This window comes from Pseudomonas sp. PVC-5-1 (assembly GCF_057444345.1).
Window position 1 is genome coordinate 112863 of record NZ_CM172024.1, and the last position, 57671, is coordinate 170533.

The window sequence follows — 57671 nt, forward strand, 5'->3', positions numbered from 1 at the left end:
TCCATTCCTCATTTGTATCAGCTAGCCAGCATGCGCCCGGTTTCTTCCAGGTTCTCGTGCCAACTCAGGGCTTCACGCAGGATGTGCGGGGTATGGCCGCCACGCTGGCAGGCGCGATCGAAGTAGTCGCTCAGTGCTGCGCGGTAGTCCGGGTGCACACAGTTGTCGATGATCGCCCGGGCGCGCTCGCGTGGCGCCAGGCCGCGCAGGTCGGCCAAGCCTTGCTCGGTGACCAGGATGTCCACATCGTGCTCGGTGTGGTCGACATGGCTGACCATCGGCACCACGCTGGAAATCGCGCCACCCTTGGCAATCGACTTGGTGACGAACACGGCCAGGTGGGCATTACGGGCGAAGTCACCCGAGCCGCCGATGCCGTTCATCATCTTGGTACCGCACACGTGTGTGGAATTGACGTTGCCGTAGATATCGAACTCAAGCGCGGTGTTGATACCGATGATGCCCAGGCGACGGACCACCTCCGGGTGGTTGGAGATTTCTTGCGGGCGCAGTACCAGCTTGTCCTTGTAACGCTCCAGGTTGCCGAACACGTCGGCGTTGCGGCGGGTCGACAAGGTGATCGAGCTGCCCGAGGCGAAGCTCAGCTTGCCGGCGTCGATCAGGTCGAAGGTGGAGTCCTGCAGTACTTCGGAGTACATGGTCAGGTCTTCGAACGGCGACTCGATCAGGCCGCACATCACTGCGTTGGCAATGCTGCCGATACCGGCCTGCAGCGGGCCAAGCTTGTTGGTCATGCGGCCAGCTTCGACTTCTTTCTTGAGGAAGTTGATCAGGTGGTCGGCGATGCCCTGGGTTTCGTCATCCGGCGGCAATACGGTGGACGGCGAGTCCGGCTGGTCGCTGATGACGATGCCGACGATTTTGGCCGGGTCGATCGGGATGGCGGTGCTGCCGATACGGTCGTCGACCTTGACCAGCGGGATTGGCGTGCGGGTCGGGCGGTAGGTCGGGATATAGATGTCGTGCAGGCCTTCGAGGTTGGTGTTGTGCGAGAGGTTGATCTCGACAATCACCTGCTTGGCGAAGATCGCGAAGCTGGCCGAGTTGCCCACCGAGGTGGTTGGCACGATATGGCCTTGCTCGGTGATGGCCACGGCTTCGATGACCGCGATGTCTGGCAGCTTCAGCTGCTGGTTGCGCAGCTGCTCGACGGTTTCCGACAGGTGCTGGTCGATGAACATCACCTGGCCGTCGTTGATGGCCTTGCGCAGGGTGCTGTCGACCTGGAACGGCATGCGGCGAGCCAGCACGCCGGCCTCGGTCAGTTGCTTGTCCAGGTCGTTGCCCAGGCTGGCGCCGGTCATCAGGCTGATTTTCAGTGGCGACTGCTTGGCACGTTCGGCCAGTGCATGTGGTACGGCCTTGGCCTCGCCGGCGCGGGTGAAACCGCTCATGCCGACGGTCATGCCGTCCTCGATCAGACCAGCGGCATCAGCCGCACTCATTACCTTGCTGTGCAGGGAGGACAAGCGGATACGATCACGGTACATGGATTGTTATCTCGGGCTACTGAAACTACTGCAGCGCAGTCTAGAGACTTCGCCCCTTGCCGTCCCACGACCATGGTCGTATGAGAAGCCTTGGAATAGAGCCGTTGATCCGGATCAATAAAAGAAAAGCCCCGGCAGATTCTGACCGGGGCTTCCTTTATATCAGCTGGTTTGCAGCGGCCGTTGTCACTCCACCGCCTTGACCATGTCTTCGATGACCTTCTTGGCGTCGCCGAACACCATCATGGTCTTGTCGAGATAGAACAGTTCGTTGTCCAGGCCGGCATAGCCGCTGGCCATGGAGCGCTTGTTGACGATGATGGTCTTGGCCTTGAACGCTTCGAGGATCGGCATGCCAGCGATCGGCGACTTGGGATCGTTCTTCGCCGCCGGGTTGACCACGTCGTTGGCGCCCAGCACCAGCACCACATCGGCCTGGCCGAACTCGGCGTTGATGTCTTCCATCTCGAACACCTGGTCGTATGGCACTTCGGCCTCGGCCAACAGCACGTTCATGTGCCCGGGCATACGGCCCGCCACCGGGTGGATCGCGTACTTCACGGTCACGCCGTTGTGGCTGAGCTTCTCGGTCAGTTCCTTGAGCGCGTGCTGGGCGCGAGCCACCGCCAGGCCGTAACCCGGGACGATGATCACGCTGTCGGCGTTGCTGAGCAGGAAGGTGGCATCGTCGGCAGAGCCGGACTTCACCGGGCGCTGCTCTTTGGAGCCTTGCGCCGCGCCGGCATCGACATCACCACCGAAGCCACCGAGGATGACGTTGAAGAACGAACGGTTCATCGCCTTGCACATGATGTACGAGAGGATGGCACCGGACGAGCCGACCAGGGAGCCTGCGATGATCAGCATCGAGTTGTTCAGCGAGAAGCCGATACCGGCCGCTGCCCAGCCCGAATAGCTGTTGAGCATCGACACCACCACCGGCATGTCGGCGCCCCCGATCGGAATAATGATCAGCACGCCCATGATGAAGGCCAAGACCAGCATCAGGGTGAAGGCACTGTAGTGGCCAGTGAAGGTGAACAGCAGGCCCAGGGCAATGGTGGTCAGGCCGAGGATCAGGTTCAGCTTGTGCTGGCCGGCGAACTGTACCGGTGCGCCCTGGAACAGGCGGAACTTGTACTTGCCCGACAGCTTGCCGAAGGCGATCACCGAGCCGGAGAAGGTAATGGCACCGATGGCTGCGCCGAGGAACAGCTCCAGGCGGTTGCCGGTGGGGATCGGGTCGCTCATGGCGGCAACGATGCCCATCGATTGCGGTTCCAGTACCGCGGCGATGGCGATGAACACCGCTGCCAGGCCGATCATGCTGTGCATGAAGGCGACCAGTTCCGGCATTTTGGTCATCTCGACGCGCTTGGCCATGATCGAACCGGCGGTGCCGCCGACCAGCAAGCCAACGAGGACGTAGCCGATGCCGGCGGTGGCAAGCTCGGCCCCGAGCTTATAAATGAGGCCGACCGTAGTGACGATGGCGATACCCATGCCGATCATGCCGAACAGGTTGCCGCGGCGCGAGGTGGTCGGGTGCGACAGGCCCTTGAGCGCCTGGATGAAGCACACCGAGGCGACGAGGTAGAGGAGCGTTACCAGATTCATGCTCATGCTTACTTCTGCGCCTCGTTCTTGGTTTTCTTCTTGAACATCTCAAGCATGCGACGGGTGACCAGGAAGCCACCGAACACGTTGACTGCGGCCAGGGCCACTGCCAGGGTGCCCATCAGCTTGCCGGCCGGGGTCACCGTCAAGGCGGCGGCCAGCATGGCGCCGACGATGACGATCGCGGAGATGGCGTTGGTCACGGCCATCAGCGGCGTGTGCAGCGCCGGGGTGACGTTCCACACCACGTGGTAGCCCACATAGATGGCCAGCACGAAGATGATCAGGTTGTAGATGCCATGGGAAATCAGCATGTCTTCCATTGTCGTGCTCCTTAGCCGTTCTTGCGGACGACCTGACCATCACGGCACATCAGGCAGGCCGCGACGATGTCGTCTTCGAGGTTGATGACCAGCGCGCCGTCCTTGTCGAACAGCAGCTTCATGAAGTCCAGCAGGTTGCGTGCATACAGTGCCGAGGCATCGGCGCCCACCTGGGCCGGCAGGTTGGTCGGGCCGACGATGATCACGCCGTTCTCCTGTACCACCTGGTCGGCGACGGTCAGTGGGCAGTTGCCGCCTTGGGCTGCTGCTAGGTCGATGACCACCGAGCCGGGCTTCATCTGCGCGACGGTTTCGGCGCTGAGCAGGGTCGGCGCCTTGCGCCCCGGGATAAGCGCAGTGGTAATGACGATATCCGCCTGCTTGGCGCGCTCGTGCACGGCCTGGGCCTGGCGTTGCATCCAGCTGGCCGGCATAGGCCGGGCGTAACCGCCGACACCTTCGGCGCACTCGCGCTCTTCATCGGTTTCGTAGGGTACGTCGATGAACTTGGCGCCCAGCGACTCGATCTGCTCCTTCACGGCCGGGCGTACGTCGGATGCCTCGATCACCGCGCCCAGGCGCTTGGCCGTGGCAATGGCCTGCAGGCCGGCAACGCCCGCGCCCAGGATCAGCACGCGCGCGGCCTTGACGGTACCGGCGGCGGTCATGAGCATGGGCATGAAGCGTGGGTAGTGATGGGCAGCCAGCAACACCGCCTTGTAACCGGCGATGTTGGCCTGCGACGACAGCACGTCCAGGCTCTGCGCCCGCGAGGTGCGCGGCGCGGCTTCCAGGGCGAACGCGGTAATGCCGCGCTCGGCCATCTTGCCGATCAGCTCGCTGTTGAAGGGGTTGAGCATGCCCACCAGGAGGCTGCCACTGTTGATCAGGGCAAGTTCCTGGTCGTTGGGGGCGACCACTTTGAGCACCAATTGGGCGCCGTAGGCATCGGCTGCACTCCCCAGGGAAGCACCCACGGCCTCATAGGCACTGTCCGGAATGCTGGCATTGAGCCCTGCCCCCCGTTGGACGGTGACCTGATGGCCCTGGCCAATCAGTTTCTTGATGGTTTCCGGGGTCGCAGCGACCCTTGTCTCACCGGTCTGCGTCTCGAGAGGAACACCAATGTGCACGACTATTTCTCCTGCGGTGACCTTTTGTCTTTTTAAAAGCCAGCGCACTTCGGATGGTGCGCTGGGGCGGCTGTGGAGCGCCGACCCGCCGAATCCCGGGCGGGCGAAGCATTTTGCAGACGAAGCCAGAGGCCTTCAACCGGTTCTGGAGCGAAACGAAGTCAAAACTACAAGTCACCCTGTGACCGTATGTCGCAACGGTCTGGCTGCAGCCTGTCAAACATAGGCTATTGGCAGATTAGGAGAAAAAAACAAAAAATTTGCGGTTGATTCGCTTACGGCTTGGTGAATGTCGCAAAATAACCCGCGAAGCCGCGCCGTAAGCAGGGTTAAAGCGGATTTTTGCTCCTGCATAACAGTTTATGTATATGCGACAAATACATATATCTGTAGGTGTTAAAAATAATTGACTACGGAGTCAATTTATCGTGCCTGCTCACGTCTTGGCCGTGTACGCCTGGGCCTGGCTTACCAGCCAGTCACGGAAGGCGCGCAGCGAAGCCGACTCCACTTTGCGCTCCGGAATCATCAGATAGTAGGCCTTGTCACTACTCAGGGCATGCCTGTTAGCGACCACCAACCTACCCTCCTCCAGCTCGCGCTGGATCAGGAACGGTGGAATCAGGGCGATGCCCATCTCATGCATGGCCGCCTGAGCGAGCATCGAGAATAGTTCATAGCGCGGGCCTGTCATGTCGCGTTCCACATTCATGCCGACGCTGCCGAACCATTGCCGCCAGGCATAGGGGCGCGTGCTCTGCTGCAGCAGTGGCAGTCGGGCAATACGCTGAGCGTCGAGTGTGCCCTGCCCGCCCAGCAGCGCCGGGCTGCACACCGGTACCGGGTTTTCCCCCATCAGCCGGTGCGACTGGGTGCCGGACCAGTCGGCATCGCCGAAGTAGATAGCGGCATCGAAGGTGGTGTCGGCAAACAGGAAAGGCCGGGTGCGGTTGGTGAGGTTTACCGTGACCTCCGGGTGGCGCTGCTGGAAGTCCTTTAGCCGTGGTAGCAGCCATTGGGTACCGAAGGTGGGCACGACGGCCAGCTCGATCACGTTGGCGCCCTGCTGGCGCATGACTGATAAGGTGTCGCGCTCTACCGCGTCCAGTTGGGCGGCCACTTGGCGGCTATAGGAAAGGCCTGCTTCGGTCAGCTTCACGCCGCGGCGCGAGCGGCGGAACAGTTCCACATTGAGGAAGGCTTCCAGGCCGCCTATCTGCCGACAGACGGCGCCCTGGGTCAGTGCAAGTTCCTGGGCGGCCTTGGTAAAGCTCTCGTTGCGGGCCGCCGCCTCGAAGCAAACCAGGGCGGCGGTACTGGGGATCTTGCGGCGCATGTACGTCAACCTCACTCGTAAGGCTGTCAATATGGCGTTTTGCCGATTTACGAAGTGACAAATTATCACTAATTGGTGCGCAATCCTCGTTTGTCCCGGCGGCCGATCAGGCCTAGGCTCAAAGGCACAAGAAACTGCCCCCTATTTCGAGGATTTCGCTCATGGCCGGTAAAGCAAGCTTCAACTGGATCGACCCGCTGCTGCTCGATCAGCAGCTCACTGAAGAAGAGCGCATGGTGCGTGACAGCGCTTATCAGTTCGCCCAGGACAAGCTGGCCCCGCGTGTGCTCGAGGCCTTCCGTCATGAACAGACCGACCCGGCGATCTTCCGTGAAATGGGTGAGGTCGGGTTGCTGGGCGCCACGATTCCCGAGCAGTACGGTGGCAGTGGCCTGAACTACGTGTGCTATGGCCTGATTGCTCGCGAGGTAGAACGCATCGACTCGGGTTATCGCTCGATGATGAGCGTGCAGTCGTCGCTGGTGATGGTGCCAATCAACGAGTTCGGTACCGAGGCACAAAAGCAGAAGTACCTACCCAAGCTGGCCAGCGGCGAGTGGATCGGTTGCTTCGGCCTGACCGAGCCCAACCACGGCTCCGACCCGGGTTCGATGATCACTCGTGCCCGGAAGGTCGACGGCGGCTACCGCCTGACTGGCAGCAAGATGTGGATCACCAACAGCCCGATCGCCGATGTATTCGTGGTCTGGGCCAAGGACGATGCGGGTGATATCCGCGGCTTTGTTCTGGAAAAGGGTTGGCAAGGTCTCAGCGCGCCGGCGATTCACGGCAAGGTCGGCCTGCGCGCCTCCATCACTGGCGAAATCGTCATGGATAACGTATTCGTGCCGGAGGAAAACATCTTCCCGGATGTACGCGGCCTCAAAGGCCCGTTCACCTGCCTGAACTCCGCCCGCTATGGCATCTCGTGGGGTGCGCTGGGCGCTGCGGAAGCCTGTTGGCACACCGCGCGTCAGTACACCCTGGACCGTCAGCAATTCGGTCGCCCGTTGGCTGCCAACCAGTTGATCCAGAAGAAGCTGGCCGACATGCAGACCGAAATCACCTTGGCACTGCAGGGCTGCCTGCGTCTGGGGCGGATGAAGGACGAAGGCACGGCTGCAGTGGAGATCACGTCGATCATGAAGCGTAACTCCTGCGGCAAGGCGCTGGATATTGCCCGCATGGCGCGTGACATGCTGGGTGGCAATGGCATTTCCGATGAGTTCGGCGTGGCTCGTCACCTGGTCAACCTGGAGGTGGTCAACACCTATGAAGGTACTCACGATGTGCATGCACTGATCCTGGGGCGTGCGCAGACCGGCATCCAGGCCTTCTATTGATAAGGAGCCAGCCCATGGGCGCGCTATCACATCTGCGGGTGCTGGACCTTTCTCGCGTGTTGGCCGGCCCATGGTCTGGCCAGATTCTCGCTGACCTTGGTGCCGATGTGATCAAGGTCGAGCGCCCTGGCAGTGGTGACGATACACGCTCATGGGGGCCGCCCTTCCTCAAGGATGCCGAGGGTGAGAACACCAGTGAGGCGGCCTATTACCTGTCGGCCAACCGCAACAAGCGCTCGGTTACCATCGACTTCACACAGGCCGAGGGGCAGCGCCTGGTGCGTGAGTTGGCGGAGAAGTCCGATATCGTCATCGAGAACTTCAAGGTTGGTGGGTTGGCTGCCTACGGTCTGGACTACCAGAGCCTGAAGGCGATCAACCCGCGGCTTATCTATTGTTCCATCACCGGGTTCGGGCAGACCGGGCCTTATGCAAGGCGCGCGGGTTATGACTTCATGATCCAGGGGTTGGGCGGGCTGATGAGCCTGACCGGCCGCCCGGAAGGTGAGGAAGGTGCGGGGCCGGTCAAGGTAGGGGTGGCGCTGACCGACATCCTTACCGGGTTGTATTCCACGGTGGCGATCCTCGCTGCCCTCGCCCATCGCGAGCAGACCGGGGTGGGCCAGCATGTCGACATGGCGTTGCTCGATGTGCAGGTGGCCTGCCTGGCGAATCAGGCGATGAACTACCTGACCACGGGCAACCCGCCTCGTCGCCTGGGTAATGCGCACCCCAATATCGTGCCTTATCAGGATTTTCCGACGGCGGATGGCGACTTCATCCTTACCGTGGGCAACGATAGCCAGTTCCGCAAGTTCGCCGAGGTGGCCGGGCAGCCGCAGTGGGCGGACGACCCGCGTTTCGCTACCAACAAGCTGCGGGTTGCCAACCGGGCTGAGCTGATTCCTCTGATTCGCCAGGCCACGGTGTTCAAGACCACGGCGGAATGGGTGAGCCAACTGGAGGCTGCAGGTGTGCCGTGCGGGCCTATCAATGACCTGGCGCAGATGTTCCAGGACCCGCAGGTGCTGGCGCGCGGATTGGCGGTAAGCATTCCGCATCCGTTGGCGGGAAGCGTGCCGCAGGTGGCGAGCCCGATACGGCTGTCGGAGACGCCGGTGGAGTACCGTCGGGCGCCGCCGCTGCTGGGTGAGCATACCGAGGTGGTGCTGGAGGATGTATTGGGGCTGGGTGCCGGTGAGGTGCAACGGCTACGCAGTGCTGGCGTCCTTTAAGGGCCTGTGGCCTAGGTGAAAGCGGGGAGGCCGTCAGGCCTTCCCGCTTTGCTTTTCAGCGATATCAAAGTTTCTTGAAATTAAGGGTTGACGCGGTTTCGAATCCCCTTATAATGCGCCCCACTTCTGACGTAGTCGAAGCGCAAAACTTCTTGCAAATCAATTAGTTAGGCGATTCAGGTAGTGTCAGGAGCGCTTCGATCGAATGATCGGCAGCGGTTGAGATGATGGTTGACAGCGCTTCTAAACGCTGTATGATTCGCCTCCCGCTACGAGAGATCGCAGCGAGTCAAGTGTTTGAAGCTAAACGAGTTTCTCGCAAAAAAACTTCAAAATAAACGCTTGACAGCAAATGAGGAAAGCGTAGAATGCGCGCCTCGGTTGAGACGAAAGGCTCTTAACCAAACGCTCTTTAACAAATCGAATCAAGCAATTCGTGTGGGTGCTTGTGAGTACGGACTGATAGTCACAAAGATTATCAGCATCACAAGTGGCCATGCGAGAAATCACATAGTCATTTGAGAATGCTGAGCCAAGTTTAGGGTTTCTTAAAAACCCAAGCAGTATTGAACTGAAGAGTTTGATCATGGCTCAGATTGAACGCTGGCGGCAGGCCTAACACATGCAAGTCGAGCGGATGACGGGAGCTTGCTCCTTGATTCAGCGGCGGACGGGTGAGTAATGCCTAGGAATCTGCCTGGTAGTGGGGGACAACGTTTCGAAAGGAACGCTAATACCGCATACGTCCTACGGGAGAAAGCAGGGGACCTTCGGGCCTTGCGCTATCAGATGAGCCTAGGTCGGATTAGCTAGTTGGTGAGGTAATGGCTCACCAAGGCGACGATCCGTAACTGGTCTGAGAGGATGATCAGTCACACTGGAACTGAGACACGGTCCAGACTCCTACGGGAGGCAGCAGTGGGGAATATTGGACAATGGGCGAAAGCCTGATCCAGCCATGCCGCGTGTGTGAAGAAGGTCTTCGGATTGTAAAGCACTTTAAGTTGGGAGGAAGGGCAGTAAGTTAATACCTTGCTGTTTTGACGTTACCGACAGAATAAGCACCGGCTAACTCTGTGCCAGCAGCCGCGGTAATACAGAGGGTGCAAGCGTTAATCGGAATTACTGGGCGTAAAGCGCGCGTAGGTGGTTCGTTAAGTTGGATGTGAAAGCCCCGGGCTCAACCTGGGAACTGCATCCAAAACTGGCGAGCTAGAGTACGGTAGAGGGTGGTGGAATTTCCTGTGTAGCGGTGAAATGCGTAGATATAGGAAGGAACACCAGTGGCGAAGGCGACCACCTGGACTGATACTGACACTGAGGTGCGAAAGCGTGGGGAGCAAACAGGATTAGATACCCTGGTAGTCCACGCCGTAAACGATGTCAACTAGCCGTTGGAATCCTTGAGATTTTAGTGGCGCAGCTAACGCATTAAGTTGACCGCCTGGGGAGTACGGCCGCAAGGTTAAAACTCAAATGAATTGACGGGGGCCCGCACAAGCGGTGGAGCATGTGGTTTAATTCGAAGCAACGCGAAGAACCTTACCAGGCCTTGACATGCAGAGAACTTTCCAGAGATGGATTGGTGCCTTCGGGAACTCTGACACAGGTGCTGCATGGCTGTCGTCAGCTCGTGTCGTGAGATGTTGGGTTAAGTCCCGTAACGAGCGCAACCCTTGTCCTTAGTTACCAGCACGTTATGGTGGGCACTCTAAGGAGACTGCCGGTGACAAACCGGAGGAAGGTGGGGATGACGTCAAGTCATCATGGCCCTTACGGCCTGGGCTACACACGTGCTACAATGGTCGGTACAGAGGGTTGCCAAGCCGCGAGGTGGAGCTAATCTCACAAAACCGATCGTAGTCCGGATCGCAGTCTGCAACTCGACTGCGTGAAGTCGGAATCGCTAGTAATCGCGAATCAGAATGTCGCGGTGAATACGTTCCCGGGCCTTGTACACACCGCCCGTCACACCATGGGAGTGGGTTGCACCAGAAGTAGCTAGTCTAACCTTCGGGAGGACGGTTACCACGGTGTGATTCATGACTGGGGTGAAGTCGTAACAAGGTAGCCGTAGGGGAACCTGCGGCTGGATCACCTCCTTAATCGACGACATCAGCCTGCTGATGAGCTCCCACACGAATTGCTTGATTCATTGTAAAAGACGATGCTGTAACGCGACCCTGTTATAGGTCTGTAGCTCAGTTGGTTAGAGCGCACCCCTGATAAGGGTGAGGTCGGCAGTTCAAATCTGCCCAGACCTACCATTACATGGTTCAGCCGTAGAATACGGGGCCATAGCTCAGCTGGGAGAGCGCCTGCCTTGCACGCAGGAGGTCAGCGGTTCGATCCCGCTTGGCTCCACCACTTTCGCCGTACGCAGTAGCTTGTCAGAACTTAGAAATGAACATTCAGCTCGAATGTTGATTTCTGACTTTTGTCAGATCGTTCTTTAAAAATTCGGATATGTGATAGATATAGACTGATGGCCAGTTTCACTGCTGGTTAATCAGGCTAAGGTAAAATTTGTGAGTTCTGCTCGAAAGAGCAACATGCGAATTTTCGGCGAATGTCGTCTTCACAGTATAACCAGATTGCTTGGGGTTATATGGTCAAGTGAAGAAGCGCATACGGTGGATGCCTTGGCAGTCAGAGGCGATGAAAGACGTGGTAGCCTGCGATAAGCTTTGGGGAGTCGGCAAACAGACTGTGATCCAGAGATCTCTGAATGGGGGAACCCACTCAGCACAAGCTGAGTATCTTGTACTGAATACATAGGTGCAAGAGGCGAACCAGGGGAACTGAAACATCTAAGTACCCTGAGGAAAAGAAATCAACCGAGATTCCCTTAGTAGTGGCGAGCGAACGGGGACCAGCCCTTAAGTTGATTTGAGATTAGTGGAACGCTCTGGAAAGTGCGGCCATAGTGGGTGATAGCCCCGTACACGAAAATCTCTTGTCAATGAAATCGAGTAGGACGGAGCACGAGAAACTTTGTCTGAATATGGGGGGACCATCCTCCAAGGCTAAATACTACTGACTGACCGATAGTGAACCAGTACCGTGAGGGAAAGGCGAAAAGAACCCCGGAGAGGGGAGTGAAATAGAACCTGAAACCGTATGCGTACAAGCAGTGGGAGCCTACTTTGTTAGGTGACTGCGTACCTTTTGTATAATGGGTCAGCGACTTATATTCAGTGGCGAGCTTAACCGAATAGGGGAGGCGTAGCGAAAGCGAGTCTTAATAGGGCGTTTAGTCGCTGGGTATAGACCCGAAACCGGGCGATCTATCCATGGGCAGGTTGAAGGTTAGGTAACACTGACTGGAGGACCGAACCGACTACCGTTGAAAAGTTAGCGGATGACCTGTGGATCGGAGTGAAAGGCTAATCAAGCTCGGAGATAGCTGGTTCTCCTCGAAAGCTATTTAGGTAGCGCCTCATGTATCACTCCAGGGGGTAGAGCACTGTTTCGGCTAGGGGGTCATCCCGACTTACCAAACCGATGCAAACTCCGAATACCTGGAAGTGCCGAGCATGGGAGACACACGGCGGGTGCTAACGTCCGTCGTGAAAAGGGAAACAACCCAGACCGTCAGCTAAGGTCCCAAAGTCATGGTTAAGTGGGAAACGATGTGGGAAGGCTTAGACAGCTAGGAGGTTGGCTTAGAAGCAGCCACCCTTTAAAGAAAGCGTAATAGCTCACTAGTCGAGTCGGCCTGCGCGGAAGATGTAACGGGGCTCAAACCATGCACCGAAGCTACGGGTGTCATCTTTGATGACGCGGTAGAGGAGCGTTCTGTAAGCCTGTGAAGGTGAGTTGAGAAGCTTGCTGGAGGTATCAGAAGTGCGAATGCTGACATGAGTAACGACAATGCGAGTGAAAAACTCGCACGCCGAAAGACCAAGGTTTCCTGCGCAACGTTAATCGACGCAGGGTTAGTCGGTCCCTAAGGCGAGGCTGAAAAGCGTAGTCGATGGAAAACAGGTTAATATTCCTGTACTTCCAGTTATTGCGATGGAGGGACGGAGAAGGTTAGGCCAGCCTGGCGTTGGTTGTCCAGGTTTAAGGTGGTAGGCTGGAATCTTAGGCAAATCCGGGATTTCAAGGCCGAGAGCTGATGACGAGTTGCCTTTAGGCGACGAAGTGGTTGATACCATGCTTCCAAGAAAAGCTCCTAAGCTTCAGATAACTGGGAACCGTACCCCAAACCGACACAGGTGGTTAGGTAGAGAATACCAAGGCGCTTGAGAGAACTCGGGTGAAGGAACTAGGCAAAATGGCACCGTAACTTCGGGAGAAGGTGCGCCGGCGAGGGTGAAGGACTTGCTCCGTAAGCCCATGCCGGTCGAAGATACCAGGCCGCTGCGACTGTTTATTAAAAACACAGCACTCTGCAAACACGAAAGTGGACGTATAGGGTGTGACGCCTGCCCGGTGCCGGAAGGTTAATTGATGGGGTTAGCGCAAGCGAAGCTCTTGATCGAAGCCCCGGTAAACGGCGGCCGTAACTATAACGGTCCTAAGGTAGCGAAATTCCTTGTCGGGTAAGTTCCGACCTGCACGAATGGCGTAACGATGGCGGCGCTGTCTCCACCCGAGACTCAGTGAAATTGAAATCGCTGTGAAGATGCAGTGTATCCGCGGCTAGACGGAAAGACCCCGTGAACCTTTACTATAGCTTTGCACTGGACTTTGAATTTGCTTGTGTAGGATAGGTGGGAGGCTTTGAAGTGGGGACGCCAGTTCTCATGGAGCCATCCTTGAAATACCACCCTGGCAACTTTGAGGTTCTAACTCAGGTCCGTTATCCGGATCGAGGACAGTGTATGGTGGGTAGTTTGACTGGGGCGGTCTCCTCCCAAAGAGTAACGGAGGAGTACGAAGGTGCGCTCAGACCGGTCGGAAATCGGTCGTAGAGTATAAAGGCAAAAGCGCGCTTGACTGCGAGACAAACACGTCGAGCAGGTACGAAAGTAGGTCTTAGTGATCCGGTGGTTCTGTATGGAAGGGCCATCGCTCAACGGATAAAAGGTACTCCGGGGATAACAGGCTGATACCGCCCAAGAGTTCATATCGACGGCGGTGTTTGGCACCTCGATGTCGGCTCATCACATCCTGGGGCTGAAGCCGGTCCCAAGGGTATGGCTGTTCGCCATTTAAAGTGGTACGCGAGCTGGGTTTAGAACGTCGTGAGACAGTTCGGTCCCTATCTGCCGTGGACGTTTGAGATTTGAGAGGGGCTGCTCCTAGTACGAGAGGACCGGAGTGGACGAACCTCTGGTGTTCCGGTTGTCACGCCAGTGGCATTGCCGGGTAGCTATGTTCGGAAGAGATAACCGCTGAAAGCATCTAAGCGGGAAACTTGCCTCAAGATGAGATCTCACTGGGATCTTGAATCCCCTGAAGGGCCGTCGAAGACTACGACGTTGATAGGTTGGGTGTGTAAGCGCTGTGAGGCGTTGAGCTAACCAATACTAATTGCCCGTGAGGCTTGACCATATAACACCCAAGCAATTTGCTAGCGCAGATTGCGGTGGTGAAGACGAAACAACCGAAAGTTCGCAACATCACAAATATCGCATATCCGAATTCGCTGGGCTGTCCATCTGGACATTCTGGCAACAGAATTTCTTGACGACCATAGAGCATTGGAACCACCTGATCCCATCCCGAACTCAGCAGTGAAACGATGCATCGCCGATGGTAGTGTGGGGTTTCCCCATGTGAGAGTAGGTCATCGTCAAGATTCATTTCGCAAAACCCCTATCTGCGCATGCAGGTAGGGGTTTTGTCTTTAAGTAGAAGCTATCGCTTCTCCTGGTAGGCTGAACGGCCAGCTGGGGATGAAAAAGGTGGTTGACAGCGTTTTCGAATGCTGTATTATTCACCTCCCGCGACGAGAGATCGAAGCGAGCCAAGTGTTTGAAGCTAAACGAGTTTCTCGCAAAAAACTTCAAAATAAACGCTTGACAGCAAATGAGGAAAGCGTAGAATGCGCGCCTCGGTTGAGACGAAACGCTCTTAACCAAACGCTCTTTAACAAATCGAATCAAGCAATTCGTGTGGGTGCTTGTGAGTACGGACTGATAGTCACAAAGATTATCAGCATCACAAGTGGCCATGCGAGAAATCACATAGTCATTTGAGATTGCTGAGCCAAGTTTAGGGTTTCTTAAAAACCCAAGCAGTATTGAACTGAAGAGTTTGATCATGGCTCAGATTGAACGCTGGCGGCAGGCCTAACACATGCAAGTCGAGCGGATGACGGGAGCTTGCTCCTTGATTCAGCGGCGGACGGGTGAGTAATGCCTAGGAATCTGCCTGGTAGTGGGGGACAACGTTTCGAAAGGAACGCTAATACCGCATACGTCCTACGGGAGAAAGCAGGGGACCTTCGGGCCTTGCGCTATCAGATGAGCCTAGGTCGGATTAGCTAGTTGGTGAGGTAATGGCTCACCAAGGCGACGATCCGTAACTGGTCTGAGAGGATGATCAGTCACACTGGAACTGAGACACGGTCCAGACTCCTACGGGAGGCAGCAGTGGGGAATATTGGACAATGGGCGAAAGCCTGATCCAGCCATGCCGCGTGTGTGAAGAAGGTCTTCGGATTGTAAAGCACTTTAAGTTGGGAGGAAGGGCAGTAAGTTAATACCTTGCTGTTTTGACGTTACCGACAGAATAAGCACCGGCTAACTCTGTGCCAGCAGCCGCGGTAATACAGAGGGTGCAAGCGTTAATCGGAATTACTGGGCGTAAAGCGCGCGTAGGTGGTTCGTTAAGTTGGATGTGAAAGCCCCGGGCTCAACCTGGGAACTGCATCCAAAACTGGCGAGCTAGAGTACGGTAGAGGGTGGTGGAATTTCCTGTGTAGCGGTGAAATGCGTAGATATAGGAAGGAACACCAGTGGCGAAGGCGACCACCTGGACTGATACTGACACTGAGGTGCGAAAGCGTGGGGAGCAAACAGGATTAGATACCCTGGTAGTCCACGCCGTAAACGATGTCAACTAGCCGTTGGAATCCTTGAGATTTTAGTGGCGCAGCTAACGCATTAAGTTGACCGCCTGGGGAGTACGGCCGCAAGGTTAAAACTCAAATGAATTGACGGGGGCCCGCACAAGCGGTGGAGCATGTGGTTTAATTCGAAGCAACGCGAAGAACCTTACCAGGCCTTGACATGCAGAGAACTTTCCAGAGATGGATTGGTGCCTTCGGGAACTCTGACACAGGTGCTGCATGGCTGTCGTCAGCTCGTGTCGTGAGATGTTGGGTTAAGTCCCGTAACGAGCGCAACCCTTGTCCTTAGTTACCAGCACGTTATGGTGGGCACTCTAAGGAGACTGCCGGTGACAAACCGGAGGAAGGTGGGGATGACGTCAAGTCATCATGGCCCTTACGGCCTGGGCTACACACGTGCTACAATGGTCGGTACAGAGGGTTGCCAAGCCGCGAGGTGGAGCTAATCTCACAAAACCGATCGTAGTCCGGATCGCAGTCTGCAACTCGACTGCGTGAAGTCGGAATCGCTAGTAATCGCGAATCAGAATGTCGCGGTGAATACGTTCCCGGGCCTTGTACACACCGCCCGTCACACCATGGGAGTGGGTTGCACCAGAAGTAGCTAGTCTAACCTTCGGGAGGACGGTTACCACGGTGTGATTCATGACTGGGGTGAAGTCGTAACAAGGTAGCCGTAGGGGAACCTGCGGCTGGATCACCTCCTTAATCGACGACATCAGCCTACTGATGAGCTCCCACACGAATTGCTTGATTCATGGTTGAAGACGATCAAGATCCTGTATGGGTCTTGTGTTGTTCCTGGTCAGAACTTGGAAATGAGCATTCGCATCGAATGTTGATTTCTGACTTTTGTCAGATCGTTCTTTAAAAATTCGGATATGTGATAGATATAGACTGATGGCCAGTTTCACTGCTGGTTAATCAGGCTAAGGTAAAATTTGTGAGTTCTGCTCGAAAGAGCAACATGCGAATTTTCGGCGAATGTCGTCTTCACAGTATAACCAGATTGCTTGGGGTTATATGGTCAAGTGAAGAAGCGCATACGGTGGATGCCTTGGCAGTCAGAGGCGATGAAAGACGTGGTAGCCTGCGATAAGCTTTGGGGAGTCGGCAAACAGACTGTGATCCAGAGATCTCTGAATGGGGGAACCCACTCAGCACAAGCTGAGTATCTTGTACTGAATACATAGGTGCAAGAGGCGAACCAGGGGAACTGAAACATCTAAGTACCCTGAGGAAAAGAAATCAACCGAGATTCCCTTAGTAGTGGCGAGCGAACGGGGACCAGCCCTTAAGTTGATTTGAGATTAGTGGAACGCTCTGGAAAGTGCGGCCATAGTGGGTGATAGCCCCGTACACGAAAATCTCTTGTCAATGAAATCGAGTAGGACGGAGCACGAGAAACTTTGTCTGAATATGGGGGGACCATCCTCCAAGGCTAAATACTACTGACTGACCGATAGTGAACCAGTACCGTGAGGGAAAGGCGAAAAGAACCCCGGAGAGGGGAGTGAAATAGAACCTGAAACCGTATGCGTACAAGCAGTGGGAGCCTACTTTGTTAGGTGACTGCGTACCTTTTGTATAATGGGTCAGCGACTTATATTCAGTGGCGAGCTTAACCGAATAGGGGAGGCGTAGCGAAAGCGAGTCTTAATAGGGCGTTTAGTCGCTGGGTATAGACCCGAAACCGGGCGATCTATCCATGGGCAGGTTGAAGGTTAGGTAACACTGACTGGAGGACCGAACCGACTACCGTTGAAAAGTTAGCGGATGACCTGTGGATCGGAGTGAAAGGCTAATCAAGCTCGGAGATAGCTGGTTCTCCTCGAAAGCTATTTAGGTAGCGCCTCATGTATCACTCCAGGGGGTAGAGCACTGTTTCGGCTAGGGGGTCATCCCGACTTACCAAACCGATGCAAACTCCGAATACCTGGAAGTGCCGAGCATGGGAGACACACGGCGGGTGCTAACGTCCGTCGTGAAAAGGGAAACAACCCAGACCGTCAGCTAAGGTCCCAAAGTCATGGTTAAGTGGGAAACGATGTGGGAAGGCTTAGACAGCTAGGAGGTTGGCTTAGAAGCAGCCACCCTTTAAAGAAAGCGTAATAGCTCACTAGTCGAGTCGGCCTGCGCGGAAGATGTAACGGGGCTCAAACCATGCACCGAAGCTACGGGTGTCATCTTTGATGACGCGGTAGAGGAGCGTTCTGTAAGCCTGTGAAGGTGAGTTGAGAAGCTTGCTGGAGGTATCAGAAGTGCGAATGCTGACATGAGTAACGACAATGCGAGTGAAAAACTCGCACGCCGAAAGACCAAGGTTTCCTGCGCAACGTTAATCGACGCAGGGTTAGTCGGTCCCTAAGGCGAGGCTGAAAAGCGTAGTCGATGGAAAACAGGTTAATATTCCTGTACTTCCAGTTATTGCGATGGAGGGACGGAGAAGGTTAGGCCAGCCTGGCGTTGGTTGTCCAGGTTTAAGGTGGTAGGCTGGAATCTTAGGCAAATCCGGGATTTCAAGGCCGAGAGCTGATGACGAGTTGCCTTTAGGCGACGAAGTGGTTGATACCATGCTTCCAAGAAAAGCTCCTAAGCTTCAGATAACTGGGAACCGTACCCCAAACCGACACAGGTGGTTAGGTAGAGAATACCAAGGCGCTTGAGAGAACTCGGGTGAAGGAACTAGGCAAAATGGCACCGTAACTTCGGGAGAAGGTGCGCCGGCGAGGGTGAAGGACTTGCTCCGTAAGCCCATGCCGGTCGAAGATACCAGGCCGCTGCGACTGTTTATTAAAAACACAGCACTCTGCAAACACGAAAGTGGACGTATAGGGTGTGACGCCTGCCCGGTGCCGGAAGGTTAATTGATGGGGTTAGCGCAAGCGAAGCTCTTGATCGAAGCCCCGGTAAACGGCGGCCGTAACTATAACGGTCCTAAGGTAGCGAAATTCCTTGTCGGGTAAGTTCCGACCTGCACGAATGGCGTAACGATGGCGGCGCTGTCTCCACCCGAGACTCAGTGAAATTGAAATCGCTGTGAAGATGCAGTGTATCCGCGGCTAGACGGAAAGACCCCGTGAACCTTTACTATAGCTTTGCACTGGACTTTGAATTTGCTTGTGTAGGATAGGTGGGAGGCTTTGAAGTGGGGACGCCAGTTCTCATGGAGCCATCCTTGAAATACCACCCTGGCAACTTTGAGGTTCTAACTCAGGTCCGTTATCCGGATCGAGGACAGTGTATGGTGGGTAGTTTGACTGGGGCGGTCTCCTCCCAAAGAGTAACGGAGGAGTACGAAGGTGCGCTCAGACCGGTCGGAAATCGGTCGTAGAGTATAAAGGCAAAAGCGCGCTTGACTGCGAGACAAACACGTCGAGCAGGTACGAAAGTAGGTCTTAGTGATCCGGTGGTTCTGTATGGAAGGGCCATCGCTCAACGGATAAAAGGTACTCCGGGGATAACAGGCTGATACCGCCCAAGAGTTCATATCGACGGCGGTGTTTGGCACCTCGATGTCGGCTCATCACATCCTGGGGCTGAAGCCGGTCCCAAGGGTATGGCTGTTCGCCATTTAAAGTGGTACGCGAGCTGGGTTTAGAACGTCGTGAGACAGTTCGGTCCCTATCTGCCGTGGACGTTTGAGATTTGAGAGGGGCTGCTCCTAGTACGAGAGGACCGGAGTGGACGAACCTCTGGTGTTCCGGTTGTCACGCCAGTGGCATTGCCGGGTAGCTATGTTCGGAAGAGATAACCGCTGAAAGCATCTAAGCGGGAAACTTGCCTCAAGATGAGATCTCACTGGGATCTTGAATCCCCTGAAGGGCCGTCGAAGACTACGACGTTGATAGGTTGGGTGTGTAAGCGCTGTGAGGCGTTGAGCTAACCAATACTAATTGCCCGTGAGGCTTGACCATATAACACCCAAGCAATTTGCTAGCGCAGATTGCGGTGGTGAAGACGAAACGACCGAAAGTTCGCAACATCACAAATATCGCATATCCGAATTCGCTGGGCTGTCCATCTGGACATTCTGGCAACAGAATTTCTTGACGACCATAGAGCATTGGAACCACCTGATCCCATCCCGAACTCAGTAGTGAAACGATGCATCGCCGATGGTAGTGTGGGGTTTCCCCATGTGAGAGTAGGTCATCGTCAAGATTCATTTCGCAAAACCCCTATCTGCACATGCAGGTAGGGGTTTTGTCTTTAAGTAGGAACTACAGAGATTCGCAGGTACGTCCGAGGGACGGGCCAGCACACAGAATTTCTTGACGACCATAGAGCATTGGAACCACCTGATCCCATCCCGAACTCAGCAGTGAAACGATGCATCGCCGATGGTAGTGTGGGGCTTCCCCATGTGAGAGTAGGTCATCGTCAAGATTCAAATCCAAAGCCCCTGTCTGCGATGCAGACAGGGGCTTTGTCTTTCAGGCCCAAAAAACCCAGGGCTTGTGTGCGTCGCAATCAGGTCAGAACTGATAGCTGACCGTGGCACTGACATTGCGCTCTTCACCCATGTAGCAGTAGTTCAAGCTGGCACACGAAGTGATGTAGCTTTCATTGGTAAGGTTGTTGGCGTTCAAGCGCACATCCATCCCCCGCAGCCCGACCTTGCCCAGGTCATAGCCGATTGAGGCGTCGAACAGGGTATAGGAGGGCACCTTCATACTGTTTTCCGCATCCACCCAGCTGTACCCCACATACCGCACCCCACCACCCAAGCGCAGGCCATCCAGGGCCCCCTGGTGGAAGTTGTAGTCAGCCCAAAGCGAGAACATCTGTTTCGGTGCCTGGGTTGGCGAATTGCCCTTGTTATCCAGGTTGCCGGACACCAGGCTGGGCATCGACTTTGCGTACTCGATATCGGTAAAGGTATAGCCGCCCAGCAGCTTCAAGCTGTCGGTCAGTTGCACATGGGCCTCCAGTTCAAGCCCTTGTGAGCGAACTTGCCCTACAGGGCGATAGAAGTCCTCGTCAGGCTGCTTCGAGGCCAGGTTCTCTTGCTCGATGCGGAACACCGATGCGGTGAACAGATTGTCGCTACCCGGCGGCTGATACTTGATACCAGCCTCCCATTGAGTGCCCTCGGTCGGTGCCAGAGGGCGGCCTTGCTGATCGGACACGGTATTGGGGTTGAACGACTCCGAGTAGCTGACATAGGGCGCAATGCCATTCTCGAACAGGTAGAGCACCCCTGCGCGAGTAGTGAATCTGGAGCGCTGGTCACTGACTTTGGTGTTGCTGTCGCGATTCTCCTCGGACACCTTTACCCAGTCCTGGCGCAGTCCCAATGAGAAGCGCCATTGGTCCAGCTCCACCAGGTCCTGCAGGTAAACGCCCGTTTGTTGCAGGCGCCGCTGGTAACGGTTCTCGCCCAGCACCTGAAGGTTGCCGTTGCCGTACTGCGGGTTGCCGGCGTCCAGCGGATCGACTGTGCCATAACGCCAGGCTACGTCGGCCTTGCGTCGCTGGTAGTCGGCGCCCAGCAGCAGGGTGTGTTTGGCGGCCCCGGTAAAGAATTCCGCCTGCAGCATGTTATCGATGATGTACGAATGCAGGCGTTCGTCGCCGCCGGTATAGGCGCGGTTGAGGATATTGCTGTCGGCATCCGCCCAACCGGCGGAATACACCTGATCCATCGACACGTCGGTATCCTGGTAACGGAAGTTCTGGCGTGCTGTGAACACATCGTTGAAGCGATGCTCGAACTGGTAGCTGAAGGACTGTTGGGTACGCTCGTAGTTGTCGATACCCGGCTCGCCTTCGAAGAAGTGGTCAGACAGGCGCAATCCGTTGCGCTTGTGCAGCATGCCATCTGCGGGGTTGCCGCCGTGATAGCCGCCGTTGGGGTCGTGTTGCAGGTAGGCCTGCAGGGTGAGCGAAGTGTCTTCGCTGAAGTCGATGCTGACGGCCGGCGCGATGGCGTAGCGTTCTTCCTTGTTGTGGTCGAACTGCGTATCGGAAGCATCCGCCAGGCCTGTCAGGCGATAAGCGATACGCTTGTGGTCATCCACGGGGCCGCTGAAATCGAAACCCATGCCACGCTGGCCTTGGGTACCGAGGGTGGCATGGACTTGATGGTAGGGGGTGAACAGCGGCTTCTTGGTGGTCAGTGCCACCAGGCCTCCTGGCGAGCTACGGCCATACAGTACTGAAGACGGTCCCTTGAGAATATCGATGCGCTCAAGGAAGTATGGGTCCACCTGCATGGTGCTGTAGGTCCCGTTGTCTCCCATCGACTTGAGCCCGTCCACGTAGATGTTGTCTACCGAGCCGTCGTTGAAGCCTCGCATGGCTACATAATCATAACGGTGGGTCGCCCCATAGGGGTTGGTCAGTACCCCAGGTGTGTAGCGCATGGCTTGGGCAACGGTTTGTGAGCCTTGGTCGTCCATCTGCTGACGGGTAACCACCGAGACCGATTGTGATGTCTCTACCAGCGGCATGCTGGTCTTGGTCGCCACCTGGCTGTGGGTAGCGTTGTAACCCTCCATGCTGCCCAATGCATTGCCAAGGGTGAAGCTACGGACATCGGTGTCTGGCAATGACAATGCAGCGCCTTGGGGTTGTACCTGCAGCACGTAGCTGCGGCCGTTCTGGTTGACGGCTTCCAGGCCGCTGCCATTTAGCAACTGGCGCAGTGCCTGATCGGTAGAGTACTGCCCCTGCAGGCCGTTCGACTGCAAGCCTTGGGTGAGTTGGGGTGTGCTCGACAGGGTGATGCCAGCCTGGCGGGCGAACTCGTTGAGCACATCATCCAACTGACCTGCCGGGATCGCATAGCGGTGGCTCACCTGGGCCGTTTCAGCTGCTATGGAAAGTTGTGTTACGGCTGTCAGGCCCAAGACGGTGCCAAACAGGGCAGCCCGGACTGCTTTGCGTAAAAGCACTGAGTGCAAGACAGGTCGAAAATCATTCGCATTTAATGTGCGCATATGCACGGGAGCGGTAGGCATGTGGGGTCCGTTGAAGTGAGAGGGCAGGAGGTGTCGCTTACTGTCCTAGCCGGACCGACATTCAAAACCCGTCAAAAAGATATTGGGGCCGCTACGCGCCCCATCGCCGGCAAGCCAGCTCCCACAGGTATTGCATAGCCCTCAGGCCTTGTGCGATCTCTGTGGGAGCTGGCTTGCCGGCGATGGGCTGCATAGCAGCCCTGAACGCAAAAGCCGCCGTCAGCTCAGGCCAGCCCCTCCACGCGCACCCACCAGCGTGTACGTTGGCGAAGCCGTACGGGTAGCGTCCGTGGTAGCAGCTGTAGCAGTTGCTCCGGGTCTTCGAGGCGGAATACACCCGACAGGCGCAAATCGGCAATGTCGTCGTTGCAGCCCAGATAACCATGGCGATAACGGCTGACCTGCGCAAGGAAGTCGAACAGGCGCATGTTCCGGGTGACGATCAGGCCTTCTGTCCAGGCCATCGCATCCATGTCCACCTGCTCGAGCCGGTGTGTGCCTAACGCATCCAGACGCCAGTTCTGGCCGCTTTCGATCCATTGCAGCTGGCCATTGTCAGGCCGGTGTATCGCCACCCTGCCATGGCTGACACTGACCTGCGTGCAGTCGCTGTCCTGACGCGCCACAAAGCGTCCTTCGAACCCTTCCAGTAACGCGTCACGAGTTTCTACAAGCAAGGAACGCTGCGGGTTGCAGGCAATCATCAATTCCCCCTGCTTCAGGCGGACCAGGCGCTGCTGGTCATTGAAGGCCAGGTCGACGGTACTGCGGGTGTTGAGTTGCATCTGCGAGCCATCGGGAAGCGCAAAGCTGCGTCGTTCGCCCGTGCCGGTGGCGTAGTCTGATGTCCAGTCGTTGACCGCATCGAGGTCTTTTCCCAGCCATGCCGCCGTCCCTACCATGGCAACGCCGCCAAGCAGTTTCAGCGCCTGCCGACGATGCAGGCGGCGCTGGCTGGTCTCCAGGGTTTGCAAAGCCAGCCCGGCACCGGGTATGGCACGCAGGTCGAGGTCCTGATGCAGGTGAATTACTCGTTGCCAAGCCTGCTCGTGTTCGTGGTGGGCAGTGCGCCATTGCCTGCACTCTTGTTGCAGGGCAGGGGCATGCCCGCTCTCGCGCAGCCTCAGCATCAACTGGATGGCCTGCTTGACTGCTGTTGCGCCGGGCTGTGAAGCGGTCATTGCGTCAACACTCGTCGGCGTAGCGCAGCAAGTAGCAATGGTAGAGCGCGTCGGCGATATAGCGCTCCACGGTACGCACCGAGATCCCCATCTGGTCGGCGATCGCCTGGTGCTTCAGCCCCTCGCATTGGGCAAGCAGGAATGCACGACATACTTTGGGTTTGAGGCCTTCGAGCATGCGCGCGATGCGCTCCAGCAATTCCAGCAGCAGCTCACGGGTTTCGGCCGAAGGGGCCTGCGCTTCCGGCAACTGTGCCAGCGCCTCGAGATAGGCCCTGTGCAGTTCCTCGCGCCGCCAGTGGTCGATCACGAGCCCACGCGCAACCGTTCTCAGGAAAGCCCGGGGTGTGTTCAGTTGCAGATGTTCGCGACGTTGCAACAGGCGTACGAAGGTGTCCTGGGCCAGGTCTGCGGCATCGGCGGCGTTGCCCAGCTTGCTGCGTAGCCAGGCATGCAACCAGCCGTGGTGGTCACTGTAGAGCGTTTGCACGGAATCGTTGCTGGGCATGGGTGAGGGCGCTGCTATCAATGGACATGAATGATAATTAGTCTCATTGTTGGCGGTAGCCGATCAATTTGCAACCCAGCCGACTGCACCATGCGTGCAGTCACTACTCGCTAGCGCCCCAGTTGCGTATCCAGATACTTGCGGATTACCCGCGATGCGTTATTCAGGTGCCGTTCCAGCACCGCTACCGCTTCGTCCACCAGCTTGTCGCCAGCCGCATCCGCCAGTGCGTTGTGATCGTCCTGGGTGAGCTTGCCCAGGCCCATGGACGAAAGATGAAACCGCAGGAAGCGTTCTTCCTCGTTCAGTTCGTCCTCGATCAGGCGCAGCAGTTTCTTGTTCGGCGCCTTGTTGTACAACGACATGTGGAACAGGCGATTGAGGCGGCCGATTTCAGCGTGACGGGTTTCGTTTTCCAGTTGCTGGATATACCCGCGGGCGCTGGCGATGTCGCTGGCATCGAGCAGCGGAATGGACTGGCGCAGCGCCTCGGTCTCGAGCAGCACGCGCAGGGCATAGGTGTCCACCGCGTCCTCGCCGATCAACGGCGCAACCACCGCACCCTTGTGCATTTCCACTTTCAGCAGCGATTGCGCCTCGAGCTGGCGCAGGGCCTCGCGCACGGGCATGCGGCTGACACCGAACAAGGTGGCGAGCTCTTGTTGTCTTACGGCAGTACCTGGAGGCAAGCGGCCATCAAGAATGGCACTGCGCAGGCGTTCTTCGATCACGCCACGGGCCTGGTGCGGCAACAGCTGCTCGCTGGCCAGCACATTGCTCAATTTGATTTTCTCGGCCACGCGACGTCTGCCTCAACGATGACTAAAGTTGGATCCAATGACACTAGTAACAGCTCTTGGGGGTGTCAAACCTTTACCGGTAATGGAACCGGCGCCCCAAAAGCGCGGCTATGGTGGATGAAGTCGCCTGTCAAAGGAAGCGGCCTATAAAAGGTTATAACCAGAAAGTGTAGGTCGAGTGACCGGCGGGTGCATGATTGCAGGGTGCCATTGTCTTTTGCCGTGGCAAGCCGCACCATCGCTGCTTTCGACTGGCCTGAACAGGGCTTCGCAGTGGCGATATCCTGGATGCTCAAAACCGTTGTGCAACGTGTCGGCTTTGCTGCGCTGCTGGGCAGCCTGCTGCTGGGCGGCTTGCACGCGGATTGGGACTTTTCCCAGATCAGCCGCAAGTCGCAGGCCCTGTATGGCCCCTTGGGCGCCGGGCAGGGCCGTATCGATGCCTGGCAGAGCCTGATGGCTACGCAGAAGCAGGGTACGGAGCTTGAGCGATTGCAGGTGGTCAACCGCTTCTTCAACCAGCAATTGCGCTATGTAGAGGACATCGACCTGTGGCATGAGGTCGACTATTGGGCCACACCGGTGCAGGCGCTGATCAAGGGTGCAGGGGACTGCGAGGACTACGCCATCGCCAAGTATTTCAGCCTGCGGCGCATGGGTATTCCCAGTGAAAAGCTGCGCATCACCTACGTAAAGGCGCTGCGGCAGAACCGGGCGCACATGGTCCTGACCTATTATTCAAGCCCACAGGCACAACCATTGGTGCTCGACAGCCTGATGGATGCCATCAAGCCGGCGAGCCAGCGTACCGACTTGCTGCCGGTGTACGCCTTCAATGGTGAGGGATTGTGGCTGACGGGCGCCGCAGGCAACAAGAAGGTCGGCGATACCAAGCGGCTGTCACGCTGGCAGGATTTGCTGAAGAAAATGCAGGCCGAAGGGTTCCCGGCCGAGCCGGTTTACTGAAGGAGCACAGATGTCACTGTTCAAACAATTGCTGTTGGCCATTTGCCTGTTCCTGGTGGTCGCCTTCAGTGGCAGTTTCATGGTCAGCCTGGAAAGCTCGCGCAGCCAGTACGTCAACCAGTTGCGCTCGCACGCCCAGGATGCGGCGACAGCGCTGGCGCTGTCGCTGACGCCGAATATCGATGATCCGGCGATGGTCGAGCTGATGGTCAGTTCGATCTTCGACAGTGGTTACTACTCAAGTATCAAGGTTGTCGACCTAGGCTCCAATGCTGTGCTGGTAGAGCGCCACGACGAGCCGGACCCCGGCGGTGTACCGCGCTGGTTCGTGGGCCTGATCGGCCTGGAAGCTGCCGGCGGCGATGCCATCGTCAGCCGTGGCTGGCAGCAGGCTGCGCGCGTTGAGGTGATCAGCCACCCGATGTTCGCCATTGCCAAGCTCTGGCAAAGCGCCCTGGGCAGCCTGGGTTGGCTGCTGCTGTGTGGTGCGGCCAGTGCGGTACTCGGCGCCTTGCTCCTGCGTCGCCAGTTGCGGCCGCTGGACTACATGGTTGAGCAGTCCCACGCCATTGCCCGCCGCGAATTCCTCAGCCTGCCCGAGTTGCCGCGCACACCGGAGCTGCGTCGGGTAGTGCAGGCGATGAACCAGATGGTCGAGAAGCTCAAGGCACTGTTCACCGAGCAGGCCGAGCGCAGCGAGCGGCTGCGTGCCGAGTCTTACCAGGACAGCCTGACCGGGCTCTCCAACCGCCGTTATTTCGAGATGCAGTTGAACATGCGTGTGAGCAACCTGGAAGAAGCGCGCGCCGGTTACCTGCTGTTGCTGCGGGTCCAGGGGCTGGCGGGGTTGAACGCCCGTCTTGGCGGCCAGCGTACCGACCAGTTGCTACAGGCTGTGGGTGAGCAGTTGCGTCGCACCTGTGCCAGCTATCCGGAAACCAACGATCTGATTTCCCGTAGCCGCGGGGGCGAGTTTGCCGTGTTGGCGCCGGGCATGGTGCATGAAGAGGCGGTACAGCTTGCCCAGGCCTTGGAAGCAACGCTGCACAGTCTGCACGAAACAGGCGCCAGTGATATCGACCCGGTGGCTTGTATCGGCCTGGCGCCGTTCAGCCCCGGTGATTCACCACAGGCATTGCTGAAGCTTGCCGACGAGGCGCTGGCGCGCGCCGAGAACCAGCCAACACCGGGTTGGGTATGCCTTGAGCAAGGTGTGGCTGCAGTTGCTGCGGATAGCCAGCATGTCTGGCATGAGCGGCTGGACCAGGCGTTCAACAATGGGCATTTCGAACTGTTCTTCCAGCCAGTGGTAGATTGCGCTTCTGTGCAACGGGTATTGCACCACAAGGTGATTTCGCGTTTGCAGGATGGCCATGGCGAGGCGCTGCCGGCAGGTCGCTTCCTGCCCTGGCTGGAGCGCTTCGGCTGGATGCCGCGGCTTGATGTGCTGGTGTTGGAGAAGGTGCTGGCGCACCTTCGAGGGCATGAACAGGTGTTGGCGCTGAACCTGTCCGCCGCCACCCTGGCCGACCCCAAGGCCCTCCAGCGTGTCTTCGAGCTTCTGGGCCAGAACACGGCGCTTGGCCCGCGGCTGGTTTTCGAAATTGGCGAGGAACAGTTGCCTGAGCAGGCGGTTCTGGAACAACTCACCCGGCGCCTGCACGCGCTTGGCTTCGGCTTGGCGCTGCAACGCTTTGGTGGGCGTTTCAGCATGATCGGCAACCTGGCGCACCTGGGCCTGGCATACCTGAAGATCGATGGCAGCTACATCCGCAACATTGACCAAGAGCAGCACAAGCGGCTGTTCATCGAGGCGGTCCAGCGTGCCGCACACAGTATCGACCTGCCGCTGATTGCCGAGCGGGTCGAGACGGAAGGTGAGCGGTTGGTGTTGCGGGAGATGGGTGTAGGCGGGATTCAGGGGCAGTTGGTTGGTGAGCCTGCCCCCTGGCGCTGAGGGTATGCGGTCCCTTGTAGGAGCGGCCTTGTGTCGCGAAAGGGCTGCACAGCGGCCCCAGGATTTCAGCAAAGACGCAAAAATCGCTGGGGCTGCTGTGCAGCCCTTTCGCGACACAAGGCCGCTCCTACAACGAACACGGTAGGAATGGCGGTCAACGCTCGCGCAACGCCTCCGAACGCGCCTTCATGATCGGCTTGAGCAGGTAGCTCATGATGGTCTTCTTGCCGGTCATGATATCGACCGTCGCCACCATCCCCGGAATAATCAGCAGCGGCTTCTCGTCAGTGCCCAGGTGGCTGCGGTCGGTGCGCAGCTTGATCAGGTAATAGGTGGTCTTCTTGTCTTCATCGGTGATGGTGTCGGCACCGATCTGCTCCAGCTTGGCCTTCAGCCCACCGTAGATGGTGTAGTCATAGGCCGTGAACTTGACCGTCGCTTCCTGACCAGGGTGCAGGAAGGCGATGTCCTTGGGCAGGATCTTCGCCTCGATAACCAGTGAGTCGTCCAGCGGCACGATTTCTATGATATCGCTGCCCGGCTGGATCACCCCGCCAATGGTATTCACCAGCAGTTGCTTGACGATACCGCGTACCGGCGAAGTAACCATGGTGCGGTGCACGCGATCATCCAGCGCCTTGCTGGTCGCCGTGGCTTTGTTCAGCTCTGTGCGCGCTTCGTTCAGCTGGGTCAGCGCTTCGCTACGGAATTTGCCACGGGTCTCTTCGATCTTGCTTTGCACCTCGCGAATGGCCGCCTCGGCACGCGGGATAGCCAGCGCTGTGGAGTCCAGCTGACCGCGGTTCTCCACCTCGGCACGACGCAGGCGCAGCACCTCAACCTGCGAGATTGCGCCGGTTGCCACCAGTGGCTCGGACATGCTGATCTCTTTACGCAACAGTTCCAGGCTGTTGGCGTACTGGGCGCGCTTTGAACTGAACTCGCGCAGCTCCTGCTGGCGCTGGACCAGTTGTTGCTGCAAGCCACCAATCTCGTCCTGCAGTTGCTGGCGCCGGCTCTGGTACAGCGACTCTTCGCTTGCTGCCTGGCTTGGCGCGGCCTTGCGCAGTTCCTCATCGATCTTCAACGGGGTGTCGCCCACTTCGGCACTCAGGCGCTCGACGCGCAAAGCCATGGCCAGGCGGTCGGCCTCGGTTTCACCCACGTTGGAGGCGAATCGGGTTTCATCCAGGCGCAGCAATGGCTGGCCCACTTCGACAATCTGCCCTTCCTTGGCGAAGATCTCGGCGACTATGCCCCCCTCCAGGTTCTGAATCTTCTGCACCTTGGACGACGGAATGGCCTTGCCTTCACCCCGCGTAACTTCGTCGATGGGCGCGACGCTGGCCCACACGATCAGGAACACGAAGAACAGGATTACGCCCCAGATGGTCAGCCGCACGACTCGCGGCGCATCCTCGATCAGGGCCTTGTTGACCTCTGGCAGCGGCTGCCCGCCCAGTGAATCGGACCCTTTGAAATAGCGCCGCAGGCCTTCCTTGAATTGCCCTACATCCAGCTTATGCAACACTGATCTGCCCCTTCTTCAGCGCATCCATGACCGCGGCTTTCGGGCCGTCGGCGACAATCTGCCCGCGATCGATCACGATCAGTCGGTCCACCAGTGACAGCAGCGAGGCACGGTGAGTGACCAGCAGCACCGTCTTGCCTTCCACTACCGCCTGCAGCCGCTGCTTGAGGCGTTCTTCGCCGGTGTTGTCCATGGCGCTGGTCGGTTCGTCCAGCAGCAGGATCTGCGGGTTGAGCAACAGCGCGCGGCCCAGGGCGACGTTCTGTCGCTGGCCGCCGGACAGGTTCTGCCCGCGCTCACCCACCTGCAGCTCGTAGCCGTCCGGGTGCAACCGGGCGAATTCATGTACGCCTGCCAGTTCAGCAGCCTGCAGGATCAACTCATCCTCGATGTAGCGGGCCCCGCTGACCAGGTTATCGCGCAGGGTACCGGCCAGCAGCTGAATGTCCTGCGGCACGTAGCCGATGTTGTGGCGCAGTTCGCTGACGTCGATCTGGCGAATGTCCACGCCGTCGACCAGCAGCGAGCCGCCGTCGGCCTCGTACAGGCCGACGATGAGCTTGGCCAACGAGCTCTTGCCCGAGCCACTGCGGCCGATGATACCCACCTTCTCGCCGGGGCGGATGGTGAGGTTGATGTTCTTCAGGGCCTGGTTCTGTTGGTTCGGATAGGTGAAATCGACCCCGCGGAACTCGACGCTGCCCTGCAGCACCTTGCGGCTCAGTGGGCGTTCTTCGAAGTTGCGCTCTTGCGGTAGTTCCATCATGTGGTCGGTGGAGACCATGGTCACCTTGGCTTGCTGGTAGCGGGCGAGCAGGCCGTTGAGCTGGCCCAGCGGCCCGAGGGCGCGGCCGCTGAGCATGTAGCAGGCTACCAGGCCGCCCATGCTCAGGTTGCCGTCGATGATCAGGTATACGCCGACACAGATCATTGCCACGCCTGCGAGTTGCTGGATCAGCAGGGTGATGTTCATCGCCAGGCTAGACAGCACTTTCACCCGCAGTTCGAGGCGGCTGAGGGTACCGAGGGTCTGCTCCCACATGTACTGGCGTTCGCTTTCGGCGTTGTTGACCTTTACCGCATCCAGGCCGGCAAGGGTCTCGATCAGGCTGGACTGGCGCTCCGAAGCCAGGGCCATGGTCCGTTCCATCGTCGCCATCAGTGGCCGTTGCAGTGCATAACCGATGCCCAGGGCCAGCGGGAAGGCGATGATCGGTATCCACACCAGATGCCCGCCAATGATGGCGATGACGATCAGGATAAGCACGGTGAAGGGCAGGTCGATCAGGCTGGTCAGGGTCAGCGAGGCGAGGAAGTCCCGCAGGCCCTGGAACTCATGAATGTTCTGGGCAAAGCTGCCGACCCTGGCAGGGCGGTACTTCATCGACATGCCGACGATACGTTCGAACAGCGTTGCCGAAATGATCAGGTCGGTCTTCTTGCCGGCCAGGTCCAGGCACAAGCCGCGCAGGCCCTTGAGGATCAGGTCGAAGATGTAGGCGCCGGCGATGCCGACGGCCAGTACCCAGAGGGTCGAGGTGGCCTGGTTGGGTACCACCCGGTCATATACGTTCATCACGAACAGTGGCGCGGCCAGGGCGATCAGGTTGATCACCAGGCTGGCGGCGATGGCGTCGATATACAGCCATTTGCTGCGCAGCAAGGTATCGCGGAACCACGACTTCGCCCGCGGGATGAGGTTGCCGTGGTTGACGTCGAACTTGTGCTGCGGCTGGGCAAAGAATACCCGGCCACTGTAATCGCTCTGCAGGGCTTCGCGGCTGACATGCACCTCGCCGCCATCGCTCTCGCTAAGCAACAGGCGTGCGGTGTCTTCGTTCTCCCAGCCCAGCAGGACGGCGCTGCGGCCTTCCTTGAGCAGCAACATGGCTGGCATGGCGATGCTCGGGATCTGCTCCAGCTTACGCTGCAGCAGGCGCCCCTGCAGCCCGGCCCTGGCGGCAGCGCGGGGCAGCAACTCGGGGCTCAGGCGCTGGGCCGGCAACGGCAGGCCGGTGGTCAGCATGACCCGGCTTGCAGGTTTCTGGTGCAGGACACACAGGCTCAACAGACTATCCAGCAGGGGATCGTCATGCTGACTGCGTGGATCGTGGCTGAGTTGGACTCGACTGACTTCGGATTCCACGCGGCGCTCTCTTCATCCTTGTGGTGGGTGGGGTGGGTGTGCCGCCGTTCAGGCTGGCTCACCCGTGCTGCCAGGCAGTGGTCATGAGGCTACGGCACCCTGGCGCTTGGGCAACGGGCTAATGGTCGCCTTGAATCGGTATTGAGTAAACAGTTCTGCGGTCTTCATTCCTGGCAGACGGTGCTGGGTGGTGGATGTTTCATTTTTGATCCAGTCAGCATCCAGGTCGAATCAGTTTTCAGCATAGCCTGCCATCCAGCTGGCGACAGAGGTGTTGCGGTATCGCTCTGCACCATTGTCAAGAAACAGGCGCTGATTTGTTGACGAACTTGCGCGACTAATTAGGCAAAATTCATCTATTAGCAAAGCGTTCTCTGGCAAGCCTGGTCTATACAACGGTAACGCTTTCTCATATTTGGGCTGGCAGTATTTACGCTGTGGTTCGCTATCTCTTTGATCTGCGGCAAATTGACACCCTTATTATGCAACTGTACTGGCTGCCGACGGCCGCGAACTGTCACAAGGCCCAGGTTCTGCGTGGCCTCCAGACACCGTCTGGCCCCCTTTAGGCAAGGTTTATGCTTCTGAAAAAGCTATTATTTGAGCGAGCGGAAGGTGATTTGTAAATTGACGCTCGAATTTTGACAATTGCCGATGAAAGGGTGTCCTGACCCATCCGATACCATCACCTAAGCGCCGAGAAAGATGCTCTAAATGTCGCGCTGAGCGCGCTTTAGGTGATGTATGGCACTTGTCCCTAATAAGCACATGGTTAATATGCGAATATCAATGTGACATTACATTGCCGATTGTTTAGGATGGCAGAATGCGGGTCAATAGTTTGGCATTCAGTCGAGCCTAATAAGTCGTAGACGGAATATTGACGCCGGTAAGCGTCGAAAGATCATCAACATAGTTCCGCCTGAAGTGGTCTGCGAGTGCCGCTCTGGCAGGGAAGTACCTATCGGGTCACACGGAGAGTCCAATGAGCAGCGTTGTAGCCATCGTCAAAAGTATTGTTGGCCAGGTTATTGCGGTATCCCCTGAGGGCATTCGGCGTGTTCTGATCGAAGGAGACCGCCTGCTGGTCGGTGAGGAAGTGCTCACTGGCCCAGGCGGTGCAATTACTTTGGAACTGGCCGATGGCCGTTTGCTGGATCTGGGTCGAGACAGCCAGTGGAGCGCTGATGCGCCGGACAGCAGCACCGACCTGAGTCAGGCTACCGCGCAGGCCGCGCCGTCGGTGGAAGAGCTGCAACAGGCGATCGCTGCCGGTGTCGACCCGACTACCGAACTTGAGGCGACTGCGGCTGGCCCGTCGTCGTCGGGCGGTGGTGGCGCACTTGGCGGTGGCCACAGCTTTGTCATGCTCGAAGAAACCGCAGGCCGGGTCGACCCTACCGTCGGCTTTCCGACTGATGGGCTGGGCTTTGCTGCCGTGCTCGATGGCGAAGAGGTTGGCGTGCTGGATACCACCAGCAACAACCAGGTGACTACACCGACGACCGACACCAACGTTTCTACTGACCTGGTTCTTGACGCTACCTCTTCCATCAGCGAGGCGGGTGGCGTAATCGTTTATACCGCTACAGTTGGCCAGGCGCCGGCCACAAACCTGTTGGTCACCCTGTCCAACGGTGCCGTGATTGTGATTCCGGCCGGGCAGACCACTGGTAGCGTAAACGTCGTGGTCCCCGCGAACGATACCCCATATATCGACGGTGGCCAGATTTCGGCGACCGTAACGGGCACCACCGGGGGCAGCGGGCTGACAGTGATTGTGCCGCAAACACCAGCGGTTACTCAGGTTACCGATACCGTCGACACCACCACTGCGACCCTGACGGCCACTCCGTCGGTGACCGAAGGCGGGGTGATCACCTACACCGTGACCCTGAGCAACCCTGCCCAGACCCCGGTGACCGTGACCCTGTCCAACGGCCAGACCATCACCGTCGAAGCTGGCAAGACCCAGGGCAGCGTTGACTTCGAGACCCCGGCGAACGACGTCTACAACAACGGCTCGACCGTTAGCGTGACCATCGAAAGCGCCACCGGCGGCAACTTCGAACAGCTGACGCCGAATCCGACCCCGGCCCAGACCACGATCAACGACTCGGTCGATACCACCACCGCAACGCTGACCGCTTCGCCAAGCGTCACTGAAGGCGGCGTGATCACCTACACCGTGACCCTGAGCAACCCTGCCCAGACCCCGGTAACCGTGACCCTGTCCAACGGCCAGACCATCACTGTCGAAGCCGGCAAGACCCAGGGCAGCGTCGACTTCGAGACCCCGGCGAACGACGTCTATAACAACGGCTCGACTGTCAGCACCACGATTACCGGTGCCACCGGCGGCAACTTCGAACAGCTGACGCCGAATCCGACCCCGGCGCAGACCACGATCAACGACTCGGTCGATACCACCACCGCGACCCTGACGGCCACTCCGTCGGTGACCGAAGGCGGCGTGATCACCTACACCGTGACCCTGAGCAACCCTGCCCAGACCCCGGTAACCGTGACCCTGTCCAACGGCCAGACCATCACTGTCGAAGCCGGCAAGACCCAGGGCAGCGTTGACTTCGAGACCCCGGCGAACGACGTCTATAACAACGGCTCGACTGTCAGCACCACGATTACCGGTGCGACCGGCGGCAACTTCGAGCAACTGACGCCGAACCCGACCCCGGCCCAGACCACGATCAACGACTCGGTCGACACCACCACTGCGACCCTGACGGCCACTCCGTCGGTGACCGAAGGCGGCGTGATCACCTACACCGTGACCCTGAGCAACCCGGCCCAGACCCCGGTGACCGTGACCCTGTCCAACGGCCAGACCATCACCGTTGAAGCTGGCAAGACCCAGGGCAGCGTCGACTTCGAGACCCCGGCGAACGACGTCTATAACAACGGCTCGACTGTCAGCACCACGATTACCGGTGCCACCGGCGGCAACTTCGAACAGCTGACGCCGAACCCGACCCCGGCCCAGACCACGATCAACGACTCGGTCGACACCACCACTGCGACCCTGACGGCCACTCCGTCGGTGACCGAAGGCGGCGTGATCACCTACACCGTGACCCTGAGCAACCCTGCCCAGACCCCGGTAACCGTGACCCTGTCCAACGGCCAGACCATCACCGTTGAAGCTGGCAAGACCCAGGGCAGCGTCGACTTCGAGACCCCGGCGAACGACGTCTATAACAACGGCTCGACTGTCAGCACCACGATTACCGGTGCCACCGGCGGCAACTTCGAACAGCTGACGCCGAATCCGACCCCGGCGCAGACCACGATCAACGACTCGGTCGATACCACCACCGCGACCCTGACGGCCACTCCGTCGGTGACCGAAGGCGGCGTGATCACCTACACCGTGACCCTGAGCAACCCGGCCCAGACTCCGGTGACCGTGACCCTGTCCAACGGCCAGACCATCACCGTTGAAGCTGGCAAGACCCAGGGCAGCGTCGACTTCGAGACCCCGGCGAACGACGTCTATAACAACGGCTCGACTGTCAGCACCACGATTACCGGTGCCACCGGCGGCAACTTCGAACAGCTGACGCCGAACCCGACCCCGGCCCAGACCACGATCAACGACTCGGTCGACACCACCACTGCGACCCTGACGGCCACTCCGTCGGTGACCGAAGGCGGCGTGATCACCTACACCGTGACCCTGAGCAACCCGGCCCAGACTCCGGTGACCGTGACCCTGTCCAACGGCCAGACCATCACCGTCGAAGCCGGCAAGACCCAGGGCAGCGTCGACTTCGAGACCCCGGCGAACGACGTCTATAACAACGGCTCGACTGTCAGCACCACGATTACCGGTGCCACCGGCGGCAACTTCGAACAGCTGACGCCGAATCCGACCCCGGCGCAGACCACGATCAACGACTCGGTCGATACCACCACCGCGACCCTGACGGCCACTCCGTCGGTGACCGAAGGCGGCGTGATCACCTACACCGTGACCCTGAGCAACCCTGCCCAGACCCCGGTAACCGTGACCCTGTCCAACGGCCAGACCATCACCGTTGAAGCTGGCAAGACCCAGGGCAGCGTCGACTTCGAGACCCCGGCGAACGACGTCTATAACAACGGCTCGACTGTCAGCACCACGATTACCGGTGCCACCGGCGGCAACTTCGAACAGCTGACGCCGAATCCGACCCCGGCGCAGACCACGATCAACGACTCGGTCGATACCACCACCGCGACCCTGACGGCCACTCCGTCGGTGACCGAAGGCGGCGTGATCACCTACACCGTGACCCTGAGCAACCCGGCCCAGACTCCGGTGACCGTGACCCTGTCCAACGGCCAGACCATCACCGTTGAAGCTGGCAAGACCCAGGGCAGCGTCGACTTCGAGACCCCGGCGAACGACGTCTATAACAACGGCTCGACTGTCAGCACCACGATTACCGGTGCCACCGGCGGCAACTTCGAACAGCTGACGCCGAACCCGACCCCGGCCCAGACCACGATCAACGACTCGGTCGACACCACCACTGCGACCCTGACGGCCACTCCGTCGGTGACCGAAGGCGGCGTGATCACCTACACCGTGACCCTGAGCAACCCTGCCCAGACCCCGGTAACCGTGACCCTGTCCAACGGCCAGACCATCACCGTTGAAGCTGGCAAGACCCAGGGCAGCGTCGACTTCGAGACCCCGGCGAACGACGTCTATAACAACGGCTCGACTGTCAGCACCACGATTACCGGTGCCACCGGCGGCAACTTCGAACAGCTGACGCCGAACCCGACCCCGGCCCAGACCACGATCAACGACTCGGTCGACACCACCACCGCGACCCTGACGGCCACTCCGTCGGTGACCGAAGGCGGCGTGATCACCTACACCGTGACCCTGAGCAACCCGGCCCAGACTCCGGTGACCGTGACCCTGTCCAACGGCCAGACCATCACCGTTGAAGCTGGCAAGACCCAGGGCAGCGTCGACTTCGAGACCCCGGCGAACGACGTCTATAACAACGGCTCGACTGTCAGCACCACGATTACCGGTGCCACCGGCGGCAACTTCGAACAGCTGACGCCGAATCCGACCCCGGCCCAGACCACGATCAACGACTCGGTCGATACCACCACCGCAACGCTGACCGCTTCGCCAAGCGTCACCGAAGGCGGCGTGATCACCTACACCGTGACCCTGAGCAACCCGGCCCAGACCCCGGTGACCGTGACCCTGTCCAACGGCCAGACCATCATTGTCGAAGCCGGCAAGACCCAGGGCAGCGTCGACTTCGAGACCCCGGCGAACGACGTCTATAACAACGGCTCGACCGTTAGCGTGACCATCGAGAGCGCCACCGGCGGCAACTTCGAGCAACTGACGCCGAATCCGACCCCGGCCCAGACCACGATCAACGACTCGGTCGACACCACCACTGCGACCCTGACGGCCACTCCGTCGGTGACCGAAGGCGGCGTGATCACCTACACCGTGACCCTGAGCAACCCGGCCCAGACTCCGGTGACCGTGACCCTGTCCAACGGCCAGACCATCACCGTTGAAGCTGGCAAGACCCAGGGCAGCGTCGACTTCGAGACCCCGGCGAACGACGTCTATAACAACGGCTCGACTGTCAGCACCACGATTACCGGTGCGACCGGCGGCAACTTCGAGCAACTGACGCCGAACCCGACCCCGGCCCAGACCACGATCAACGACTCGGTCGATACCACCACCGCGACCCTGACGGCCACTCCGTCGGTGACCGAAGGCGGCGTGATCACCTACACCGTGACCCTGAGCAACCCTGCCCAGACCCCGGTGACCGTGACCCTGTCCAACGGCCAGACCATCACCGTCGAAGCCGGCAAGACCCAGGGCAGCGTCGACTTCGAGACCCCGGCGAACGACGTCTATAACAACGGCTCGACCGTTAGCGTAACCATCGAGAGCGCCACCGGCGGCAACTTCGAGCAACTGACGCCGAACCCGACCCCGGCCCAGACCACGATCAACGACTCGGTCGATACCACCACCGCAACGCTGACCGCTTCGCCAAGCGTCACTGAAGGCGGCGTGATCACCTACACCGTGACCCTGAGCAACCCTGCCCAGACCCCGGTAACCGTGACCCTGTCCAACGGCCAGACCATCACTGTCGAAGCCGGCAAGACCCAGGGCAGCGTCGACTTCGAGACCCCGGCCAACGACGTCTACAACAACGGCTCGACCGTTAGCGTGACTATCGAAAGCGCCACCGGCGGCAACTTCGAGCAACTGACGCCGAATCCGACCCCGGCCCAGACCACGATCAACGACTCGGTCGACACCACCACTGCGACCCTGACGGCCACTCCGTCGGTGACCGAAGGCGGCGTGATCACCTACACCGTGACCCTGAGCAACCCGGCCCAGACTCCGGTGACCGTGACCTTGTCCAACGGCCAGACCATCACCGTCGAAGCTGGCAAGACCCAGGGCAGTGTCGACTTTGAGACCCCGGCCAACGACGTCTACAACAACGGCTCGACCGTTAGCGTGACTATCGAAAGCGCCACCGGCGGCAACTTCGAACAGCTGACGCCGAACCCGACCCCGGCCCAGACCACGATCAACGACTCGGTCGACACCACCACTGCGACCCTGACGGCGACTCCGTCGGTGACCGAAGGTGGGGTGATCACCTACACCGTGACCCTGAGCAACCCGGCTCAGACTCCGGTGACCGTGACCCTGTCCAACGGCCAGACCATCACCGTCGAAGCCGGCAAGACCCAGGGCAGCGTCGACTTCGAGACCCCGGCCAACGACGTCTACAACAACGGCTCGACCGTTAGCGTGACCATCGAGAGCGCCACTGGCGGTAACTTCGAACAGCTGACGCCGAATCCGACCCCGGCGCAGACCACGATCAGCGACTCGGTCGACACCACCACCGCGACCCTGACCGCGACCCCTTCGGTGACCGAAGGCGGGGTGATCACCTACACCGTGACCCTGAGCAACCCTGCCCAGACCCCGGTGACCGTGACCCTGTCCAACGGCCAGACCATCACCGTTGAAGCTGGCAAGACCCAGGGCAGCGTCGACTTCGAGACCCCGGCGAACGACGTCTATAACAACGGCTCGACCGTTAGCGTGACCATCGAGAGCGCCACCGGCGGCAACTTCGAACAGCTGACGCCGAATCCGACCCCGGCCTCGACCGTCATTAACGACAGCATCGATACCATCACTGTTAGCATCGTCGGCAATGGCAGTGTGACTGAAGATCAGCAGCCTTCCTTCACTGTGAAGGTAAGCCAAGCGCTGGACCGGCCACTTACCGTAACCCTGTCAAACGGTGACACCGTGACCATTGAGGCCGGTAAAACCGAAGTCGAGTACAAGACCTCGGCCCAGGGCGACGATGTCTTCAAGGACGGCGGCTCTATCACCCTTGGCGTAACCGACGCGGCTGTTTCAGGCGCCACCTTTGAGAAGCTCACCTTGGGTGAGCCGGCTACCGTTGAAATCTCGGATACCATCAGCGAGGTTGTGGCCAAGCTGACCGCGACCCCTTCGGTGACCGAAGGCGGCGAGATCACTTACACCATCACGCTGACCAACAAAGACGGTCTGCCGATCAACAATCACGGTGCACTGACCTTCACGCTGAGCGACGGCACCACCGTCATCACCGTGCCGGCCAACGGCACCACCGGTTCGGTCACCGTCACTGCCCCGGACAACGTCTACACCGGCACCAACGACGCGGTGGTCAAATCGATCGCTTCGGTCACCGGCGCTGATGTCGGCAAGTTCGAGCAACTGACCCTGGACAAGACTCCGGTCAGCACCAGCGTCACCGATGAGCCTGGCACCCCGGGCAATGAAGGCGACCTGGTACAGGTCACCATCACCGCCGACCAGGCATCGGTGGCGGAGAACGTCAAACCGACGTTCACCGTGCACCTCAACCAGGCACTGGACCACGACCTGGTCGTGACCCTGAGCAACAACGCCCAGGTCACCATCAAGGCGGGTGAAACCAGCGCCCCGTACACCCATGCGGCGCAGGGCGACGACGTCTACAACGACGCCGGCCAGATCAGCCTGGGCATCAGCTCGGCTGTTGACGCTACCGGTGCGACTTTCGAGAACCTGCAACTGGGCGGCAACGCCACGGTCCAGGTGACCGACACCACCGACGAAGTGGTGGCCAAGCTGACCGCGACCCCTTCGGTGACCGAAGGCGGCGAGATCACCTACACCGTGACCTTGACCAACAAAGATGGTCTGCCGATCAATAACCACTCGGCCCTGACCTTCACGCTGAGCGACGGTACCACCGTCATCACCGTACCGGCCAATGGCACCACCGGCTCGGTCACTGTGACCGCTCCGGACAACGTGTATGTGGGTGCTAACGATCCGGTCGTGAAGGCCATCGCGACCGTTGATGGTGCAGACGTCGGCAAGTTCGAACAGCTGACCCTGGACAAGACCCCGGTCAGCACCACCGTCACCGATGAGCCTGGCACCCCGGGCAACGAAGGCGACCTGGTACAGGTCACCATCACCGCCGACCAGGCATCGGTGGCCGAGAACGTCAAACCGACCTTCACCGTGCACCTCAACCAGGCACTGGACCACGACCTGGTCGTGACCCTGAGCAACAACGCGCAGGTCACCATCAAGGCGGGTGACACCAGCGCCCCGTACACCCATGCGGCGCAGGGCGACGACGTCTATAACGACGCCGGCCAGATCAGCCTGGGCATCAGCTCGGCTGTAGACGTTGATGGTCGTACCTTCGAGAACCTGCAACTGGGCGGCAATGCCACGGTTCAAGTTACTGACACCATCAGTGAAGTTGTAGCCACACTGACGGCAACCGAGACCGTAACCGAAGGTGGCCAGATCACCTACACCGTGACACTGACCAGCAAAGATGGCCTGCCGATCAGCAACCACTCGGCCCTGACCTTCACGCTGAGCGACGGCAAGACCTCAATCACCGTGCCTGCCAATGGCATCACAGGCTCGGTCACCGTGGCTGCTCCCGACAATGTATATACCGGTGTGAATGCACCGGTCGAGCAGAGCCTGAAATACGTCAGTGGCGCTGATGCGTGGAAATTCGAGCAGCTTACGCTGGATCAAACCAAGGTCAGTACCGAGGTCACCGATGAACCTGGTTCGGGTACTCCAGGTACCGACAACCAAGGCGATGTGGTCAAGGTCACCATCACGGCCGACCAGGCTTCGGTCGCCGAGGATGTCAAACCGAGCTTCACCGTGCATATAAACACTGCACTGGATCATGACCTTGTCGTGACCCTGAGCAACGATGCACAGGTCACTATCAAAGCCGGTCAAACTTCGAGCGAACCTTATGTCCACGCGGCGCAGGGCGACGATGTCTACCTGGACGGCGGCGAAATTTCCCTAGGCATCAAGTCGGCGGCGGATATTGACGGTCGTACCTTCGAAAACCTGCAACTCGGCGAGCAAGCTTCGGTCAAGGTTACCGACACAATCGACGAGGTTGTAGCAAAACTGACTGCGACTGAGTCTGTCAGCGAAGGTGGGCAGATCACCTATACCGTGACACTGACCAACAAAGACGGCTTGCCGATCAATAACCACTCGGCCCTGACCTTCACGCTGAGCGACGGCACCACCGTCATCACCGTGCCGGCCAATAGCACCACTGGTTCGGTCACTGTGACCGCTCCGGATAATGTCTATAGCGGTGCGAACACTCCGGTCGAGAATAGCCTGAAATACGTCAGTGGCGCTGATGCGTGGAAATTCGAGCAGCTGACTCTGGATGAAACCAAGGTCAGCACCACCGTCACCGATGAGCCTGGCACCCCGGGCAACGAAGGCGACCTGGTACAGGTCACCATCACCGCCGACCAGGCATCGGTGGCCGAGAACGTCAAACCGACCTTCACCGTGCACCTCAACCAGGCACTGGACCACGACCTGGTCGTGACCCTGAGCAACAACGCGCAGGTCACCATCAAGGCGGGTGACACCAGCGCCCCGTACACCCATGCGGCGCAGGGCGACGACGTCTACAACGACGCCGGCCAGATCAGCCTGGGCATCAGCTCGGCTGTTGACGCTACCGGTGCGACTTTCGAGAACCTGCAACTGGGCGGCAACGCCACGGTTCAAGTTACTGACACCATCAGTGAAGTTGTAGCCACACTGACGGCAACCGAGACCGTAACCGAAGGTGGCCAGATCACCTACACCGTGACACTGACCAGCAAAGATGGCCTGCCGATCAGTAACCACTCGGCCCTGACCTTCACGCTGAGCGACGGCAAGACCTCAATCACCGTGCCTGCCAATGGCATCACAGGCTCGGTCACCGTGGCTGCTCCCGACAATGTATATACCGGTGTGAATGCACCGGTCGAGCAGAGCCTGAAATACGTCAGTGGCGCTGATGCGTGGAAATTCGAGCAGCTTACGCTGGATCAAACCAAGGTCAGTACCGAGGTCACCGATGAACCTGGTTCGGGTACTCCAGGTACCGACAACCAAGGCGATGTGGTCAAGGTCACCATCACGGCCGACCAGGCTTCGGTCGCCGAGGATGTCAAACCGAGCTTCACCGTGCATATAAACACTGCACTGGATCATGACCTTGTCGTGACCCTGAGCAACGATGCACAGGTCACTATCAAAGCCGGTCAAACTTCGAGCGAACCTTATGTCCACGCGGCGCAGGGCGACGATGTCTACCTGGACGGCGGCGAAATTTCCCTAGGCATCAAGTCGGCGGCGGATATTGACGGTCGTACCTTCGAAAACCTGCAACTCGGCGAGCAAGCTTCGGTCAAGGTTACCGACACAATCGACGAGGTTGTAGCAAAACTGACTGCGACTGAGTCTGTCAGCGAAGGTGGGCAGATCACCTATACCGTGACACTGACCAACAAAGACGGCTTGCCGATCAATAACCACTCGGCCCTGACCTTCACGCTGAGCGACGGCACCACCGTCATCACCGTGCCGGCCAATAGCACCACTGGTTCGGTCACTGTGACCGCTCCGGATAATGTCTATAGCGGTGCGAACACTCCGGTCGAGAATAGCCTGAAATACGTCAGTGGCGCTGATGCGTGGAAATTCGAGCAGCTGACTCTGGATGAAACCAAGGTCAGCACTACCGTCACCGATGAGCCTGGCACCCCGGGCAATGAAGGCGATCTGGTTCAGGTCACCATCACCGCCGACCAGGCATCGGTGGCCGAGAACGTCAAACCGACGTTCACCGTGCACCTCAACCAGGCACTGGACCACGACCTGGTCGTGACCCTGAGCAACAACGCCCAGGTCACCATCAAGGCGGGTGACACCAGCGCCCCGTACACCCATGCGGCGCAGGGCGACGACGTTTACAACGACGCCGGCCAGATCAGCCTGGGCATCAGCTCGGCTGTAGACGCTACCGGTGCGACTTTCGAGAACCTGCAACTGGGCGGCAACGCCACGGTCCAGGTGACCGACACCACCGACGAAGTGGTGGCCAAGCTGACCGCGACCCCTTCGGTGACCGAAGGCGGCGAGATCACCTACACCGTGACCTTGACCAACAAAGACGGTCTGCCGATCAACAATCACGGCGCATTGACCTTCACGCTGAGCGATGGCACCACCGTCATCACCGTGCCGGCCAACGGCACGACTGGTTCGGTCACTGTGACCGCGCCGGACAACGTGTATGTGGGTGCTAACGATCCGGTCGTGAAGTCCATCGCGACCGTTGATGGTGCAGACGTCGGCAAGTTCGAACAGCTGACCCTGGACAAGACTCCGGTCAGCACCAGCGTCACCGATGAGCCAGGCACCCCGGGCAATGAAGGCGACCTGGTTCAGGTCACCATCACCGCCGACCAGGCATCGGTGGCCGAAAACGTCAAACCGACATTCACCGTGCACCTCAACCAGGCACTGGACCACGACCTGGTCGTGACCCTGAGCAACAACGCCCAGGTCACCATCAAGGCGGGGGATACCAGCGCCCCGTACACCCATGCGGCGCAGGGCGACGACGTCTATAACGACGCCGGCCAGATCAGCCTGGGCATCAGCTCGGCTGTAGACGTTGATGGTCGTACCTTCGAGAACCTGCAACTGGGCGGCAACGCCACGGTCCAGGTGACCGACACCACCGACGAAGTGGTGGCCAAGCTGACCGCGACCCCTTCGGTGACCGAAGGCGGCGAGATCACTTACACCATCACGCTGACCAACAAAGACGGTCTGCCGATCAACAATCACGGTGCACTGACCTTCACGCTGAGCGACGGCACCACCGTCATCACCGTGCCGGCCAACGGCACCACCGGTTCGGTCACCGTCACTGCCCCGGACAACGTCTACACCGGCACCAACGACGCGGTGGTCAAATCGATCGCTTCGGTCACCGGCGCTGATGTCGGCAAGTTCGAGCAACTGACCCTGGACAAGACTCCGGTCAGCACCAGCGTCACCGATGAGCCTGGCACCCCGGGCAATGAAGGCGACCTGGTACAGGTCACCATCACCGCCGACCAGGCATCGGTGGCGGAGAACGTCAAACCGACGTTCACCGTGCACCTCAACCAGGCACTGGACCACGACCTGGTCGTGACCCTGAGCAACAACGCCCAGGTCACCATCAAGGCGGGTGACACCAGCGCCCCGTACACCCATGCGGCGCAGGGCGACGACGTCTATAACGACGCCGGCCAGATCAGCCTGGGCATCAGCTCGGCTGTAGACGTTGATGGTCGTACCTTCGAGAACCTGCAACTGGGCGGCAACGCCACGGTTCAGGTGACCGATACCACCGACGAAGTGGTGGCCAAGCTGACCGCGACTCCTTCGGTGACCGAAGGCGGCGAGATCACTTACACCATCACGCTGACCAACAAAGACGGTCTGCCGATCAACAATCACGGTGCACTGACCTTCACGCTGAGCGACGGCACCACCGTCATCACCGTGCCGGCCAACGGCACCACCGGTTCGGTCACCGTCACTGCCCCGGACAACGTCTACACCGGCACCAACGACGCGGTGGTCAAATCGATCGCTTCGGTCACCGGCGCTGATGTCGGCAAGTTCGAGCAACTGACCCTGGACAAGACTCCGGTCAGCACCAGCGTCACCGATGAGCCAGGCACCCCGGGCAATGAAGGCGATCTGGTTCAGGTCACCATCACCGCCGACCAGGCATCGGTGGCCGAGAACGTCAAACCGACCTTCACCGTGCACCTCAACCAGGCACTGGACCACGACCTGGTCGTGACCCTGAGCAACAACGCGCAGGTCACCATCAAGGCGGGTGACACCAGCGCCCCGTACACCCATGCGGCGCAGGGCGACGACGTCTACAACGACGCCGGCCAGATCAGCCTGGGCATCAGCTCGGCTGTTGACGCTACCGGTGCGACTTTCGAGAACCTGCAACTGGGCGGCAACGCCACGGTTCAGGTGAGCGATACCACCGACGAAGTGGTGGCCAAGCTGACCGCGACCCCTTCGGTGACCGAAGGCGGCGAGATCACTTACACCGTGACCTTGACCAACAAAGACGGCTTGCCGATCAATAACCACTCGGCCCTGACCTTCGCGCTGAACGACGGCAAGACTTTCATCACCGTACCGGCCAACGGCACCACGGGTTCGGTCACCGTCACTGCCCCGGACAACGTCTACACCGGCGCCAACGACGCGGTGGTCAAATCGATCGCTTCGGTCACCGGCGCTGATGTCGGCAAGTTCGAGCAACTGACCCTGGACAAGACTCCGGTCAGCACCACCGTCACCGACGAGCCTGGCTCGGGTGTGCCGGGGACTGGTAACCAGGGCGACCTGGTACAAGTCACCATCACTGCCGACCAGGCATCGGTGGCCGAGAACGTCAAACCGACCTTCACCGTGCACCTCAACCAGGCACTGGACCACGACCTGGTCGTGACCCTGAGCAACAACGCGCAGGTCACCATCAAGGCGGGTGAAACCAGCGCCCCGTACACCCACGCAGCGCAGGGCGACGACGTCTACAACGACGCCGGCCAGATCAGCCTGGGCATCAGCTCGGCTGTAGACGTTGATGGTCGTACCTTCGAGAACCTGCAACTGGGCGGCAACGCCACGGTTCAGGTGGCCGACACCACCGACGAAGTGGTGGCCAAGCTGACCGCGACTCCTTCGGTGACCGAAGGTGGCGAGATCACCTACACCATCACGCTGACCAACAAAGACGGCTTGCCGATCAATAACCACTCAGCCCTGACCTTCACGCTGAGCGACGGCACCACCGTCATCACCGTACCGGCCAACGGCACGACTGGTTCGGTCACTGTGACCGCTCCGGACAACGTGTATGTGGGTGCTAACGATCCGGTCGTGAAGTCCATCGCGACCGTTGATGGTGCAGACGTCGGCAAGTTCGAGCAACTGACCCTGGACAAGACTCCGGTCAGCACCAGCGTCACCGATGAGCCTGGCACCCCGGGCAATGAAGGCGATCTGGTTCAGGTCACCATCACCGCCGACCAGGCATCGGTGGCCGAGAACGTCAAACCGACCTTCACCGTGCACCTCAACCAGGCACTGGACCACGACCTGGTCGTGACCCTGAGCAACAACGCCCAGGTCACCATCAAGGCGGGGGATACCAGCGCCCCGTACACCCATGCGGCGCAGGGCGACGACGTCTACAACGACGCCGGCCAGATCAGCCTGGGCATCAGCTCGGCTGTTGACGCTACCGGTGCGACTTTCGAGAACCTGCAACTGGGCGGCAACGCCACGGTTCAGGTGACCGATACCACCGACGAAGTGGTGGCCAAGCTGACCGCGACTCCTTCGGTGACCGAAGGCGGCGAGATCACCTACACCATCACGCTGACCAACAAAGACGGCTTGCCGATCAATAACCACTCAGCCCTGACCTTCACGCTGAGCGACGGCACCACCGTCATCACCGTGCCGGCCAATGGCACGACTGGTTCAGTCACTGTCACTGCCCCGGACAACGTCTACACCGGCACCAACGACGCGGTGGTCAAATCGATCGCCTCGGTCACCGGCGCTGATGTCGGCAAGTTCGAGCAACTGACCCTGGACAAGACCCCGGTCAGCACCACCGTCACCGATGAGCCTGGCACCCCGGGCAACGAAGGCGATCTGGTTCAGGTCACCATCACCGCCGACCAGGCATCGGTGGCCGAGAACGTCAAACCGACGTTCACCGTGCACCTCAACCAGGCACTGGACCACGACCTGGTCGTGACCCTGAGCAACAACGCCCAGGTCACCATCAAGGCGGGTGACACCAGCGCCCCGTACACCCATGCGGCGCAGGGCGACGACGTTTACAACGACGCCGGCCAGATCAGCCTGGGCATCAGCTCGGCTGTAGACGCTACCGGTGCGACTTTCGAGAACCTGCAACTGGGCGGCAACGCCACGGTCCAGGTGACCGACACCACCGACGAAGTGGTGGCCAAGCTGACCGCGACCCCTTCGGTGACCGAAGGCGGCGAGATCACCTACACCGTGACCTTGACCAACAAAGACGGTCTGCCGATCAACAATCACGGCGCATTGACCTTCACGCTGAGCGATGGCACCACCGTCATCACCGTGCCGGCCAACGGCACGACTGGTTCGGTCACTGTGACCGCGCCGGACAACGTGTATGTGGGTGCTAACGATCCGGTCGTGAAGTCCATCGCGACCGTTGATGGTGCAGACGTCGGCAAGTTCGAACAGCTGACCCTGGACAAGACTCCGGTCAGCACCAGCGTCACCGATGAGCCAGGCACCCCGGGCAATGAAGGCGACCTGGTTCAGGTCACCATCACCGCCGACCAGGCATCGGTGGCCGAAAACGTCAAACCGACATTCACCGTGCACCTCAACCAGGCACTGGACCACGACCTGGTCGTGACCCTGAGCAACAACGCCCAGGTCACCATCAAGGCGGGGGATACCAGCGCCCCGTACACCCATGCGGCGCAGGGCGACGACGTCTATAACGACGCCGGCCAGATCAGCCTGGGCATCAGCTCGGCTGTAGACGTTGATGGTCGTACCTTCGAGAACCTGCAACTGGGCGGCAACGCCACGGTCCAGGTGACCGACACCACCGACGAAGTGGTGGCCAAGCTGACCGCGACCCCTTCGGTGACCGAAGGCGGCGAGATCACTTACACCATCACGCTGACCAACAAAGACGGTCTGCCGATCAACAATCACGGTGCACTGACCTTCACGCTGAGCGACGGCACCACCGTCATCACCGTGCCGGCCAACGGCACCACCGGTTCGGTCACCGTCACTGCCCCGGACAACGTCTACACCGGCACCAACGACGCGGTGGTCAAATCGATCGCTTCGGTCACCGGCGCTGATGTCGGCAAGTTCGAGCAACTGACCCTGGACAAGACTCCGGTCAGCACCAGCGTCACCGATGAGCCTGGCACCCCGGGCAACGAAGGCGATCTGGTTCAGGTCACCATCACGGCCGACCAGGCGTCGGTGGCGGAGAACGTCAAACCGACGTTCACCGTGCACCTCAACCAGGCACTGGACCACGACCTGGTCGTGACCCTGAGCAACAACGCCCAGGTCACTATCAAAGCGGGTGACACCAGCGCCCCGTACACCCATGCGGCGCAGGGCGACGACGTCTATAACGACGCCGGCCAGATCAGCCTGGGCATCAGCTCGGCTGTAGACGTTGATGGTCGTACCTTCGAGAACCTGCAACTGGGCGGCAACGCCACGGTTCAGGTGACCGACACCACCGACGAAGTGGTGGCCAAGCTGACCGCGACTCCTTCGGTGACCGAAGGCGGCGAGATCACTTACACCATCACGCTGACCAACAAAGATGGTCTGCCGATCAATAACCACTCAGCCCTGACCTTCACGCTGAGCGACGGCACCACCGTCATCACCGTACCGGCCAACGGCACCACGGGTTCGGTCACCGTCACTGCCCCGGACAACGTCTACACCGGCACCAACGACGCGGTGGTCAAATCGATCGCTTCGGTCACCGGCGCTGATGTCGGCAAGTTCGAGCAACTGACCCTGGACAAGACTCCGGTCAGCACCAGCGTCACCGATGAGCCAGGCACCCCGGGCAATGAAGGCGATCTGGTTCAGGTCACCATCACCGCCGACCAGGCATCGGTGGCCGAGAACGTCAAACCGACCTTCACCGTGCACCTCAACCAGGCACTGGACCACGACCTGGTCGTGACCCTGAGCAACAACGCGCAGGTCACCATCAAGGCGGGTGACACCAGCGCCCCGTACACCCATGCGGCGCAGGGCGACGACGTCTACAACGACGCCGGCCAGATCAGCCTGGGCATCAGCTCGGCTGTTGACGCTACCGGTGCGACTTTCGAGAACCTGCAACTGGGCGGCAACGCCACGGTTCAGGTGAGCGATACCACCGACGAAGTGGTGGCCAAGCTGACCGCGACCCCTTCGGTGACCGAAGGCGGCGAGATCACTTACACCGTGACCTTGACCAACAAAGACGGCTTGCCGATCAATAACCACTCGGCCCTGACCTTCGCGCTGAACGACGGCAAGACTTTCATCACCGTACCGGCCAACGGCACCACGGGTTCGGTCACCGTCACTGCCCCGGACAACGTCTACACCGGCGCCAACGACGCGGTGGTCAAATCGATCGCTTCGGTCACCGGCGCTGATGTCGGCAAGTTCGAGCAACTGACCCTGGACAAGACTCCGGTCAGCACCACCGTCACCGACGAGCCTGGCTCGGGTGTGCCGGGGACTGGTAACCAGGGCGACCTGGTACAAGTCACCATCACTGCCGACCAGGCATCGGTGGCCGAGAACGTCAAACCGACCTTCACCGTGCACCTCAACCAGGCACTGGACCACGACCTGGTCGTGACCCTGAGCAACAACGCGCAGGTCACCATCAAGGCGGGTGAAACCAGCGCCCCGTACACCCACGCAGCGCAGGGCGACGACGTCTACAACGACGCCGGCCAGATCAGCCTGGGCATCAGCTCGGCTGTTGACGCTACCGGTGCGACTTTCGAGAACCTGCAACTGGGCGGCAACGCCACGGTTCAGGTGACCGATACCACCGACGAAGTGGTGGCCAAGCTGACCGCGACTCCTTCGGTGACCGAAGGCGGCGAGATCACCTACACCATCACGCTGACCAACAAAGACGGCTTGCCGATCAATAACCACTCAGCCCTGACCTTCACGCTGAGCGACGGCACCACCGTCATCACCGTGCCGGCCAATGGCACGACTGGTTCAGTCACTGTCACTGCCCCGGACAACGTCTACACCGGCACCAACGACGCGGTGGTCAAATCGATCGCCTCGGTCACCGGCGCTGATGTCGGCAAGTTCGAGCAACTGACCCTGGACAAGACTCCGGTCAGCACCAGCGTCACCGATGAGCCTGGCACCCCGGGCAATGAAGGCGACCTGGTACAGGTCACCATCACCGCCGACCAGGCATCGGTGGCGGAGAACGTCAAACCGACGTTCACCGTGCACCTCAACCAGGCACTGGACCACGACCTGGTCGTGACCCTGAGCAACAACGCGCAGGTCACCATCAAGGCGGGTGACACCAGCGCCCCGTACACCCATGCGGCGCAGGGCGACGACGTCTACAACGACGCCGGCCAGATCAGCCTGGGCATCAGCTCGGCTGTTGACGCTACCGGTGCGACTTTCGAGAACCTGCAACTGGGCGGCAACGCCACGGTTCAGGTGAGCGATACCACCGACGAAGTGGTGGCCAAGCTGACCGCGACCCCTTCGGTGACCGAAGGCGGCGAGATCACTTACACCGTGACCTTGACCAACAAAGACGGCTTGCCGATCAATAACCACTCGGCCCTGACCTTCGCGCTGAACGACGGCAAGACTTTCATCACCGTACCGGCCAACGGCACCACGGGTTCGGTCACCGTCACTGCCCCGGACAACGTCTACACCGGCACCAACGACGCTGTGGTCAAATCGATCGCTTCGGTCACCGGCGCTGATGTCGGCAAGTTCGAGCAACTGACCCTGGACAAGACTCCGGTCAGCACCACCGTCACCGACGAGCCTGGCTCGGGTGTGCCGGGGACTGGTAACCAGGGCGACCTGGTACAAGTCACCATCACCGCCGACCAGGCATCGGTGGCCGAAAACGTCAAACCGACATTCACCGTGCACCTCAACCAGGCACTGGACCACGACCTGGTCGTGACCCTGAGCAACAACGCCCAGGTCACCATCAAGGCGGGGGATACCAGCGCCCCGTACACCCACGCGGCGCAGGGCGACGACGTCTACAACGACGCCGGCCAGATCAGCCTGGGCATCAGCTCGGCTGTAGACGTTGATGGTCGTACCTTCGAGAACCTGCAACTGGGCGGCAACGCCACGGTTCAGGTGACCGATACCACCGACGAAGTAGTGGCCAAGCTGACCGCGACTCCTTCGGTGACCGAAGGCGGCGAGATCACTTACACCATCACGCTGACCAACAAAGATGGTCTGCCGATCAATAACCACTCGGCCCTGACCTTCACGCTGAGCGATGGCACCACCGTCATCACCGTGCCGGCCAACGGCACCACCGGTTCAGTCACTGTCACTGCCCCGGACAACGTCTACACCGGCACCAACGACGCTGTGGTCAAATCGATCGCTTCGGTCACCGGCGCTGATGTCGGCAAGTTCGAGCAACTGACCCTGGACAAGACTCCGGTCAGCACCAGCGTCACCGATGAGCCAGGCACCCCGGGCAATGAAGGCGATCTGGTTCAGGTCACCATCACCGCCGACCAGGCATCGGTGGCCGAGAACGTCAAACCGACCTTCACCGTGCACCTCAACCAGGCACTGGACCACGACCTGGTCGTGACCCTGAGCAACAACGCCCAGGTCACCATCAAGGCGGGTGACACCAGCGCCCCGTACACCCATGCGGCGCAGGGCGACGACGTCTATAACGACGCCGGCCAGATCAGCCTGGGCATCAGCTCGGCTGTAGACGCTACCGGTGCGACTTTCGAGAACTTGCAACTGGGCGGCAACGCCACGGTTCAGGTGACCGATACCACCGACGAAGTGGTGGCCAAGCTGACCGCGACTCCTTCGGTGACCGAAGGCGGCGAGATCACCTACACCGTGACCTTGACCAACAAAGACGGTCTGCCGATCAATAACCACTCGGCCCTGACCTTCACGCTGAGCGACGGTACCACCGTCATCACCGTACCGGCCAATGGCACCACCGGCTCGGTCACTGTGACCGCGCCGGACAACGTGTATGTGGGTGCTAACGATCCGGTCGTGAAGGCCATCGCGACCGTTGATGGTGCAGACGTCGGCAAGTTCGAACAGCTGACCCTGGACAAGACCCCGGTCAGCACCAGCGTCACCGATGAGCCAGGCACCCCGGGCAATGAAGGCGACCTGGTTCAGGTCACCATCACCGCCGACCAGGCATCGGTGGCCGAGAACGTCAAACCGACCTTCACCGTGCACCTCAACCAGGCACTGGACCACGACCTGGTCGTGACCCTGAGCAACAACGCCCAGGTCACCATCAAGGCGGGTGACACCAGCGCCCCGTACACCCATGCGGCGCAGGGCGACGACGTCTATAACGACGCCGGCCAGATCAGCCTGGGCATCAGCTCGGCTGTAGACGTTGATGGTCGTACCTTCGAGAACCTGCAACTGGGCGGCAACGCCACGGTTCAGGTGACCGATACCACCGACGAAGTGGTGGCCAAGCTGACCGCGACTCCTTCGGTGACCGAAGGCGGCGAGATCACTTACACCATCACGCTGACCAACAAAGACGGTCTGCCGATCAACAATCACGGTGCACTGACCTTCACGCTGAGCGACGGCACCACCGTCATCACCGTGCCGGCCAACGGCACCACCGGTTCGGTCACTGTCACTGCCCCGGACAACGTCTACACCGGCACCAACGACGCGGTGGTCAAATCGATCGCTTCGGTCACCGGCGCTGATGTCGGCAAGTTCGAGCAACTGACCCTGGACAAGACTCCGGTCAGCACCAGCGTCACCGATGAGCCTGGCACCCCGGGCAATGAAGGCGACCTGGTACAGGTCACCATCACCGCCGACCAGGCATCGGTGGCGGAGAACGTCAAACCGACGTTCACCGTGCACCTCAACCAGGCACTGGACCACGACCTGGTCGTGACCCTGAGCAACAACGTCCAGGTCACCATCAAGGCGGGTGACACCAGTGCCCCGTACACCCACGCGGCGCAGGGCGACGACGTCTACAACGACGCCGGCCAGATCAGCCTGGGCATCAGCTCGGCTGTAGACGTTGATGGTCGTACCTTCGAGAACCTGCAACTGGGCGGCAACGCCACGGTTCAGGTGACCGATACCACCGACGAAGTAGTGGCCAAGCTGACCGCGAATCCTTCGGTGACCGAAGGCGGCGAGATCACCTACACCGTGACCTTGACCAACAAAGACGGTCTGCCGATCAACAATCACGGTGCCCTGACCTTCACGCTGAGCGATGGCACCACTGTCATCACCGTGCCTGCCAATGGCACCACCGGCTCGGTTACCGTCACTGCCCCGGACAACGTCTACACCGGCACCAACGACGCTGTGGTCAAATCGATCGCTTCGGTCAGCGGCGCTGGTGTCGGCAAGTTCGAGCAACTGACCTTGGACAAGACGCCGGTCAGCACCACCGTCACCGACGAGCCTGGCTCGGGTGTGCCGGGGACTGGTAACCAAGGTGATGTCACCACAGTCGGCATCAGCGGTAGCACATCGCTGACCGAAGGTGAAACCGGCCACTACACGCTGACATTGAGCAACCCGTCGAAGTCTGAGGTCACCATTACCCTCAGCTACACTGGCACCGCCAAGAATGGCGAGGACTTCACCGGTGTCGCCACCGTGAAGATCCCGGCCAACAGCACCGGCACCACATTTGACATCGTTACCATCGACGACAAACTGGTCGAGGCTACCGAGAACTTCACCGTGAAGATCGAAAGTGCCACTGGTGGCAGCTTCGAAAATCTGAAGGTCGACAGCAGCAATGCCAGCGTGACCACGTCCATCCTCGACAATGACCACTTGCCAGTTTCGCCGGGCGGTGCAGTCTTTGGTGTGGAAGACACCAGTTACGTGTTTGCCTGGAGTGATTTCAAGGTCACCGATGCCGATACCAACACTGGCTTGTCCGTGACCATTACCTCGCTCCCGGCCGCAGGTAGTCTGCAGTTCTTCAACGGGACTACGTGGGTGAATGTGACCGTCGGTCAGGTTGTCAGCCAGGCTGATATTACTGCCAACAACCTCAAGTTTGTCCCGGCTCTCAATCAGTCGGGTGCGGACAACTATGGCGGGAATGGCGTGGGTAACCAGCAGGCCGACTACGCGCAGTTCAAGTTCAAACCTAACGATGGCACCAACCTGGGCACTGAAGTGACCATGAAGGTCGACATCAGTCCGGTGGCCGATAAGCCAACCCTGAGCTTCGGTAGTGCCGAGGTCGAGTCCAAGGGCCTGACCAAGGAAGTGTGGACCAGCCTCAAAGGCCTGGGTACCGACGGTAGTGGTATTACTGGCGATGCCCTGAAGACGGTCTTTGCCAACTCCGGCAATGCCAACACCAGCAGCAGCACCTCCAACGTTCAGTCCGATGGCAGCGTCAGTGCTGGGACCGGCTCGAAAACCTCGGGTCTGATCTATCTGGAAGCCGGCAAGACCTACAACTTCAGTGGCACCGCTGACGACAGCTTCGTGGTCACCATCGGTGGCAAGACTGTGGTCACGGCCACCTGGGGCGCGGGTGGACAGGTTTCGGGCAGCTTTACCCCGAACACCAGTGGCTACTACCCGATCGAGGTCTATCATGCCAACCAGTCCGGGCCAGGTAGCTATGACCTGAACATCCAGGTCGGCTCGGGTGCTGTCACCGACCTGAGCAGCTCGAACATCAAGATGTACCAGAACGTGACCGAGATGGCCAACGCAGGCCTGGGCGTGTCCGACCTGCACACCGTCAATGGCCAGAGCTACTACGACGGCTACAAGCTCAATGAAGGGCCGGAAGGTGGCTCGGTGAAACTGGTCAGCATTTCTACCGCTTTGACCGACACCGATGGATCCGAGAGTTTGACCGTGACCCTCAGCGGTATTCCGAAAGGTACCGTGCTGAGCGATGGTGCAGGCAACACTGTCACGGTCGGCACTGGACCAGTCGATGTGACAGGCTGGAAACTGAGCAGCCTGACCCTGACACCACCGGCCTATTACAAAGGGTCGTTCGACGTTACCGTCACCTCGGTTGCAACTGAAAGCCTCGGCGGTTCGGCCATTACCACCGGCAATATCCCGGTTACCGTATACCCAGCGACCTACAAGGCCAGTGTGGGTACATCGGGCAGCGATACATTGAGTGGTAGCGAAGGCAACGACATCATCGTCGCCGACGTGTCTGGCCTGAACGTGGTCCAGGGCAAGAACTACAACATTGCCTTTATTGTCGACAGCTCGGGAAGTATGAGCGACAAGTCGATTTCGGACGCGAAAACGCAGCTGGCTTCGGTGTTCAACACGCTCAAGGCCAGCCTGGGCTCCGACACCTCGGGTACGGTCAACATTTTCCTGGTGGACTTCGACACCCAAGTCAAGCAGAACGTGGCGGTGAACCTTGCAGACCCGAATGCCTTGAGCAAGCTGCAGTCAGTGCTCAACTCCATGGCAAGCGGTGGCGGTACCAACTACGAAGACGTGTTCAAGGCCACGGCCAACTTCTTCAAGAGCACCATGGCCAGCAATAACGCCAATGCGGAGAACCTGACTTACTTCATCACTGACGGCAAGCCGACCTACTACCAGAGCGGGGAGAGTACCAACCCGCGACTGTGGACCAACGGCAAGTCGTTGGATGACGTGGTCAACGTCAACAACTACAAGCTCGGCGACACCTTCAGCGTGTGGGCCGACGCGACTCACAAGGTCGAGATCAGCAGCAGTGGAACGGTCAAGGTGCTGACCTACAGCGAGAACAAGAAAGGTGAGTTGGTGCTGCAGTCAACCAACACCGTCGGAACCCTGCATGCCCAGGGCGACGGCACCTACGAGTTCTCCAGCCTGGACGGCTCGGGCTACGGTGAATACTGGAACTATCAGGAATCGGCAGCAGGTACTACCGCGAGCTTCAACCTGCTCGGTGGCACCAATGGCGTGAGCAAAGTACAAGCCATCGGATTGAACAACGATGTCACACTGAACGACTTGAAGCCGTACGACTCTGCAGGCAAACCGCAGGCAGGCATTGACCCGTCCGATCTGGCCAAGGCGATTCTCGGTCATTCCGAGGCGATTCTGCCGGGTGCTGACAGTATTGATGGCGGAAACGGCAACGACATCATCTTCGGCGACCTGATCACTCTCAACGGTGTCGTCAGCGAGGGCTACCAGGCGCTGCAGACGTACGTGGCGCAGAAGAGCGGTGTCGAAGCGAGCTCCATCACCACCAACAATGTCCACCAGTACATTACCGAGCACTACACCGAGTTCGATATCTCCGGTGCCAACGATGGCCATGACCTCCTGTCCGGCGGCAATGGCAACGACATTCTCTTCGGCCAGGGCGGTAACGACACGCTTGATGGTGGTAAAGGTAACGACATTCTGCTGGGGGGAACTGGCAATGACACCCTGATCGGTGGCCAGGGTAACGATATCCTGATTGGCGGCAGCGGTAGCGACACCTTCGTGTGGAAGGCCGGCGATACCGGCAATGACGTTATCAAGGACTTCAAGGTGGCCGAAGGCGACCGGATCGACCTGAAAGATCTGCTTCAGGGCGAGAAGGGCAGCACCATCGACAACTACCTGAAGCTCACCACGGTGGAAGGCACGACGACGCTGCAGGTCAGCAGCGAAGGCAAGCTCAATGCCGCCGGTGGTATCGCCAACGCCGACGTGACCATCAAGCTGGAAGGGGTGAACTGGTCCAACACCACGATCAACTCGTTGATCAGCGGTGCTGACCCGACAATCATCATCCACAACAAGGACAGTTGATTACTGATGCGCTAGCGGGCTGCTCTGCAGCCCGATCGCCGGCAAGCCAGCTCCCACAGTAACTGTGCAGCTCGGGAGAGTTGTGCGGTTCTTGTGGGAGCTGGCTTGCTGGCGATTGGCCGCTCAGCGGCCATGGCACTTTCCTGGCATCCTGCGACAGCGCATACTCTGGCGCCGGGTCTGCGTGCCCGGTGATCTTTGCCTATGCTGCTGTCTACCACCAAGGAACCAATGTGACGAGGGACACCGCCATGTTCTACGTGCAACGCGATGCCGCTGGCCAGTTGCAGCGGGTCGAAGCAGCCGCTTTTGACCAGTTCACCGAAATGCTCCCCGCCGACCATGCCGATATTCAGGAATGGTTTGCCGATGACGTCGTGGAAAACAGCCTTAACCAGCTCAAGCAAAGCGATCTCGACATGATCCGCGTGCTCGAGGACTTGATCGATGTGCTGACCGCCAAGGGTGTGTTCAAGATCACAGACCTGCCCCCGGGTGCGCAGGCCAAGCTGCTCAACCGTTCGACAGCGCGCAAGGCGCTCAGCAGCCTGAACAACCTCATCGATGAGGAAGAGCAGGGAGGGTTGATCTGATTGCTTAGCGTCCCTGACAGTAGTGCTATGGTTATTCTTTAACGGTATTTAAATTAAAACTCTTATGACTTTATAGTCGCTTCCACTGCGTACCCGTCGACCAATCGATGCGCCGCACGACTTGAACCCACACGGGAAATCCCCGTGCGTTTCTGATCGTTGCGCGCCATTGAAGTCGCGCACTGCGTGGGAGTGAAAAATGTCAGCCGCCTCGAACGCCTTGTCGATCATCGACAGCGCACTGCCGCAACGCTTCGAAATCCGCCCTTTTTCCGGTGCTGTAGGTGCCGAGATCATCGGCCTGGACTTGGCCAGGCCGGTCAACGCTGTGGATTTTGCCCGTATCCATCGCGCCCACCTCGACCACCATGTGCTGGTG

Annotated in this window: 18 protein-coding genes, 2 tRNA genes and 7 rRNA genes (1 of these 27 only partly in view); 16 read left to right on the forward strand and 11 right to left on the reverse strand. The window is 59.3% G+C overall.

Annotation, left to right across the window (positions count from 1 at the left end; genetic code table 11):
• Positions 1-17: 17 nt before the first annotated feature.
• From scpC to AC2T3R_RS00570, 5 genes are all read right to left on the reverse strand, one after another.
• Positions 18-1511, reverse strand: a complete 1494-nt coding sequence (gene scpC, locus AC2T3R_RS00550) for a succinyl-CoA:acetate CoA-transferase ScpC (RefSeq protein WP_015268504.1) — start codon at positions 1509-1511, stop codon at positions 18-20.
• Between the two features lie 186 nt (positions 1512-1697).
• On the reverse strand, positions 1698-3134 hold the full coding sequence (locus tag AC2T3R_RS00555; protein WP_486744484.1) for an NAD(P)(+) transhydrogenase (Re/Si-specific) subunit beta: 1437 nt from the start codon (positions 3132-3134) through the stop codon (positions 1698-1700).
• Between the two features lie 2 nt (positions 3135-3136).
• Positions 3137-3451, reverse strand: a complete 315-nt coding sequence (locus AC2T3R_RS00560) for an NAD(P) transhydrogenase subunit alpha part 2 (RefSeq protein ID WP_003256966.1) — start codon at positions 3449-3451, stop codon at positions 3137-3139.
• 11 nt (positions 3452-3462) lie between these two features.
• The gene (locus AC2T3R_RS00565; protein WP_015268506.1) at positions 3463-4584 is read right to left on the reverse strand and encodes a Re/Si-specific NAD(P)(+) transhydrogenase subunit alpha; all 1122 of its coding nucleotides are present in this window, start codon (positions 4582-4584) and stop codon (positions 3463-3465) included.
• Positions 4585-5020: 436 nt separating this feature from the next.
• Positions 5021-5920, reverse strand: a complete 900-nt coding sequence (locus AC2T3R_RS00570; RefSeq protein ID WP_410953071.1) for a LysR family transcriptional regulator — start codon at positions 5918-5920, stop codon at positions 5021-5023.
• A gap of 161 nt (positions 5921-6081) precedes the next feature.
• Here AC2T3R_RS00570 and AC2T3R_RS00575 point away from each other — a divergent pair, with 161 nt between their 5' ends.
• The 11 genes from AC2T3R_RS00575 (at position 6082) to rrf (AC2T3R_RS00625) (ending at position 19911) form a co-directional block, all read left to right on the forward strand.
• The gene (locus AC2T3R_RS00575; RefSeq protein ID WP_003252907.1) at positions 6082-7263 is read left to right on the forward strand and encodes an acyl-CoA dehydrogenase; all 1182 of its coding nucleotides are present in this window, start codon (positions 6082-6084) and stop codon (positions 7261-7263) included.
• A gap of 14 nt (positions 7264-7277) precedes the next feature.
• A complete protein-coding gene (locus AC2T3R_RS00580) occupies positions 7278-8498 on the forward strand; it encodes a CaiB/BaiF CoA transferase family protein (protein WP_015268508.1) in 1221 nt (406 codons plus the stop codon).
• Positions 8499-9066: 568 nt separating this feature from the next.
• Positions 9067-10603: ribosomal RNA gene (locus AC2T3R_RS00585) — 16S ribosomal RNA — on the forward strand.
• Between the two features lie 85 nt (positions 10604-10688).
• A tRNA-Ile gene (locus tag AC2T3R_RS00590) sits at positions 10689-10765 on the forward strand.
• Between the two features lie 24 nt (positions 10766-10789).
• Positions 10790-10865, forward strand: a tRNA-Ala gene (locus AC2T3R_RS00595).
• 243 nt (positions 10866-11108) lie between these two features.
• Positions 11109-14000: ribosomal RNA gene (locus tag AC2T3R_RS00600) — 23S ribosomal RNA — on the forward strand.
• Positions 14001-14131: 131 nt separating this feature from the next.
• A 5S ribosomal RNA gene (gene rrf, locus AC2T3R_RS00605) occupies positions 14132-14247 on the forward strand.
• 446 nt (positions 14248-14693) lie between these two features.
• Positions 14694-16230 (forward strand): 16S ribosomal RNA (locus tag AC2T3R_RS00610).
• Positions 16231-16547: 317 nt separating this feature from the next.
• Positions 16548-19439 (forward strand): 23S ribosomal RNA (locus tag AC2T3R_RS00615).
• A 131-nt stretch (positions 19440-19570) separates the two neighbouring features.
• A 5S ribosomal RNA gene (rrf, locus tag AC2T3R_RS00620) occupies positions 19571-19686 on the forward strand.
• 109 nt (positions 19687-19795) lie between these two features.
• A 5S ribosomal RNA gene (rrf, locus tag AC2T3R_RS00625) occupies positions 19796-19911 on the forward strand.
• The 16S, 23S and 5S rRNA genes sit together here with 2 tRNA genes alongside, the layout of an rRNA operon.
• A gap of 89 nt (positions 19912-20000) precedes the next feature.
• On the opposite strand, the gene AC2T3R_RS00630 is transcribed toward rrf (AC2T3R_RS00625), so the two are convergent.
• The 4 genes from AC2T3R_RS00630 to AC2T3R_RS00645 form a co-directional block, all read right to left on the reverse strand.
• Complete coding sequence (locus AC2T3R_RS00630) at positions 20001-22466, reverse strand: TonB-dependent siderophore receptor (RefSeq protein ID WP_486745259.1); 2466 nt, start codon at positions 22464-22466, stop codon at positions 20001-20003.
• 245 nt (positions 22467-22711) lie between these two features.
• The gene (locus AC2T3R_RS00635) at positions 22712-23668 is read right to left on the reverse strand and encodes a FecR family protein (RefSeq protein WP_486744485.1); all 957 of its coding nucleotides are present in this window, start codon (positions 23666-23668) and stop codon (positions 22712-22714) included.
• 4 nt (positions 23669-23672) lie between these two features.
• The gene (locus tag AC2T3R_RS00640; RefSeq protein WP_023661994.1) at positions 23673-24176 is read right to left on the reverse strand and encodes a sigma-70 family RNA polymerase sigma factor; all 504 of its coding nucleotides are present in this window, start codon (positions 24174-24176) and stop codon (positions 23673-23675) included.
• Positions 24177-24286: 110 nt separating this feature from the next.
• Positions 24287-24976, reverse strand: a complete 690-nt coding sequence (locus AC2T3R_RS00645; RefSeq protein ID WP_025337254.1) for a GntR family transcriptional regulator — start codon at positions 24974-24976, stop codon at positions 24287-24289.
• 204 nt (positions 24977-25180) lie between these two features.
• On the opposite strand from AC2T3R_RS00645, the gene lapG reads away from it, so the two are divergent.
• Together lapG and lapD are read left to right on the forward strand one after the other, a co-directional pair.
• Positions 25181-25942 carry a cysteine protease LapG gene (lapG, locus tag AC2T3R_RS00650; RefSeq protein WP_486744486.1) on the forward strand — a complete coding sequence of 254 codons (762 nt, stop codon included), beginning with the start codon at positions 25181-25183 and terminating at the stop codon, positions 25940-25942.
• A gap of 10 nt (positions 25943-25952) precedes the next feature.
• Positions 25953-27899 carry a cyclic di-GMP receptor LapD gene (lapD, locus tag AC2T3R_RS00655; protein ID WP_023661997.1) on the forward strand — a complete coding sequence of 649 codons (1947 nt, stop codon included), beginning with the start codon at positions 25953-25955 and terminating at the stop codon, positions 27897-27899.
• Positions 27900-28053: 154 nt separating this feature from the next.
• Here the strand turns inward: lapD and AC2T3R_RS00660 are convergent, their stop codons facing one another.
• Together AC2T3R_RS00660 and AC2T3R_RS00665 are read right to left on the reverse strand one after the other, a co-directional pair.
• Complete coding sequence (locus AC2T3R_RS00660; RefSeq protein ID WP_015268515.1) at positions 28054-29430, reverse strand: HlyD family type I secretion periplasmic adaptor subunit; 1377 nt, start codon at positions 29428-29430, stop codon at positions 28054-28056.
• Positions 29420-31576 (reverse strand): type I secretion system permease/ATPase, encoded by a 2157-nt coding sequence (locus tag AC2T3R_RS00665; protein WP_023661998.1) that lies wholly within the window; start codon positions 31574-31576, stop codon positions 29420-29422. The genes AC2T3R_RS00660 and AC2T3R_RS00665 overlap by 11 nt, the downstream gene beginning before the upstream one ends.
• Positions 31577-32561: 985 nt before the next feature.
• Here AC2T3R_RS00665 and AC2T3R_RS00670 point away from each other — a divergent pair.
• The 3 genes from AC2T3R_RS00670 to AC2T3R_RS00680 form a co-directional block, all read left to right on the forward strand.
• A complete protein-coding gene (locus AC2T3R_RS00670) occupies positions 32562-56699 on the forward strand; it encodes an immunoglobulin-like domain-containing protein (protein WP_486744487.1) in 24138 nt (8045 codons plus the stop codon).
• Between the two features lie 251 nt (positions 56700-56950).
• Positions 56951-57292: a hypothetical protein gene (locus AC2T3R_RS00675; protein ID WP_015268518.1), complete on the forward strand. Its 342-nt coding sequence runs from the start codon at positions 56951-56953 to the stop codon at positions 57290-57292.
• A 199-nt stretch (positions 57293-57491) separates the two neighbouring features.
• Positions 57492-57671: the 5' portion of a TauD/TfdA dioxygenase family protein gene (locus AC2T3R_RS00680; protein WP_015268519.1), read on the forward strand. The gene runs 720 nt beyond the window's last position; the window shows 180 of its 900 coding nt (coding positions 1-180); the start codon lies at positions 57492-57494; its stop codon lies off the right edge, out of view.

Excerpts from the sequence above, each read along its gene's own strand:
- AC2T3R_RS00630 (WP_486745259.1), bottom strand. The coding sequence starts at position 22,466 with ATGCGCACATTAAATGCGAATGATTTTCGACCTGTCTTGCACTCAGTG.
- AC2T3R_RS00570 (WP_410953071.1), bottom strand. The coding sequence starts at position 5,920 with ATGCGCCGCAAGATCCCCAGTACCGCCGCCCTGGTTTGCTTCGAGGCG.
- AC2T3R_RS00580 (WP_015268508.1), top strand. The coding sequence starts at position 7,278 with ATGGGCGCGCTATCACATCTGCGGGTGCTGGACCTTTCTCGCGTGTTG.
- AC2T3R_RS00640 (WP_023661994.1), bottom strand. The coding sequence starts at position 24,176 with ATGCCCAGCAACGATTCCGTGCAAACGCTCTACAGTGACCACCACGGC.
- AC2T3R_RS00560 (WP_003256966.1), bottom strand. The coding sequence starts at position 3,451 with ATGGAAGACATGCTGATTTCCCATGGCATCTACAACCTGATCATCTTC.
- lapD (WP_023661997.1), top strand. The coding sequence starts at position 25,953 with ATGTCACTGTTCAAACAATTGCTGTTGGCCATTTGCCTGTTCCTGGTG.
- AC2T3R_RS00675 (WP_015268518.1), top strand. The coding sequence starts at position 56,951 with ATGTTCTACGTGCAACGCGATGCCGCTGGCCAGTTGCAGCGGGTCGAA.
- AC2T3R_RS00555 (WP_486744484.1), bottom strand. The coding sequence starts at position 3,134 with ATGAGCATGAATCTGGTAACGCTCCTCTACCTCGTCGCCTCGGTGTGC.
- AC2T3R_RS00635 (WP_486744485.1), bottom strand. The coding sequence starts at position 23,668 with ATGACCGCTTCACAGCCCGGCGCAACAGCAGTCAAGCAGGCCATCCAG.
- AC2T3R_RS00575 (WP_003252907.1), top strand. The coding sequence starts at position 6,082 with ATGGCCGGTAAAGCAAGCTTCAACTGGATCGACCCGCTGCTGCTCGAT.
- AC2T3R_RS00670 (WP_486744487.1), top strand. The coding sequence starts at position 32,562 with ATGAGCAGCGTTGTAGCCATCGTCAAAAGTATTGTTGGCCAGGTTATT.
- scpC (WP_015268504.1), bottom strand. The coding sequence starts at position 1,511 with ATGTACCGTGATCGTATCCGCTTGTCCTCCCTGCACAGCAAGGTAATG.